Source organism: Phascolarctobacterium sp. (assembly GCF_045124115.1).
Taxonomy (GTDB): Bacteria; Bacillota; Negativicutes; order Acidaminococcales; family Acidaminococcaceae; genus Phascolarctobacterium_A.
In genome coordinates, this window is sequence record NZ_JBGVLF010000065.1 from 1 (window position 1) to 57,671 (window position 57,671).

At 44.6% G+C, this 57,671-nt stretch carries 39 protein-coding genes and 1 tRNA gene (1 of these 40 running past the window's edge); 2 read left to right on the forward strand and 38 right to left on the reverse strand.

Going from position 1 to position 57,671, the window contains the following annotated elements; translation table 11 throughout:
• Positions 1-1,091 precede the first annotated feature (1,091 nt).
• The 20 genes from ACJMM4_RS09310 to lepA all read right to left on the reverse strand — a co-directional run bounded on the left by ACJMM4_RS09310 (position 1,092) and on the right by lepA (position 20,716).
• Entirely contained in the window at positions 1,092-1,340 is a 249-nt protein-coding gene (locus ACJMM4_RS09310; RefSeq protein WP_405378540.1) for a YkgJ family cysteine cluster protein, read from the reverse strand.
• 5 nt (positions 1,341-1,345) lie between these two features.
• On the reverse strand, positions 1,346-2,353 hold the full coding sequence (locus tag ACJMM4_RS09315) for a hypothetical protein (RefSeq protein WP_405378538.1): 1,008 nt from the start codon (positions 2,351-2,353) through the stop codon (positions 1,346-1,348).
• A gap of 70 nt (positions 2,354-2,423) precedes the next feature.
• Positions 2,424-3,926 (reverse strand): hypothetical protein, encoded by a 1,503-nt coding sequence (locus ACJMM4_RS09320; protein WP_405378536.1) that lies wholly within the window; start codon positions 3,924-3,926, stop codon positions 2,424-2,426.
• Positions 3,927-3,989: 63 nt separating this feature from the next.
• A complete protein-coding gene (locus ACJMM4_RS09325) occupies positions 3,990-4,253 on the reverse strand; it encodes a Mor transcription activator family protein (protein WP_405378534.1) in 264 nt (87 codons plus the stop codon).
• A 107-nt stretch (positions 4,254-4,360) separates the two neighbouring features.
• Positions 4,361-5,413 (reverse strand): GTPase family protein, encoded by a 1,053-nt coding sequence (locus tag ACJMM4_RS09330; protein WP_405384156.1) that lies wholly within the window; start codon positions 5,411-5,413, stop codon positions 4,361-4,363.
• Positions 5,414-5,434: 21 nt separating this feature from the next.
• Positions 5,435-5,623 carry a hypothetical protein gene (locus tag ACJMM4_RS09335; RefSeq protein WP_405384158.1) on the reverse strand — a complete coding sequence of 63 codons (189 nt, stop codon included), beginning with the start codon at positions 5,621-5,623 and terminating at the stop codon, positions 5,435-5,437.
• Positions 5,624-5,763: 140 nt separating this feature from the next.
• Complete coding sequence (locus ACJMM4_RS09340) at positions 5,764-7,056, reverse strand: glycosyltransferase family 2 protein (protein ID WP_405378528.1); 1,293 nt, start codon at positions 7,054-7,056, stop codon at positions 5,764-5,766.
• Between the two features lie 41 nt (positions 7,057-7,097).
• On the reverse strand, positions 7,098-7,781 hold the full coding sequence (pssA, locus tag ACJMM4_RS09345; protein WP_405378526.1) for a CDP-diacylglycerol--serine O-phosphatidyltransferase: 684 nt from the start codon (positions 7,779-7,781) through the stop codon (positions 7,098-7,100).
• Positions 7,781-8,410, reverse strand: coding sequence for a phosphatidylserine decarboxylase (locus ACJMM4_RS09350; protein ID WP_405378524.1), 630 nt, complete (start codon positions 8,408-8,410; stop codon positions 7,781-7,783). Before ACJMM4_RS09350 ends, pssA begins: the two co-directional genes overlap by 1 nt.
• Before the next feature lie 174 nt (positions 8,411-8,584).
• Positions 8,585-9,313 carry a WecB/TagA/CpsF family glycosyltransferase gene (locus ACJMM4_RS09355; protein ID WP_405378522.1) on the reverse strand — a complete coding sequence of 243 codons (729 nt, stop codon included), beginning with the start codon at positions 9,311-9,313 and terminating at the stop codon, positions 8,585-8,587.
• A 15-nt stretch (positions 9,314-9,328) separates the two neighbouring features.
• On the reverse strand, positions 9,329-10,033 hold the full coding sequence (locus tag ACJMM4_RS09360) for a response regulator (protein ID WP_405384160.1): 705 nt from the start codon (positions 10,031-10,033) through the stop codon (positions 9,329-9,331).
• Between the two features lies 1 nt (position 10,034).
• Positions 10,035-11,705: an ATP-binding protein gene (locus tag ACJMM4_RS09365; protein ID WP_405384162.1), complete on the reverse strand. Its 1,671-nt coding sequence runs from the start codon at positions 11,703-11,705 to the stop codon at positions 10,035-10,037.
• A complete protein-coding gene (locus tag ACJMM4_RS09370) occupies positions 11,689-13,302 on the reverse strand; it encodes a peptide chain release factor 3 (protein WP_405378516.1) in 1,614 nt (537 codons plus the stop codon). Before ACJMM4_RS09370 ends, ACJMM4_RS09365 begins: the two co-directional genes overlap by 17 nt.
• Before the next feature lie 12 nt (positions 13,303-13,314).
• On the reverse strand, positions 13,315-13,887 hold the full coding sequence (locus ACJMM4_RS09375) for a hypothetical protein (protein ID WP_405378514.1): 573 nt from the start codon (positions 13,885-13,887) through the stop codon (positions 13,315-13,317).
• A gap of 68 nt (positions 13,888-13,955) precedes the next feature.
• Positions 13,956-14,032 (reverse strand) — tRNA-Pro (locus ACJMM4_RS09380).
• Positions 14,033-14,129: 97 nt separating this feature from the next.
• Positions 14,130-15,470: a phosphoglucosamine mutase gene (gene glmM, locus ACJMM4_RS09385; RefSeq protein WP_405384164.1), complete on the reverse strand. Its 1,341-nt coding sequence runs from the start codon at positions 15,468-15,470 to the stop codon at positions 14,130-14,132.
• 55 nt (positions 15,471-15,525) lie between these two features.
• Complete coding sequence (locus tag ACJMM4_RS09390; protein ID WP_405378510.1) at positions 15,526-17,130, reverse strand: NAD(P)/FAD-dependent oxidoreductase; 1,605 nt, start codon at positions 17,128-17,130, stop codon at positions 15,526-15,528.
• Positions 17,131-17,135: 5 nt separating this feature from the next.
• Positions 17,136-18,065, reverse strand: coding sequence for a YbbR-like domain-containing protein (locus ACJMM4_RS09395; protein WP_405384166.1), 930 nt, complete (start codon positions 18,063-18,065; stop codon positions 17,136-17,138).
• The gene (cdaA, locus tag ACJMM4_RS09400) at positions 18,062-18,901 is read right to left on the reverse strand and encodes a diadenylate cyclase CdaA (RefSeq protein ID WP_405384168.1); all 840 of its coding nucleotides are present in this window, start codon (positions 18,899-18,901) and stop codon (positions 18,062-18,064) included. Before cdaA ends, ACJMM4_RS09395 begins: the two co-directional genes overlap by 4 nt.
• A gap of 15 nt (positions 18,902-18,916) precedes the next feature.
• A complete protein-coding gene (lepA, locus tag ACJMM4_RS09405) occupies positions 18,917-20,716 on the reverse strand; it encodes a translation elongation factor 4 (protein ID WP_405378504.1) in 1,800 nt (599 codons plus the stop codon).
• A gap of 251 nt (positions 20,717-20,967) precedes the next feature.
• Here lepA and rpsT point away from each other — a divergent pair, with 251 nt between their 5' ends.
• Positions 20,968-21,231, forward strand: coding sequence for a 30S ribosomal protein S20 (gene rpsT, locus ACJMM4_RS09410; RefSeq protein WP_405378502.1), 264 nt, complete (start codon positions 20,968-20,970; stop codon positions 21,229-21,231).
• Positions 21,232-21,588: 357 nt separating this feature from the next.
• On the opposite strand, the gene thrB is transcribed toward rpsT, so the two are convergent.
• From thrB to ACJMM4_RS09495, 17 genes are all read right to left on the reverse strand, one after another.
• Entirely contained in the window at positions 21,589-22,500 is a 912-nt protein-coding gene (thrB, locus tag ACJMM4_RS09415; RefSeq protein ID WP_405384170.1) for a homoserine kinase, read from the reverse strand.
• 13 nt (positions 22,501-22,513) lie between these two features.
• Entirely contained in the window at positions 22,514-23,818 is a 1,305-nt protein-coding gene (locus ACJMM4_RS09420) for a homoserine dehydrogenase (RefSeq protein WP_405384172.1), read from the reverse strand.
• A gap of 38 nt (positions 23,819-23,856) precedes the next feature.
• Positions 23,857-24,300 (reverse strand): ACT domain-containing protein, encoded by a 444-nt coding sequence (locus ACJMM4_RS09425; protein ID WP_405378496.1) that lies wholly within the window; start codon positions 24,298-24,300, stop codon positions 23,857-23,859.
• 146 nt (positions 24,301-24,446) lie between these two features.
• Entirely contained in the window at positions 24,447-25,079 is a 633-nt protein-coding gene (gene plsY, locus ACJMM4_RS09430) for a glycerol-3-phosphate 1-O-acyltransferase PlsY (RefSeq protein ID WP_405378494.1), read from the reverse strand.
• Between the two features lie 21 nt (positions 25,080-25,100).
• On the reverse strand, positions 25,101-26,429 hold the full coding sequence (gene der, locus ACJMM4_RS09435) for a ribosome biogenesis GTPase Der (RefSeq protein ID WP_405384174.1): 1,329 nt from the start codon (positions 26,427-26,429) through the stop codon (positions 25,101-25,103).
• Between the two features lie 61 nt (positions 26,430-26,490).
• A complete protein-coding gene (locus tag ACJMM4_RS09440) occupies positions 26,491-27,000 on the reverse strand; it encodes a cob(I)yrinic acid a,c-diamide adenosyltransferase (protein WP_405378490.1) in 510 nt (169 codons plus the stop codon).
• 15 nt (positions 27,001-27,015) lie between these two features.
• The gene (locus ACJMM4_RS09445; RefSeq protein WP_405384176.1) at positions 27,016-28,299 is read right to left on the reverse strand and encodes a DUF512 domain-containing protein; all 1,284 of its coding nucleotides are present in this window, start codon (positions 28,297-28,299) and stop codon (positions 27,016-27,018) included.
• A 215-nt stretch (positions 28,300-28,514) separates the two neighbouring features.
• Positions 28,515-34,511 (reverse strand): autotransporter outer membrane beta-barrel domain-containing protein, encoded by a 5,997-nt coding sequence (locus ACJMM4_RS09450; protein WP_405384177.1) that lies wholly within the window; start codon positions 34,509-34,511, stop codon positions 28,515-28,517.
• Between the two features lie 124 nt (positions 34,512-34,635).
• Entirely contained in the window at positions 34,636-35,082 is a 447-nt protein-coding gene (locus ACJMM4_RS09455) for a histidine kinase (protein WP_405378484.1), read from the reverse strand.
• 356 nt (positions 35,083-35,438) lie between these two features.
• Complete coding sequence (locus ACJMM4_RS09460; protein ID WP_405384179.1) at positions 35,439-47,300, reverse strand: hypothetical protein; 11,862 nt, start codon at positions 47,298-47,300, stop codon at positions 35,439-35,441.
• A gap of 12 nt (positions 47,301-47,312) precedes the next feature.
• Positions 47,313-50,141, reverse strand: coding sequence for a TonB-dependent receptor (locus ACJMM4_RS09465; RefSeq protein WP_405384181.1), 2,829 nt, complete (start codon positions 50,139-50,141; stop codon positions 47,313-47,315).
• A 498-nt stretch (positions 50,142-50,639) separates the two neighbouring features.
• Complete coding sequence (locus ACJMM4_RS09470; RefSeq protein ID WP_405384183.1) at positions 50,640-51,779, reverse strand: hypothetical protein; 1,140 nt, start codon at positions 51,777-51,779, stop codon at positions 50,640-50,642.
• Positions 51,776-52,048 (reverse strand): hypothetical protein, encoded by a 273-nt coding sequence (locus ACJMM4_RS09475; RefSeq protein WP_405384185.1) that lies wholly within the window; start codon positions 52,046-52,048, stop codon positions 51,776-51,778. Before ACJMM4_RS09475 ends, ACJMM4_RS09470 begins: the two co-directional genes overlap by 4 nt.
• Positions 52,049-52,232: 184 nt before the next feature.
• A complete protein-coding gene (locus tag ACJMM4_RS09480; protein ID WP_405384187.1) occupies positions 52,233-53,843 on the reverse strand; it encodes a bifunctional metallophosphatase/5'-nucleotidase in 1,611 nt (536 codons plus the stop codon).
• Positions 53,844-53,864: 21 nt separating this feature from the next.
• Positions 53,865-55,439 carry a hypothetical protein gene (locus ACJMM4_RS09485; RefSeq protein WP_405384189.1) on the reverse strand — a complete coding sequence of 525 codons (1,575 nt, stop codon included), beginning with the start codon at positions 55,437-55,439 and terminating at the stop codon, positions 53,865-53,867.
• 15 nt (positions 55,440-55,454) lie between these two features.
• Positions 55,455-56,213: a hypothetical protein gene (locus ACJMM4_RS09490; protein WP_405384191.1), complete on the reverse strand. Its 759-nt coding sequence runs from the start codon at positions 56,211-56,213 to the stop codon at positions 55,455-55,457.
• 31 nt (positions 56,214-56,244) lie between these two features.
• Positions 56,245-56,733: a hypothetical protein gene (locus ACJMM4_RS09495; RefSeq protein WP_405384193.1), complete on the reverse strand. Its 489-nt coding sequence runs from the start codon at positions 56,731-56,733 to the stop codon at positions 56,245-56,247.
• A gap of 242 nt (positions 56,734-56,975) precedes the next feature.
• On the opposite strand from ACJMM4_RS09495, the gene ACJMM4_RS09500 reads away from it, so the two are divergent.
• The gene (locus ACJMM4_RS09500) at positions 56,976-57,524 is read left to right on the forward strand and encodes a hypothetical protein (RefSeq protein ID WP_405384195.1); all 549 of its coding nucleotides are present in this window, start codon (positions 56,976-56,978) and stop codon (positions 57,522-57,524) included.
• A gap of 101 nt (positions 57,525-57,625) precedes the next feature.
• Here ACJMM4_RS09500 and ACJMM4_RS09505 read toward each other — a convergent pair whose 3' ends face one another.
• Positions 57,626-57,671: the 3' portion of a hypothetical protein gene (locus ACJMM4_RS09505; protein WP_405378466.1), read on the reverse strand. It continues 1,073 nt past the right edge of the window; 46 of the gene's 1,119 nt are visible here — the last part of the coding sequence; its start codon lies off the right edge, out of view; its stop codon occupies positions 57,626-57,628.

Here is a 57,671-nt window from a genome sequence, read left to right on the forward strand (position 1 = left end):
GATTACGTCAGTGAATTTGTTGAGAAATTACCGTTGTATATTCAACGGGCTATTTTGGTGCGCTAAAATTAGCTGAAATATTGAGTTTTCAAGGAGCAAAATGTGTTTTTGCAGTATTTTTCATGTGGGAAGTTTTAGTAACATACTTTCTACCTCCATAACTTCAATCTAATATTACATAAACTATGCTAAACATATCTAGCAGTAGCAGCGGCTGGTCGCCACCACACCTGCAGATGATCTGCTTTATGCACATATAATACCAGTTATGGAGGACACCTATATGTCTTAGTAAAATTATTGTAGAAGAAATGTTGCTAAATATTGTGATACAAGCCATAGGAGAGTTTTTTAGTTTTAATGGAAATAAGCAGTCAATCAAATTTTCGTAAGTTCGCTTCTTGAAAAAACCTGTAAAAATGGTATAATATCTATAGAAAAAAGTGCTACCGATAGACGGTTAGCCCTAGATTTACAAACTATAAAAATAGCTGCTCTTCATTGGCGTGGGGGCGGCTATTTTTGTGTATTAGAATGGTTTTTACCTATCGTATAACCCAATCCGAACATGGTAGCACATAAGCTAAGTATGCCTATAAACGTATCAATACTCATCAGGGTATCCCTCCTTTGAGAGATTCTGCATACTGCAGTTTCTATATCATCAGAGGGTCACAGTCCCTCTGGAATTGTGTTTCAGAGGGCTAACCGCCTACCGCTTGGTAGCACTTTATTGTATTATATCACTTTGCATAATCAATTTCAACAATATGTTCGTTAAACGGTTCGTATGTTGTCGGACATGCTATTGAATTAGTGTTTCCGCAGAATTGATACCACCATCAACTAAAATAATTTTCCCCGTTCAAAAAGTAAGTCATTTTGTGATGAAGCCATTGCTGCGGCAACAACCCTCACTATCGAAGAAGTAAAGGCTATTCCGGCGTAAACGGATAGTAGCTAAGATTACGAAATAAACTGTAAGTTGAAAAATTAGGTCTCCTATGATGCAATCTATGTCATAGGAGACCTGTTTTAGTTTAGGAAGACTTTGTTTTGGAATTTACAGAGTTTATTTTTCCCCCCAATTATCAGGACTGAGTTTTTAGCATCTCACATACTATCTCATTCATGCGATAAAACTCTTCTCGAGTGTATAAGATACTATATTTCTTATTATACATCACATCAACTCTGCATATATCTGGCCTACTCTCATATATATCACAGACATTATCTTTCAAATGCATACATACACCATTTCCCAAATCGAATTGTTTGAGTTCTGGCACTAAGTTAATATTTCTACAGCATATACCACACTTAGAACACTTAAACATAAATGTTATGCCTCGTGCTCTGCCAAAAACATTTCTGTAGCTTGAGCAATTTGTTGAGATTCTGGAGTAAGCGTTCCATTTTCACTCAAAATAGGAGTATCTAAAATAGCCTTTATAGAAGTCAAAGTAGACAAACTACCAGCAACTACTTGTTTTTCTTGTAAATCATATTTTCTGTAGTCACAACCTGTATTTTGAATAATAGTAATTAATGCATTTGTTTGAGAAACAAAAATTTCATCTAGTTGCGCTAACAGCCTATCAAACAATCTTGCCCTTGCCCCAATACCATTACACAACGTTGCAACAGTATTCATTTCTTCTTCAAATCTTCTTGCTTTCGCAATGTTCGCGTAAGCCTTTTCTTTATTAGCCTCTGCCTTTGAAGCAGCGCAAGCTCCTAATACTGCTAACGCAGGTCCAGCAACTAATCCTCCTAATACAGCTGTACCACCAGCAATACCTAATCCACCGGCAGATATTGCTCCACCGCCCAAAAAAGCTAATGTTGCATTTGTTGCTGCCGCCCCGGTAAGAGTACCTATAGCAGTACCTGTAGATGCGACCCCAAGTGTGCCAGCAATACCATATGCGCCAAAAGCTGTAACTGCCCCCATAGCCGTTCCACTAGCAATACCACCTGCAAGAGAACTTGCCATATCACCCATTTGCCTTAATTCTACAAAAAAATTTTTATCTATCTTCAGTTTTTTTAGTTCTTCAAGCCCTCTAGATTCTTCTAATTCAATATTATTTATTTTCTTAAAAATTTCTATAAATGGAATAACACTCTCATTCAACACTTGAATTTTTTGATTACCTAGTTTCTGAATGGAATTACTACACTTAGTTCTGCTAGACTTAGCCCGTTTTGTTGCCTTATCGACAATTTCTTGTGCAGATTCATTCAACCGATTTGCAGTATCTTGATCATCCTTTGCATCAATACCTTTTTTCACTCCATAACCAGCTGCAGCAAGAGCTAAACCTCCTAAAATAAATGGTATAGGCATAATATTTTCCTCCTTATCAATATTATTGACGAAATCAAGACCATCAGGTCAATGTTTCAAACAAACTTATCTAAATTTTTATTGTCATGCCGCTAAGCATCAAATTATCACATTCTTCTTGACTTTCAAACAAGACCTGTTTTCCCAATGCTTTTGTAATTCTATTTGTATATGAAATGTACCCATCAATATCACCTATAGCTAAAGCTTGCTTTATCCCATCAAAAGATTCCTGAAAAATTCTTGCTTGGTCTTCTAAATATATTCGTATAATTTTCTCGAGCTCTTCCCTATAAGCTCTAATAAGCTTTCTATGTTCCTCACACATTTTTTCAATTAGTAAACGTTCTTCCCTTGCTACTTTCGCCTCTTTTAAGGAATTCATTAAATTTCCATAGCAAGCTGAGGATAACGCATAACCAATCATACCACCGATTATTCCTCCTACAATAGGTATCGGAATAACAGCTTGCCCTATCGTAGCACCAATAGAAGAAGCTATCATTCCACTCCCCTGCTCTCCAACTTGTTCAAGAAATTCAGTTCCTGTAATTTCACCGTTAAAGTATTTATGAACAGACTTGGAAAAGGTAATAGTGGTAGTAACTATCATTGCTGGCAAATTTGTAGAAGACAAAGATCTCATTGTTTGAGATTTCGCATTCTGCATCGTACTTTTTACTATTGTACTTGCAAATGTTGTTCCATACCCTATACCTCCAGACACGACCGTATCTTTTATGATATCCTTAACCGCCTCGTCTACCGGCTTATCATCTTTAAATATAGCAACTATATTTTGAACTGTAGAAACACTTCCCCCTATCGCCGCCGAGATGCCAACAGCCTCCATTCCCGCTCTATGCGAAATTTTTACAATATCTTTCGCTGTAGACAATTTTGGATGTTGCCTAGCAAACATAGCTTCTTTTGTGGACACGCTGCTCTTTTTTAAACTCTTTTTTATTTTATTATATTTATCAATTTTTTCTGATATCTGTTTTGCTTTCTCGCCATTCCCATTTTTCAAAAGTCTAGCTCGTTGTCTTTCTAAATCACTAATTCTTTTATTAGTCTCATCTAGTATACCATCATAATAATCTGAAGGCACCTCAATCTTAGCATTATTATCTAGATATTTAGAAAATTTCTTTGACATAATGCTATCAAGAGCTTTTTGTGGACTATTTCCCACAAACTTCATTTGCGATCCTGAGCCATCTATAATATTTCCACTTCCGTCTATTTCAACATGATCATACAACGGATTATTATCGTCAGTTCTAATTTTTCGTCTAGGCGATTTGTTTATTATATACTCAGCATTAGCATTGGCACTTTCCTTTATTTCTGCAGAAAAACCTGCTTGTTGCTTTAAATTCTGATTCTTATACTTAGGATTAATTTTTTGTTCAGATACAGATTTTAAGCTTCTCTTATAACTTCTTCCAACTTCATTATCACTTCCAGAATAGGCAACAAGATGTTCTTTAGCAGCACTGCCATACCTTTGAATAATCTCATTAGTTCCACTAGCTATAGCTACGTTAGTAAGATTTTCTTTTTTACTCATATCATCTTCCCCCCACGCCCACTAGAAAACATATTGTCATACTTAAACTAGTTTTTAATACTTTTACATATATTCTACACTTTCCCTAATAATCCTTCTTATCGTTTTCTCCGAATAGTTATATTTCACCGCTAACATTCTCACATTAGTACCATCGTACTCCTTCACGATAAGCTCTTGGATTTTGGCAGGGTTAAAAAGGCGTACCGGAAAATTAATCTGCTGGCCCTTAAACATATGGTAAATGTTAATAGCGGTATCCATCCCCAGCTTCTCGCTTATTTCTTTGTATACGCTATTGAACAAATCCGTATCATTAATTGCCACCGATATCACCTCTCTAACCCATTTTACACCTCCATCATGCTCAAATCTAATCTCAAACTCATTGACTTTGTCCTTGACTTTGCGCGTCTCCACTTTCGGCGAACGCTCTACTCCATCGCATTACCAAAAGCACGGAAGATGCCGTGAAGGATGCCTAAAGTACCGCCCATAAGCCCGCCTAAAAGCTTGCCTGGAATGCCCAGCGCTTTGCCGCCCACTTCCACGCCAAACTCTGCACCATCCCATAAACTATCCAGCACAGTTTCGCCAAAAGTCTTCTCCGTTGCCTCCATGTAATCTTCCTCGTGGTCATCATGGGTCCAATTATCTTTCTCCATCCTGATATTGTCCACCAGTGCCAAACGTTTCTCCTGCGGAATTAACAGCAACAGATGGTAAAGCAGCTTCGTCAGATTATAGGGTTTGCATTGCTCCCCACCTTCTTCCTTGTAACCTGCGCAGTAGTAAATAGGCACGATATCTAAATCCGTTGCTTCCTTAATGCGCGCTTGTACGGAAGCAGCCTTCTTCTTCAAGAATTCCAACAGCACTGTATCAGGCTCATTTTTTACTGCATCCCAATGTTTACCCTTCATGGCAACATCCGATTGGTTAATGCCAAGCAAAATGCGTTTGGATGCCTCATTGCCCAAGCAGGGTACCAAAACATCATTGATAAGCTTATAGGAAGTACCCAAATCTTTAGATGCAGCATCCATTACCACTACAACCAGATCAATCAAAGGCTTGTGCTCCGCATCTTCCTCATTAAGCTTCCCGATAATTGCCTTAGTAATCTGCTTATCCTTAGCAATGCTGTCCCCCAGACCGGGAGTATCCCAAATAATCAAATTTTCCAGTTCATATTTGGTAATCGCCGCTGTTTCCGGGTCCACACCCACGCCAACTTTAGCTACCTCCATATTGAACATAGCATTTATGGTAGAACTTTTACCACTGCCCGTAGAGCCCACCAGCATAATATTTACCTGTCTGCTGCGATTTTTAATCAACTTAGACAGCAGTTTGGTCTTCTCCCCTTCAGGCAGCTTGGCATTCATAATGTCTTCTTCCAAAGCTTCGTAAATGCTTTTCGCCTCGTCCTTTGCTTCCTCTACATGCTCCACAGTTTCCACATCAATTACCTTTTGTTCATCCATAATCTTTACCTCCATCTGCTCTTATTCACTATCTTTGTCAGTTGCAATGGCGTAGCCAATACCTGTCATCAAGGCACCAATAATCGTGGTATATTTACCAAAAACCATCCAACCAAAGAAGAAATCTCCTACTAAAACAATCATGCCTACAACAGTAAACAGTAAACCAATTAAAACCATTTTCAAACGCTCCTTTACAACACACATCATTACTAAACTCGTTAACACTTTTTGTGTTGCTATAAAAATACCATATCTGAAGGACAACCCCATGTCCCAGTAAAATTTTCCTAAAAATGGTAGCAAAAAAAGCTCCGCAGCTAATGCTACGGAGCTCTAAAACTACTTATTTACTTTTTATCTTTCGCGAAGACTACTTCCTTAGGACCATCGTTAACTGCGTCCTCGGGAATAATTACATCATCAAAGCTGATGCTGCGGGTGTGCAAGGTGTGGCACCAATCGTGTTCCTTGCGGTGCCACCAACCCAAAGCAGTGATGGGCACCCAACTGTAAATAAACAAGGGGTACAATAGCAGGTACAACCAAGACTTAAAGGATGCTCTAATCTTCCACAGTACAGCTACCGGGAAAATATATTGGCCGATACCTACAATAGTCCACACTTCCATAGGAATAATCAAATAGAGAATATTGGTATAGAAGGGATAGAAATTGTAGACATAGCTGAGCAGGATAAAGCAGGTGGAAATCATGAGGAAATAGGGCTGGATTAAGTTAACGGAACAGTCCAACATCACGATATTTCGCTCTTTAATCGCCTTCTTAATCATGGGGATCAAATATCTATCAGCAACGTCAAAGTGACCTTGAGACCAACGTTTACGTTGGTTCCAGCTCTGCATAAAGGTCAAAGGCTTTTCGTCATAAATAATGGCATCATGAGCCCAAGTAGTGGGAATGCCTTCCATCATTGCTTGAATGGTAAACTCCATATCTTCGGTCAGGCAGGTAGCACGCCAAGGATAGCGTTTCAGCACTTCCATATCAAAGCACATGCCCGTACCGCCCAAACAGCAGCTCAACCCCATATTGTATTTCGCTAAGCTCCACACATGGTTAACAATCCAGAAGGAAATGGCGAACACACCGCTGACCCAAGTATCCGTCGGGTTTTTGGCATCGATATAAGCTTGGATAATGCGCTCGCCATTGCACAGACGGCTATTCATCTCCCGCAGAAAGTCCGGATGCACCAGATTATCCGCATCAAAAATGCACACGGCGTCATACTGACGCTCCATTTTAAAGAGCCTGTCAAACATCCATGCCATAGCAAAGCCTTTACCGCGGCCTTCTTCACTAAAGCGTTCGTGAACAAGGGCGCCTGCTTTGCGGGCTACTTCAGCAGTCTTATCATCGCAGTTATCGGCAACTACAAAAATATCATACAACGCATCATTATAGTTCAAGCGTTTTAAATTATCTACTAATTGAGCAATAACGGCCTGTTCATTATGGGCGCAGGCAATCAAGGCGAAGGTTTTACTTTCGTCGTAAATTTTAACTTCTTTCTTCTTACCGAAAAGGCCGAACCAAGATACGAAGAAATAATAGAGCGTAAAGAATATAATCAACAGCTGCAAAGGGATCATGATTATATCAGCGTATGTATTAAACATGAAAAAACTCCTTTACTCCAAAATTTCAGCACATCGGGCAGTTAGTTGTTTTTACCGGTGGCAGCACGATAAATATGGTTGATAATGCCAGCCATAGTATAGGTGAACAATGCCACAAAAGGCCATGCACCCGGACGTTGGAACAGCATTACAGCGCCAATAACCACAGCAATCAGCACAGGCACCTTGTACATGGGATTGCCTTTGCCTTTGAAATCAGGATATTTAACTTCGCTGTACATGATAACAGCAATAACCAAAGTCATAGCAGCCACAATCATAGGGCTGAAGGTATAGCCGCTCAGTGCATAGGCAGCAAGGAAGCAAGCGCCTGCAGGAATAGGCATACCTTGGAAATAGCCATGGACCACACCGGTATTGCAGTTAAAGCGCGCCAAGCGCAGGCAGCCGCCTACAGCAAAAAGACCTGCAACAACTTGACCAACCAAGCCCAAATCCTGCATACCGAACTGATAAATCATAATAGCAGGAGCTACACCGAAGGAGCACATATCGCACAGGGAGTCCATCTCCTTGCCGAAATCGCCACCACCAACACCTAAAGCTCTGGCTGCGCGACCATCCAAGGAGTCAAAAATTACAGCAATAACAATAAACAACGGGGCATAGAAAAAATCACCCTCGATAGTCTTAAAAATAGAAAGCACGCCAAAAATCAAGCTGGCAGAGCTAATGCTATTGGGAACCAAACGACGCCAATTCATTATTCTTTAATCCTCCCCACCACAGTAATACCGCCAACAACGGACTGGCCTTTTTTTACGCAAATTTCCACATTACGTGGAACAATCAGCTCAGTGCTGGAGCCGAACTTAATCATGCCGTAGGTTTCGCCCTGTTTCAGCTGATGACCTACAGTTACCCAAGACACAATACGGCGTGCCAAGAGGCCGGCAACTTGGATTACCAAGAAACGGAATCTGCCATTATCTACCCCGATTGCATGGCGCTCGTTCTCGAAGGAAGCAGATTTTTCATAAGCAGGCACAAACTGACCGCAAGTGTAACGTTGGTATTTAATTTCGCCATCCAAGGGACTGCGGTTAGTATGCACATTGAAAACGGACAGGAAGATTGTCAGCTTCAAGGCAGGCTCATTGAGATATTCATCATCAAAAATTTCCTCCACACCCATAACCGTACCATCCGCAGGGGAGTAGAGTACATTGGGGTCATAGGGAGTTACACGATGGAAATCGCGGAAGAAATACGCGAAATACAACGCCAGAACAACAGGGATTACTGCCCACACGGCACCAAAGAAATAATACACAATAGCAGCCAAAACCAGAGACCCTATTACATAATAGTACCCATCTTTTACAATAAACATATACAGCCTCGCTTTCTCGGGGATTGCAAAAATCTATCACATAGAAAAAGTGATGGAAGCCATCAATTACGCTTTACCATCACTTTATTATAATACAGCTTATTATTTTTGTCCATGATAACCGTTAAATATTTAACACAAAGACGCAGAAAAAGCAAGCGCCTTTCTGTAAAATTATTTACCGCTGAACATAACCTTGAGCACGAATTTAGGCAGTGCCATCATGCGCATAAAGCGGCTGGGCTGTTTGTAAAGGCGGAACGCCCACTCCAAGGACGCCTCCTGCATCCATTTGGGAGCACGCTCCATTTTGCCTGCCAATACGTCAAAGCTGCCACCAATGCCCATTAAAATACGGGGCTTGAGCTGCTCACGATGTTCTACCAGCCATTTTTCCTGCTTAGGTGCGCCCAAAGCTACAAAAAGCATATCCGCACCGGAAGCGTTGATGGCTGCAATAATCTCCGGCACTTCGGCCTCAGTAAAATAGCCGTTGTGACAGCCTACTACCTGCACGCCAGGATAAAGCTCTTCCGCCTTAGCCTTTGCTGCCTCCGCAACACCGGGAGCACCGCCAAAGAAATAGGATTTGTAGCCTTTTTGCGCTGCTGCAGCCAACAAGTTGCAGTATAAGTCAAAACCTGCCACACGTTCAGGCACCTTATAACCCAAGTGACGGCCTGCCCATACAGCGCCTGCGCCATCGGGCAGCACCAGTTGGGCATCCTCGCTGATTATTTTATTGTAGGACGCATCCTGTTGACACATCATAATGATTTCTGCATTGGCAGTAACCACAAAGGTCTGCTCACCTGCCTGCAGTCGTCCTTCTAAATATTCTACGGACTCCTGCATGGTCAAGGCATGGACAGGTACGCCCAAAATCTTTATCGGCTCAATCATCTTCCTAGCCTCTCTTTATTGAATATATGCCTTCAGAACATTGCTTTCCTTATCAAGGCACAAATACTTATATACAGGTCTGCCTACGGACCCGCGATGCAGATCCAGTTTCAGCAGATGCAGTGATTTTAAAAACTCCAAATACTTACGGATAGAAACACGGGAAATGCCCACCATGGCAGCCACTTCCTCCGTAGTAAACATGCCGTCAATCTGACGGATGCACTCCCACACAGTTCCCAAAGTATTCTTGTCCAAGCCCTTGGGCAGACTAACCGCTGTTTGTGGTTCGTGGCGGACGATGGTCTGATCCAAATCAGACTGCTCGATAATGTTCTGCTCCTCCACAATATGGCGACGGCGTTGGTAATTATTCATAGCCAAATGGAAACGCTCGAACTCAAAGGGCTTGATAATGTAATCTACTGCACCCAAGCGCAGCGCTTGCTTAATCTTGTCCTTATCATTGGCAGCAGAAACCACGATTACGTCCACATCATAAAGTTTTTCACGAATCTTCGCCAAAAGCTGCAAGCCATCCATAGTAGGCATAAAGATGTCAAGAATCAGCAAATCATAGTCATTCTGCTCCAACAACTTTAAAGCTTTTTCACCATTATTGGCAACATCGCACAGCTTAAAGCCTTTTACTTGGCTGATATAATGCTCATGCAGATGAGCAACCATGGGATCATCTTCAACAACTAATACATTGATCATCTCAATCACCATCCTTCTTCACAGGCAGGCGCACAGTAAAGGTAGCACCTTCACCGGGCGCAGACTCTACAGTAATAGTACCATTTAAGTTTTCTATACTTTGACGTGCTAGGAACAAGCCAAAACCATGTCCTTCCACACCCTTGCTAGAGAAACCGCGTTGGAAAATCTTGCCCATTGTTTCTTCATCCATACCGGGTCCGGAATCCTCCACCACAATGACTATTTCCTTATCAAAGTCCAGAATGGTCAAGTTGACAATTCTTTCGCCGTCAAAGTTTTTTAAAGCATCAAAAGCATTTTCAATCAGATTTCCGGCAATCAGTACAATGTCATGGACGGAAGGAACGTACAGCTCGCCATGGAGCTCGCTTTCTTCCGTCAGGCTGAAATCAATCTCCAGCTCACGACTGCGGCTGATCTTGCCTAAAATGAAACCTGACAAAGTAATATCCTTCAATCGAGTAACGATAAAGGATACCTCGGACTGCCTATTATTGGCAATCTCTTGGGTATATTTTTTCAACTCGTCATAGGCTTTCATATTAATCAAGCCCATAATGACGTGCATCTTATTCATAAACTCGTGGGTTTGGGCGCGCAAAGCGGTAGCATAATTTTTAAAGCCTGTCAGCTGGTTGGCCATTTCCTCTACCACGGATTTTTTACGGAAGGTGATAACAGCACCCAAAATCTTCTTTTCACCAATCAAAGGTACTGCAGTGATAATGAAGAGAATAGAGCCAACCTTTACAGATGCATCGACAACAGTCTTGCCGCCTTTAATAATAGCATCCAACGGAACTGTCTTGAATACATCTTTAGCAGATCTGCCGCACAAATTATCGCAGTCAGCAATACCCGCCTGCGTCAGCAGATTATGGGCTTCAAAATTAACCACGGTGATAACACCATTGCTGTTAACGTTGATAATGCCTTCACGTACAGAGTCCAAAATGACGTTGCGTTCCTGCAGCAGACGTGCGATTTCTTCGGGCTCGTAGCCAAAGAGAACCTTTTTAATGCGTCCTGCTAGGAAGATGGCGCCAAAAATGCCCACCAATAAGCCCAAGGTTACCAAAATCAGCAGAAACATAACTGCATCCAAAGTGGACTTGTTGAGCAAGTCATCGGAATAACCTGTAACAACGTAGCCAATGGTTTCGCCATTATCATTGCGCACGAAGCCAAAGGCTTGATTAGGTATAGCGTAGTTTTCCTTCCAGCCAATTTCATTCAACGGAGCGTACTTGTCTACCAAGACCTGCGCCCGAGGTGCGAAGTTAGGCAGCTTGCCCGGGTTATACATTACCCGTAGCCTGCGGTAGCGGTCATAAATAGCTACGCCCGCCTCGTCCGAATGATCTACGTCATTGACATAGCTACCCATAAGCTCATTGGCAGATTCAATCTCTACCGTGCTGTAAACCTGTAGTCCCCGTTTAATTTCGTCAGAATTACAGAGGATGTTGTTAATGCTGACTGCATTAATGCTGACGCGGTCATAGACCACCCTAGAAACCTTGTAGGTAGTAAACAAGGATGCAGGCAGCAACGCAACGCACACTACCAGTGTAATCAAAATAACGATTTGCTGGGAAAGGGAAAACTTCGTATTAAATTTTAGTTTTGTAAAAATAGAGCTGTTGGGCTCCTTAGATTCTTTCAACATCTGCAGGTACCGTTAAGAACTGAATACCGGGGTTGCGATCCAAAATCCAATTCAGGGACCATTCATTGTTAACCAAAATAACAGGGCGGTCCTTCTTGTCATAAACAAGCATACCATTGTCCAGACCCTTGATATTTTCAATCAGCTTCTTGTCTTCAGCGTATACCCAGCGGGCTACGGAATAAGGCAGCTGGTTCATCAGCAGTTGCGCACTGTATTCGTTGAGCAGGCGGTATTCCAATACCTCCAATTGCAATACGCCGACTACGCCGACGATGTAGCTTTCCAAGCCTACGCCTTCTTGACGGAAGACTTGGATTGCACCTTCTTGGGAAAGTTGGATGATGCCTTTTTCAAATTGTTTGCGCTTTAAGGAATCCTTAGGCTGTACGCGAGCGAAAATTTCCGGCGGGAATACGGGGAAATCTTCAAATTGCAGCTTTAAGCTGTTATCGCTCAAGGAGTCACCAATGCCGAAGATACCGGGATCGAACACGCCGATAATATCACCGGGATAAGCTTTTTCAACAATGGTACGTTCCTGCGCCAGGAATTGTTGGGGTTGCGCCAATTTTACCAGTTTGCCGGACTGCTTATGGTATACAGACATGCCCTTTTCAAATTCGCCGGAACAAATACGCATGAAGGAAATTCTGTCACGATGGGCAGGGTTCATGTTAGCTTGGATTTTGAAAACGAAAGCAGAGAATTTTTCGTTATCCGGTGTAATCATTGTACCATCTTGCAGCGCGCGGGGCTGTGGCTTAGGAGACAATTCCAAGAATTTTTCTAAAAATGCCTGCACGCCAAAGTTGGTCATAGCACTACCGAAGAACATGGGAGTCAGTTCGCCCTCATTAACCTTCTCAAGATCAAACTCATCCCCTGCCATATCCAGCAGTTCAATATCATTGCACAGGTTTTCATACAAGTCGTCGCCCAACAATTCTTTAATCTTGGGGTCGTCCAAAGAACCGGTGGTGGATTTCAGTTTATTAGAACCATGGCTGGTGTCGTCTTCAAACAATTCAATGGTATTTTCCAAGCGGTTGTACACGCCTTTGTAATGACCATCAATACCAATGGGCCAGTTAATGGGATAAGCGCGGATGTTCAGCACTTTTTCCAATTCATCCATCAAATCGAAGGGATTGCGGCCGTAGCGGTCCAATTTGTTAACAAAAGTAAAGATGGGCAGATGACGGCGGTGGCAAACCCAGAACAGCTTCTTAGTCTGCGGTTCCACGCCTTTAGCAGCATCAATCAGCATAACAGCGCTGTCCGCAGCCATCAAGGTACGATAAGTATCCTCAGAGAAGTCTTGGTGACCGGGGGTGTCCAAAATATTGACGCGGTAGCCGTCATAATCGAACTGAAGCACAGAGGAAGTTACAGAAATACCGCGCTGCTTTTCAATCTCCATCCAGTCGGATACAGCATGCTTATTGCTTTTGCGTGCCTTAACAGAACCTGCCAAGTGAATAGCTCCGCCGTAAAGCAGCAATTTTTCTGTCAAAGTAGTTTTACCTGCGTCAGGGTGGGAAATAATCGCAAAGGTGCGACGTTTCTCAATCTTTTCTAATAATTCTTCGCTCATGTTGTCCCCCTATCAATCCTCAATAGTCTCATCCATGTTTTGGGCTTCATACAGCTTATAAGCCTCTAAAATCTGCTTTTTAATATAATCAGGCACAGGAATTTCCGTCTGCAGCTCACCGCGCATGGTTACGCGGAAAGCAACATTATCAAATTTTTCCCCGCCATAAGTTTCACAGGTAAAGGAAGTACGCATAAATTCATCAGTGAAAATGCAGTCCTTTAAGTAATGAGCTTTGCGCTCCCTATCCCACGCTGCGTAAATCTCGTACAGACGGCGTTGTGCCGCTACAGGGATGTCTTCGCCTACGACTACGGTTTCCGTTTCGTCCAAAGGTGTGCAGTCCATGTGCTCATAGAAGCTGCCATCCTCCAATTCGATGTCCACAGTCAGCACGTAGTCCTTTTCATTAAAGGATGCATCTTTAATCTGCCACTTAGCTTCCCACTTGGCAATGCAGGCAGGACAGATAAATTTAGTATCGCGGATACTGGTAGCCATATAATTATCACGATAGTACAGCTTTTCACCGGGCACAAAAGCCTCACCGCATTCGCTGCAAACAATGTCCAAGGTACGAATCATGTGCAATTCCTCCAAATTTGAATATGAAAAAAAGCCTTAACGTATACGTTAAGGCTATAGATCCGACATGGTCGGAGCGGCGGGATTCGAACCCACGACCTCTTCCACCCCAAGGAAGCGCTCTACCAAACTGAGCCACGCCCCGACAACTTTGGGTTGTTGCTGTATCTCAGCAACGAATAAGATTATACTGTATCTACATGGATTTGTCAACAACTTTTTTGAAAAAAGTTTAAATAATTTTAAGCAAGTTCTGCTACAACCACATCGGCAATAGCGCTGGCGATTTCTTCCAAGCGGTCTTGCTTAGGTCCTTCTGCCATAATGCGGATTAAAGGCTCGGTGCCGCTGGCACGTACCAGGATTTGGCCGTTATCGCCCAACTCTTCTTGATATTTTTTTATAACCTCTTGGATAGCAGCTTTTTCTTCCCAGCCGTTTTTATTCTTTACGCGTACGTTCAGCAGGACTTGGGGGAACTTAGTCATTACTTTGCCCATTTCGGACAGAGGCTTGTTGTTCTTAACCATAGCGCACAACAGTTGTACAGCAGTCAAGATACCGTCGCCTGTTTTAGCATATTCGGAGAAGATAATATGACCGGATTGTTCACCGCCCAAGGAATAGTTGTTTTTGAGCATTTCTTCCAAAACGTAGCGATCGCCTACAGCGGTCTTGCAGGTCTTGCCACCGTGAGCCTTCATAGCTTGGTGCAGGCCTACGTTGCTCATTACGGTTACAACCAGCATATTGTCGTTAAGCTTATGGCGTTTCATTTGTTCCAATGCGCAAATCAGCATGATTTGGTCGCCGTCAAGAGCTTCGCCGTTTTCGTCCACTGCCAAGCAACGGTCAGCGTCGCCATCATTAGCGATACCCACATTAGCGCCTACTTCCACAACTTTTTTCTGCAGCGCTTCCAAATGGGTGGAACCACAGCCATTGTTGATGTTGATACCGTTGGGTTCGTTGAAGATAGTTACTACTTCAGCGCCAAGGCTGCGCAGAATAATCGGTGCAATTTCACTGTTAGCGCCATTGGAGCAGTCCATAACAACTTTCAAACCATTGAGTTTTACATAAGCAGTGCTGAGAATATGTTTGATGTACAGCTCTGCCAAGTTCTTTTCGTAAACAATGCAGCCTACACTGCTGCCGCTTACAGCGTTGCTGTAGTCAATAGGAGTTTCTACAATAGCAGCAATTTCATCCTCTACTGCGTCCGGCAGCTTGTGACCGGTTTGGGAGAAGAATTTGATACCATTATCTTCAAAAGGATTATGGGAAGCAGAAATAACTACACCTGCGTTAGCCTTTACTACAGAAGTAAGGAAAGAAACTGCAGGAGTGGGCATTACGCCCAACAGATGAGCATTACCGCCTGCACTGCAGATACCTGCAGCCAAAGCGCTTTCCAGCATTTGTCCGCTACGACGGGTATCCCTGCCAATAATAATCTTGGGACAGGAAACTTCTCTGCCAAAATATTTTGCCGCAGCATAGCCCAGTTTGAAAGCCAGCTCCGGAGTCAGTTCTACGTTCGCTACACCACGAACACCATCAGTACCAAATAAACGTGCCATTTATTTTCCTCCTTAATTACTTCCTCTACTTTAGAAGCAACAATTTATATATTTACTATTGCATAGGTGCAAAGCGTTTCATAATCGCCCTAGCCACATGATAACCATCAAGCGCTGCGCTCATAATGCCTCCGGCATAGCCTGCGCCTTCGCCACAGGGATACAGCAAATCATGGGTCACAGAAACAAAGCTAGCGCGGTCGCGGTCAATGCGTACAGGCGCAGATGTACGTGTTTCCACACCTGTTAACAGGGCGCCGCCGTCAGCATAGCCTGCCAATTTGCGGCCAAAAGCGGTAATACCCTGACGCAAAGTATTCGTTACATAATTAGGCAGCACCTTGTCCAAATCGCAGGCTGTCAGCCCCGGTCGATAGGACGGTTGCACCAAAGACTCCAAGGAAGGCGTGCTTTGACGCAGGAAGGTGTCTAAATTTTGGGCAGGAGCATGGTAGTTGCTGCCACCGCAGGCAAAAGCCAAGCGCTCGTATTGACGTTGGAACTCTACGCCTGCCAAGGGGTCACTGCCAAAATCCTCCGGGGAAACGTTTACTACCAATGCACTGTTAGCAATACCGCTGTCGCGGTTGAACATGCTCATGCCGTTAACTACTACGCCGCCACTTTCGGAAGCAGCAGCAACCACTTGTCCACCGGGGCACATACAGAAGGAATAAGCTGTTCTGCTTTTGTCCGGAGTGTGGTACACCAGTGCGTAATCCGCCGCCCCCAGCAGATGATGTCCGGCAAAATCGCCATATTGGGCTCTGTCAATAAGCTCTTGGGGATGCTCGATACGCACACCAATGGCAAAAGGTTTAGCAGTAACGCCCACCCCTTGGGACGTCAGCATAGCGTAGGTGTCGCGGGCACTATGGCCGCAGGCCAGTACCACGGCACCTGCCGTCAAACGCTCGCCAGATGCCAGCACTACGCCTTGCACAGTATTGTTCTTAATGATTAAATCGGTAACTTGGGTTTCGTAACGGATGGTACCGCCTAAAGCACGAATGCGATTGGATAGCCCTGTTACCATAGCACGAAGCTTATCCGTACCTACATGGGGCTTGTGCTCATAAAGGATGTTTTCCGGAGCACCTGCATCTACAAACAGCTGCAAAATTTCCGCCATTACGGGGTCGTTAACACGGGTGGTCAGCTTACCGTCGGAGAAAGTCCCCGCACCGCCTTCGCCGAACTGAACATTACTTACAGGATTGAATTCACCTGTAGTCCAGAAACGATTTACATCGCTGACGCGTTGGGCTACAGCTTTGCCACGCTCCAAAAGGACAGGCTTATAGCCATATTCTGCCAACTGCAGTGCAGCCAGCAGACCTGCAGGGCCTGCGCCAATAACGACCGGAGGTGCAGCCATGGGCATTACGCCCAATTCCACTGCCTCTTTGGCAGGACGCTGGTATTTGGAAATATCCTTGTCCCCCAGAAGACGCTTGGATAGCTTGGCATTAACATCTACATCTGCCAAAACGTGGTAGTTTAAATAAATATCGCTTTTCTTACGAGCGTCCACAGCCTTGCGCAACACCTGTACGCTTTGCAGTGCATCCTTGGGCAGACCTGCCTTTTTGCACACTGCCTGCTCCAGGCTCGTTTCGTGGCGCAAACTGATACGCACATTAGTAATCTTTATTTTCATCGGCACTATTTCTGCCTTTCTACGGATAACCTGATTTGGACGCTGCGGATTTCAGGAATAACCTTCTCCGGCAAATCCAACTCTGCGGCTACAACGGTACTACCCGTCAGTTTACTTACATCCACAGGCTTAGTATTTACAGCCTTCAACTCTTTCAAAACAGAAGGAGGAGCAGTAATCCTAATGGTGGACGGAGTGATTTCCGCTTTCGTAACCACTATACCTGCAGGCAGATCGCCCCCTGTCGCCAACTGTACAGGCACATCTACGCTCAACATTTGGGAAACCATAGTCGCCTGTACCATAACGCGCTCAGGTATAATCTTCATATTAGGAATATCGTAACCATCATCACTAACTGCTACCAATTCGCTTTCCGCTTGGAAACTGCCCTTGTGGTCCGTCACATCAATGGGGGCAACAACCTTATTTACCTTGTCGATACGGTGGGTTGCGCCACGCAAAGTAACTTCTGCGGGAGTGATAATGCTGTTGCCTACAGTCATATCACTGGAAACAGCGCCTACCACACGGGTAGTAACAGGCACTTTCTTTTCACTCACAGTATCTACGTAAATAGAAACTTCATTAGGAGTAACGGACACAACTTCGCCATTAGGAAAATCTACTTTTACAGGTACATTCTGTTGTCCTTCAGTAACATTTTTCAAATTTAAGGAAGCAATAATCTTGCTATCGGATTTTTCGCCTACTTGAGTTCTAGTGCCACGCACTTTGACGATAACCTTTGCCGGTGCATTAAACACCATCATGTTGCTAGGCATATTCTCCTGCCGCAGACTTACCTCCACACTGCGTTCCACAATGGGGTTTTGGTCGGTCATTACATAAATCCACAGGCAGCATGCCACCAAGAGGCAGATAATCCTTGCCAAGAGATTTTCTTTACGTGCAAATCTTTCAAAGATGTTCATTTTTTGTCACCGCCTATCAAGCCGCGCAACCATTCCGGCATGGAATCCTTGGAGGAAGTATGCGGACGGAAAATAGCGGTACGCAAAATTTCCTTCACATCATTAACGGTCAGATAACGCATTAAATCGCCATTGCGGGCAATGGAAATAGTGCCTGTTTCTTCGCTGACTACCAAAACCATAGCATCGGACTGTTCGGACATACCGATGGCCGCACGATGGCGCGTACCCAGCTCCTGGCTTAAATTGCGGTTTTCCGTCAAAGGCAGCAGGCAGCAGGCAGCCATAACGCGGTTGCCACGAATAATAATCGCACCATCATGTAAAGGTGTATCCTTAACGAAGATGTTCTGGATTAAGCCGCTGCTGACAATACCATCAATAGGTACGCCGGTCTCAATGCGCTCCACCAAACCGGTATTGCGCTCAAAAACCATCAACGCGCCTACTTTCGACTTGCTCATAGCTTTAGTCGCCAAAGCAACGGACTCCAGCATGGATTCCAACTCCTGCTCATCCAGTTCGCTGCTCTTGTGGAACAAGTTGCCACGACCAATCTGCTCCAAAGCACGGCGCAGCTCCGGTTGGAAAACTACGGGCAAGGCGACCATAATCACCGTCATGCTCTTTTCCAAAAGCCAACTGATGACATGAAGATTGAGCCAACGGCAGGCAATAGTGAACACTACCAGTACCAGCAAACCTTTTACCAAGGTTGCTGCACGAGTGTTCTTCAGCATTAAAAATAAACGGTAAAGGAAATAAGCAACTACAACAATATCGATTATATCCAGGATGCCAATTGTTGCTAACAATCCCTGGAGCTGTACAATCATCGTCAATCACCCGCCTTAGTCCATCTTGAGGATAGCCATGAATGCCTCTTGGGGCAGCTCTACGCTACCGACTTGCTTCATGCGCTTTTTGCCCTCCTTCTGCTTTTCCAGCAGTTTACGTTTACGGCTGATATCACCGCCGTAGCATTTAGCCAAAACGTCCTTACGCATAGCGCGCACGTTCTCCCTGGCAATAACCTTATTGCCAATAGCAGCCTGTACGGGAATTTCAAACATTTGGCGAGGAATCAAGCTGCGCAGCTTTTCTACCAATTGGCGGCCACGCACTTGGGCGCTTTCCTTATGCACAATAGCGGAAAGGGCATCCACAGGCTCGCCGTTAAGCAGAATATCCACCTTCACCAGATTAGACCAACGATAGCCGCTCAGCTCGTAGTCCAAGGAAGCATAGCCACGGGTGGCAGATTTCAATCTATCAAAATAGTCAAAGATAATTTCGCTCAAGGGCAGCGCATAGTGAATCATAACACGGGTATCGTCCAGATACGTCATGTTGTCATATTCACCGCGTTTTTCTTGGCTCAACTCCATAACAGCGCCTACATAATCCTTGGGAACGATAATGGTAGCGTTAACGAAAGGTTCTTCAACATGGTCGATAACAGTGGGGTCAGGGAACAGAGACGGGTTATCAACCATCTCTACCTCACCATTAGTGCGGAACACTTCGTAAATTACGTTGGGCGCAGTAGTAATCAGGCTCAAGTTATATTCACGCTCCAAGCGTTCCTTAATAACGTCCATGTGCAGCAGGCCCAAGAAACCGCAACGGAAGCCGAAGCCTAAAGCGGTAGATGTTTCCGGTTCAAAAATCAAGGAAGCATCGTTCAACTGCAATTTTTCCAAAGCATCGCGCAGATTATCGTAATCGGAGTTTTCTACAGGATACAGACCGCAGTATACCATGGGGGTTGCCTTGCGATAACCGGGCAGCGCCTGGGGTGCAGGGTTGTTGGCATCGGTTACAGTATCGCCAACGCGGGCATCCTTAACATTTTTAATGCTGGCTGCAAAGAAACCTACTTGGCCTTCTTCCAACTCGTCTACGTTGACAATACCTGGCTTAAAGTAGCCTACTTCCGTAACATCAAACTCTGCGCCTGTAGCCATCATGCGAATGCGCATACCTTTACGGATACGCCCTTCCATAACGCGCACATACAGCACTACGCCTTTATAAGCATCGAATTTAGAGTCGAAAACCAGCGCTTTCAGCGGTTCTTCCGCGCTACCTTGAGGTGCGGGGATGCGGGCAACAATAGCCTCTAAAACATCTTCGATGCCCAAACCGGTTTTAGCGCTGCATAAAACTGCGTCGCTGGCATCAATACCGATAACATCTTCAATTTCTTTTTTTACATGTTCAGGATCAGCACTGGGCAAATCAATTTTGTTAATAACAGGAACGATTTCCAAATCATTGTCCAACGCCAAATATACGTTGGCAAGAGTTTGCGCCTCGATACCTTGGGTTGCGTCAATAACCAGCAGTGCGCCTTCGCAAGCAGCCAATGCACGGGATACTTCATAAGTAAAGTCAACGTGACCCGGAGTATCAATAAAGTTCAGCATATATTCTTCGCCATTGCGTGCCTTGTAAATGCTACGCACGGCCTGTGCTTTAATGGTAATACCACGCTCACGCTCTAAGTCCATGGAGTCCAGAATCTGTTCCTCCATCTCGCGTTTGCTCAGTGTTCCGGTATATTCTATCAATCTATCGGCAAGCGTAGACTTGCCATGATCTATATGGGCAATAATAGAAAAATTGCGGATATGGTCTTGCTTAATCATAGATGCCGTTTGCTCCTTTGCAAAAAATTATTTTATTAGTACTAATCATTATAACATTTTCTACCTTCCCCTGTAAATAATTTAACAGTAATAATATATTGTGCAAGCAACTGCAGCGAGTTGGGCGTAAGTTGACAACACTATATGATAACCACCAAGGATTATTTAAAACTTTTTCTAAAAACACTTGCACAAACCCTTATCATATGTTAGAATATTGCAGTACAAGAATTATCAGGAGGTGAAATTCGTTGCCGAACATTAAATCTTCCATCCGCAGTGTAAAAACCGACGCAGAACGTCGTGCTAAAAACGCTCCGGTTAAAGCAGCTCTCCGTAATGCTTCCCGTAAAGTTGTTGCTCTGTCTGAAACCGCAGCTAAAGAAGACGCTCAAGCTACTCTGGCTGTTGCTTCCGGTTTGCTCGATAAAGCAGCTCGCAAAGGCATTATCCACAAGAATGCTGCAGCTCGCAAAAAATCCAGACTTGCTAAAAAAGTTAACGCTATGGCTTAATTTTTACAAGACTGACCTGCTCTTCGGAGCAGGTTTTTTTGTTTTTACGGACAATTTCTAGAGACTCTAACAAAAGTAAGTGCCATCAATCCCCAGACAAAACATTAGCAATTTTAGCTCATAAGTGCCCAGAATCACAGAAATGAAGCGAACCGAACAGCAAATTATTTTGCGAACAAAATCGGCCGCGAATTTCGTTGTGATTCTGCACGAAATGAGCGTTAAAATTGCTAGTGAGTCGGGGATTGATGGCACGATGCATTTCTTGACCAAAATAGCAACAACCGCCGGGCATAAGCCACAGCGGTCGCTGCTAGAAAGGAGATGATGATGTTAAAGGGACTAAACCCCAAAAGCCTAAATTGCTTGCACGCCTTGAGTATCAAGATGCAGAATATGGTAGCAGGCGTGCTCCCCTTGCTGCGCAAAGGTCGCTACCATAGCCTTAGCGATGGCTTCGCCATCCGCCTCCGGTGCTGCGTAAGCCATTACTGTGGAACCTGCACCGCTAATAATAGCGTTGTAAGCGCCTGCAGCTTTCGCTGCCGCAAACACATCATACAAGCCAGGAATCAAATGGGCACGGTAAGGTTGGTGCAGCTTATCATCCAAAGCCATACTTAAATATTCATAATTGCCGCTTGCTAAAGCGCCTACTAAAAGCGACGCACGGGAAGCGTTATACACAGCATCACCATGAGGAATGGTCTTAGGAATAGCCTGACGCGCCAAAACCGTAGGCAGCTTGCTATCCGGCACCACCGCAATAAACTGCAACGGTTTAGCAGGAATCAGCTTTAAAGAATGTGCCTCGCTATTTTCCATATAGCTAATAGTAAAGCCGCCGTAAATGGCAGGTGCTACATTATCAGGATGGCCTTCAATCTCCGTAGCGATGTTCAAAAGCTCGTCACGAGTATAATAATTATCGCACAAACAGTTGGCAGCATATAAACCTGCTACAATGGCGCTGGAACTGCTGCCCAAGCCACGGGACATAGGAATGCGGTTAATCATCTTGACTTTAAGGCCTATACGCTTGCCATCCATCACCTTGTTCCACACCCGCAAAAAGCTGGCGAAAGCAAGATTGCGGCCAAAAGGTTTAAGATACTCGGCACCTTCACCGGTTACTTCCAGTTGAAAGCCCTTGGTATCAGTAATTTCGTAGGTGGCTTCATTATACAAATCCACAGCCAAGCCCAAGGTATCAAAGCCCGGACCACAGTTGGCTGAGGTAGCAGGAACACGGACAGTTACCTTGTTCATTAAGCTCACCCCTTTAGCACAACTTGCTGTCTTCTACACGAATTACGCAGCTGACTTTTTCTACAACAGGCAGCACTTTTAAAATTTGCAGTGCCATTTGCAGATTGGATTCAGAAACGCTGTGGGTAATAACAACGATTTCCGCTTTTTCGCCCATCGCTTCGTTTTGTTGGATAACATTACGCAGGGAAACGTTTTGCGCACCGAAGGCTGCTGCAATCGCTGCCAAAGCACCCGGTTGGTCAAGCACTTGCAGACGGATGTAGGCAGGAGCGGACATTTTTTCCGGCGGACACAGTTGCTTCTCTTTGAAGCAGGTACAGCTAATACGACCGCAAGCGCCATGCATCATGTTACGGGCGATGTTAATAATGTCGCCGCAAACAGAACTTGCCGTAGGCAGACGGCCTGCGCCCAGGCCAAGGAACATAGCCTCGCCAATAGCATCGCCGTTAACGAACACTGCGTTGTACACGCCGTTTACCCCAGCCAGCGGATGGGTCAAAGGCAGCATAGTGGGCTTTACGCAAACAGTAACGCCGTTTTCTTCATCATTTTTAGCAATAGCCAAAAGCTTGATAGCATAGCCCAAGCTTTGCGCATATTTAATATCGCAAGCTTCGATATTTTCAATACCTTCTACCAGCACATCGTCAAGGCTGATGCGGGTATTGAAGGCAATAGAAGCCAAAATTACAATTTTACGAGCAGCATCCAAACCACCAACATCGGCAGTAGGATCAGACTCAGCATAGCCTTTAGCCTGTGCTTCCTTCAGCACCTCGTCATAATCAAGGTGTTCGTTGCTCATCTTGGACAGCATGTAGTTGGTAGTGCCGTTAACAATACCCATAACGGAATTAATACGATTGCCTGCCATGCTGGTCTTCATAGGCTCGATAATAGGAATACCGCCGCACACACTAGCCTCGAATAAGAAGTCGCAGTGATGAGCTTCCGCCAACGGAAACAGCTCCGCACCATAACGGGCAATAACGTCCTTGTTAGCAGTAACAACATTCTTACCGTTTTCAAAAGCTTTTGCAATATATTCCTTAGCAGGATGTTCACGGCCCAACAATTCAACAACGATATCGATATCTTTATCTTCCAAAATATCGTCAGCATTAGCAGTGAACAGATATTGATCGCCGTATTCCTTTTGGCGCGCCTCCACATTACGGTCCAACACCTTGGTAATGCGGATGGGCTTGCCTACCTTTTGCTCGATTTCGGCAGCGTTCTTTTCTAACACTTTAATGACGCCGCCACCAACAGTGCCTGCTCCCAGCAGGCCAACATTAATAAAGTCTTTCATCGTCCCCTCATCCTTTCTTCACGGAACAACAGGATAGATTATACCTGTCCCAGAACCTCCAAGCGTTTTACGCCGTCAATCATACGCAGTTTATCCAGCAATGCTTCCAAATCCACGGTCAAATGCTTTGTTTCAATGGAGATGGTGGTGTTAGCCACGCCTTGCAGAGGAATGCCTTGATTGATGGTCATAATGCTGCCGGAATCGCCGGCAACTGTGTTCAGCACCTTGCTCAACACGCCTGATTTATGCTCCAACAATAAGGAAAGGGTGATAATTTTTTCTTTGCTTGCTTCGTAGAACGGAAAAACATAGTCTTTATATTTATAATAAGCGCTACGGCTCAAGCCCATTTTTTCAACAGCTTCGTTGATGGTTTTGATTTCGCCACGTTTTAAAATTTCTTTTACTTTAATAGTTTTTTTAATCGCTTCCGGAAGGATTTCTTCACGCACCAGATAGAATGTTGATTTTTCAGACATAACATTGTCCCCCTTCTTTATACAGAACTCTATACATATTATAGCACTGTTTCTCAGAAAAGTACAAAGGTTTTTCTTGTAATCTTTGTGAAATTAAAATACCCGTCAGGAGCTTTACATATTCCTGACGGGTTTAGTTATTTTCTTTATTTTTTATCAAGATTTTGAGCATTGCCCGGCTTGATCTTGCTTTCCGTACCGCTAAGCAGTCTGCCGATATTGTCCTTATGACGTATAACGATCGCCAAGCCTGCTACTGTGCCTAAAGCGACATAAGCGTAATGATAGCCCAAATACCAAGCCAAAACCGGCGTGCAAGCCGCTGCCACAATGGAGCCCAAGGAAACATAACGGGTGAGCAGCACCAGCACCAGCCAAATACCAAAGGCTATACCTGCTACCGTAGGCATCAAGTAAATGAGCACGCCCAAACCTGTAGCTACACCCTTGCCCCCCTTGAAGCCGAGGAACAAGGAATAGTTATGCCCCAGCATAGCTCCCAAGCCTGCAAGCACATTGACTACAGGATCTTGAAAGAAGTAATTGGCAATAGCAATAGGCACAATACCCTTCAAAGCGTCGCAAAGCAGTACCAACACCGCAGTTTTGGGACCTGCAGTACGGAAGACATTGGTCGCGCCAATATTCTTGCTACCGTAATCACGGATATCAATACCATGGAATGCCTGTACCAACCACAGACCGCTAGGGATAGAGCCGCACACAAAGCCTAAAACAAAGGCTATAAGATATTGCAGCACACCCACTTCATTTATCATCAGTATCACCTGTCTTTAAGCCTACTCGTCCTCGTTCTTGCCACGGATAATCATTTGGATAGGCGTACCCTCGAAACCGAAGGATTCACGCAGCTTGTTCTCCAAATAGCGTTGGTAGGAGAAATGCATGATTTCCGGTTCGTTGACGAAGATAACAAAGGTAGGCGGTTTGATTTTTACTTGGGTTACATAAAGGATCTTCAAGCGTTTGCCTTTTTCCGTCGGCGGCGGGTTGATTGCCACAGCATCCTCGATAACTTGGTTCAGGATGCTGGTAGAAATACGCATAGCATTTTGTTCCGCTACGTAGCTGATAACTTCGGGCAGGCGATGGATACGCTGCTTAGTAACTGCGGAAACGAATACGCAGGGAGCATATTGCAGGAACACCAGTTCCTTGCGCAGAGTTTCAGTGTAACGCAGGGTGGAAGAATTATCCTTTTCGTACAAATCCCATTTGTTCACAACAAGGATAATCGCCTTGCCTGCTTCATGAGCGTAGCCAACAATACGCTTATCCTGCTCAGTAACGCCTTCTACTGCATCAAATACCATGAGCACAACGTCACTGCGGTCAACAGCGCGCAAAGAACGCATAACGCTGTATTTTTCAATAGGCTCGTCCACTTTAGCTTTACGGCGCATACCTGCAGTATCGATGAACAGATATTTTTGACCATTGCGTACTACCGGAGTATCAATAGCATCACGAGTCGTGCCTGCTACATTACTAACAATAGAACGCTCTTCGCCAACTAAAGCGTTGAAGATAGAAGACTTGCCAACATTAGGGCGGCCAATCAACGCAACTTTGATTTCGTCTTCATCTTCTACCAGATTGCCTTTCTTATCATCGGGGAATTTGGCAACAACCGCATCCAGCAAATCACCCAAGCCTAAATGGTTGGCTGCAGAAACAGGAATAGGATCGCCAATACCCAGATTGTAGAATTCAAAGGTATTCATCTCCTGTTTAGGAGAATCCGCCTTATTAACTGCCAAAACAATGGGCTTTTTAGATTGGCGCAGCAAACGTGCTACGTCGGCATCTTCAGTAGTAATACCGCTACGGGCATCGCAAACGAAGAGGATTACGTCAGCCTCTTTAATAGCGATTTGCGCCTGTTGGCGGATGGATACAGCAATAGCATCCGCGTTCATAATTTCGATACCACCGGTATCAACCATCATAAACTCGTGGTCCAGCCATTCAGCTGTAGCATATAATCTGTCACGGGTAACGCCGGGAGTATCCTCCACGATGGAAATCCTGCTATTAGCAAAAATATTAAACAGAGTAGATTTGCCAACATTAGGACGTCCTACTATAGCAACAATAGGTTTTCCCATAAGTAACTTCCTCCATCATAATCTTCTTTAGTAAAAGAATCTATCATACTTGTGTAAAATTTTAGTGGTCAATGCCGTTGCGGCTGGTTACGCTCTTATAGAAGTAATGTTTTACTTCCTGCATATCCGTTACCAAATCGGCAATATTCATAATTTCTTTAGGTGCTCCTCTACCGGTCATAATAATTTCCAGTTCTTGGCTGTGTTTCTTCAGGAAGTCCGCCACTTCTTCCGTAGGCAGCATCTGGGTAGCTAAAACAATATTCAGCTCATCCAAGATGATGATATCGGCAGCCCTTTCAGAAATCGCTTTTTTCGCCAGCTCCCAACCATTGCGGCACATTTCCAAGTCAATGGGGTCAGGATCACGGAAATTGACGAAAGTATCGCGACCAACCTGTTTTAGCACAAAGCCCGGCAAATACTGTGCAGCTCTCGCCTCACCATACCCGGGATCGTCCTTCAAAAAGGATATCATCATAGTCTTCAAGCCGTATCCAGCGCCACGGAAAGCCACGCCTAAAGCGGCAGTTGTTTTGCCCTTCCCTGTACCTGTATAAACCTGTAGCATAGCACGCCTGCCTTTCTAACGCTCCAAAAGGTAATGCAACAGCTCCTTGGCACCTTTGGCTATTTCTACTTTGCCGGCGTAAGCTTTTTTGAAATCATCCAAGCTTTGGTCATCAAGGAACAAATCATCCTCATTCAAAACTACTGCAGGCAAAATAATCCGTTTGCCTTCTGCAGCAGTTAAAATATCGCTGGCAGTCAAAAGTCCGGTCACATTAACCTTGCCGCCAAAGAAAAGATTCTTGACGGAAATAAAACGATGGCTACTGCCATATTTTTTGTTCACCACGTCCAACATAGGCTGCAACACTTTGTAAGCACTTTCGCCTACAGGGATTACCGCAGGCTCTGCAGCACTGTAGTTCTTCATCTGCTTCAAAGTTGCGTCCCATTCGTCAAGGAAACTGCGGGTCAGACCAATGCCGTTTTCTAATTGGGGGAAACCGTCATACCAATCCGTATGCGGCAATTTCTTTTCTGCCAACAGATAGAACTCATCGCCCAAGTAGATGAAAGTTTTGCCTGTTTCCTTGCGACAGCGTTCCTGCCAAGGAGTAACCATTTCTACCACAGCCTGCGCTTCTTCTTTGGTAAAAGTACGCATGGGGAACAAACCCTCGCGCTGCTTGGTAAGCCCTACAGGAACCACCGCCATGGTCAGCACACCGGGATGCAGTGCGTACAAATCGCGGAAGCTTTTGGCTAGAACTTCGCCATCGTTGTAACCAGGGCAGCAAACGATTTGGCAATGCACCTGAATGCCTGCATCCAAAAGGCGTTGCAGCTTGGTCATCAGCTCGCCGGCAAAACGGTTGCGCATCATAGCGCAGCGCACCTCCGGATCCGTAGCATGGACAGAAACGTACAGTGGAGACATATGGGTGCGGATGATACGTTCAAAATCTTCGTCCTTCATATTGGTCAAAGTGATGAAGTTGCCATAAAGGAAAGATAGGCGGAAATCGTCATCACGGACATACAGACCGGGACGCATACCGGGAATCATTTGGTCCACAAAGCAGAAGGTGCAGTTGTTGTAGCAGGTGCGAACCTTGTCAAAAACCGCGCTTTCAAACTCCAAGCCCAAATCTTCGTCGGGATGCTTGTCAATATGTACCTGACGGCGTTGGCCGTCCTTATTCTCCAGCTCCAAATCTACCTCGTAATCAGAAGTGTAGAAGCTTAATTCGATAATGTCCTGTACTTGTACACCATCAACAGTAATTAACTTTTCGCCGGCAACAATGCCTGCTGCTTCAGCTAAACTGTTTTTGCGTACACCGCTAATAATACCTTCCATGATGTCTCCTTAAAAAATGGCATAATAACCCCTTGGGATAGAAATTCGCCATTAAATTATATCATAGTTTACGCTCGCTGACTAGTGCTGTAGGCAAATTGCACCTATAAAGAAAGCAGAAACAGCAAAAAGCCCCGGACATTGCAGTCCGAGGCCATTGCCGGTGGGTTGCTAGTCCACCTGAATTATGGGAAGTGTATAGGAGAAGAGCTAAATTAGAAGCTGAAGCGCATGCCTGCGTCTACACGCCATTTTTCAGTTACTTCGCCACCGAAGGTCTTGCCCAGGTTAGCATAGAAGTAGCTGCTGTCGTTCATTTGCTCGGTCATGCCTACACGCAGTTCGTACCAAGTATCGCTGAAGTCGATATTGGTCTTAGCTTCAGGTTCGCCTGCTGCTTTATAGGTAGTATCGAAGTCGCCTGCGAATTCGTGTGCTACCGCCAGTTTTGCGTAGTAGGAGCCTTTATCCAGCTTCTTGCCTACTGCCAGACCCAGTCTGCCGATTGCAGAAGTGAAGGCGTCTTGGTCGACGTTCATCAGTTTGTTTCTGCCGTAGCCGTCCAGATAATCGCTGCTTGCGTTGTAGTCTTGGCTTGCTACACGGCCTACAGTGAACTCGATGCTGGGGTCGAAGTAGAAACCGTTAGCGCTTTCGAAACGCTTGCCGTATTCTGCGCTGATGGATGCGCCCCAAGTATCGTAGTCGCCGTCCAAGGTCTTGCCGTAGTTGTTCTTAACGGTGTATTCGTTGTCCAGCTTACTGCCTTTCAGGATCAAATCCAGATATTGACCGTCTTCCTTAACCATGCTGCCATACAGTGCCAAGCTGGTTACCCGTTGGTCGCCGTCGCCGCGGAAGGAATAAGTGGAGCTACCTACGTTATGGCTCAGTGCAACGCCTACGGTCCAATCATCGCCAACCTTGTGGTCATAACCTACTTGGTAAGCGTTGTAGTTGGTGTTGAACTCTGCCTTTTGAGCATCCATGTTCATCTTGCCGCCGTAGTATTTAGCCCAGAGGCCTGCTTCGCCTTGGTCCAGACGCAGGTCGCCCATACGTTTCAAGATGTCGTTGTTTTCTGCACGCCAAATCATCGCAGTAGAGGACATTGCAGATTTAGCGCCGCGCATCATACCGGTTTCGCTGTCGCCGTAGATGTACTTGTTAGGTGCTTCATCACGACCGGGTTCTACTTGGTCTACAGTGGAGATAACCAAGTCGCCTTGACCACCTTTTTCGGTATCATAGGAAACATCGCCGATTACCTGCATAACACTAGCAGACAGCAAGCCTTCGCTAATGCCTACAGTGCCTTTCAGGTTAGCTGCGTTTTCTTCAGCATCTTTGTAGAACAGTTTATCGGCCGCGTTTTCCAGAACGGTAATTACAGTATCTTGGTCGGAGGTATCAATGCCGTTGTTGACAACGATAACGTTAACGGTAGAGCCTTCTGCTGCTTTTTCAACAGTGAAGTTGCCGCCCAATACATCAGTGGTAGCAGTAACTGCTTCACCTTCGTCAGCCAAATCGAAGGTCATTGCGTCACCACGCATGTTGTAGAATACGCTTACATTGCCATCGAAATTGCTTACAGTAATGTCGCCTGCATCAGCTGCAGTCATATCGATGTAGCCACCGTTACCTTTGAAGCTTTGTACATGGCTGGTTACGATGTCCTCGGTATTGTTGGAGGTGTGGTGCCAGATTGCACCGTTATTCATTTCCATTACCAAGTTCTTGCTGCCTTGATTGTAGCCAATCCATTCTGCGCCGCTATCCATCTTCAGGTTAGTGCCGTATTTAGTCCAACCTTGCCATTTAGCACCATTGCCCATGAACAGGTTCAAGCAGCCATAATCGCCGGGGGTTACGCCGAAGCCGCTGCCGAAAGCGTAGTTGCCGTACCAATAGGAGTCTTTAGTATTCAAACCTACGTTAATGGTACCTCTAGTACCCATGCCGCCTACAGTGCTGAAGTTACCAACGATTTGTACATCGTTGTTGCCTGCACCGATTGCTTTAGCATCTGCAGTATCTGCTTCCTTCTCTACGTTCACGTTAACGATACCGTAGTTGCTGGATACGAATTCGCCATAAGCACGGATTGCTACAGGAGTGTTACCGCCAAAGTTCAGGTTAGGATCGCTGCCGTCGGTGGTCATAATGATTTTGCCGCCGCCAACTTCAATGGTGGATGCTACTGCGGACAAGCCTTCGCCTGCACCCTTGCTGCTAGTTACGTCGCCGTGTACATCTACCAAGCCGTCAACTTTGATCCAGGAACGACCGTTGCCTACGCCGTTCATGGTCTTGATAACTGCACCGCTACCGGAAGTAGATGCGTTAGCAGTCAAAGTCAGTACCTTGTTTTCTTGGTCTTCACCGCCATTGTGGATAAAGATTTGACCGCCGCCGTTAGCGAACAAAGCTGCAGTTTGACCGGTGCTGGTTGCGTTGATTTCCATTGCACCGGGGTTATTGATTTCAACAGTAGTACCAATACCTACGGACATAATGCCGGTGCCGCTGCCAGAAGTATTGGTGGTGTTGATTTCCAGTTCGTTGCCGTTCATATCGATGGTCAGATGTTGCGGTTGACCATCAGCATAGCCTGCATATACGGAAGTACCGATGTTGCCGGTCCACGGACCACCTGCGAAGGTTTCGTTCTGAGTAGTAATGGTAGTCTTGTCTGCAGTGAAGTTCAAAGTATTGGTATCACCGTCATATACGCCTGCTACCAAGTATTCGGTTGCTTTTTCCGGATCAGAGCCGAAGGCTGTAGTGAATTCAGTAACAGTTTGGCTTTCAGGATATACGATTTCCGGACGCAGGCTGTCTGCTAACAAACCGCCTTGACCGTTTTCTGCGCTGTATTCGATGCTGCCGGTGTACTTGGTTGCAGATGCGCTGGTCAAGCCTTCTGCGATTTGTACGTAGCCGTCCAGATTGCGTTCGCCGTCTACATAACCGTTGTAGAACAGCTTGTTAGCCAAGGAATCCAGAACGCCATTTACTACATAAGCGTTCTGCATATCGATACCGCTGTTGTCGGTAATAAGATAGATGGAAGAACCTTCTGCTGCGTTATTAACAGTGAAGTTGCCACCGTTGATAGATGCAGGATTGCTTGCGTTATGGCTGTAGAATACACTGGCAGTACCTGCATATTCACTAACAGCTACATCGCCTGTACCCATAGCAAAAGCTGCTTCACCGTTATATTTATTGATAGTTACATTACCTGCGCCCAGCTTAAAGTCAGCATTGCCGGTAAAGCTTTCGATATTGATATCACCGGAATCCTTGAAGCTGTTGTCGATGATACCGCCATCAGCAGTCATGCTTTGTACATGGCTGGTTACGCTTTCTTCGGTTTCGTTGGAGGTATGCTTCCAAGTTGCGCCATTGTTGATATCCATTACCAAGTTCTTATCGCCTTGGTTGTAGCCAACCCATTCAGCGCCGCTATCCATCTTCAGGTTGGTGCCGTATTTAGTCCAGCCTTGCCATTTAGCGCCGTTGCCCATGAACAGGTTCAGGCAGCCATTATCGCCGGGGGTTACGCCGAAGCCACTGCCGAAAGCGTAGTTGCCATACCAATAGGAATCTTTAGTGTTCAAACCAACGTTGATGGTACCTTTGGTGCCCATGCCGCCTACGGTGCTGAAGTTACCAACGATTTGTACATCGTTATCGCCTGCACCGATTGCTTTAGCAGTTTCAGTATCTGCTTCCTTCTCTACGTTTACGTTAACGATACCGTAGTTGTTGGATACGAATTCACCATAAGCACGGATTGCTACAGGAGTATCACCGCCAAAGTTCAGGTTAGGATCACTGCCATCGGAAGTCATGATAATCTTGCCGCCGCCAACTTCGATGGTGGATGCTACTGCGGACAAGCCTTCGCCTGCACCATGACCTTCGGTTACGTCCAGTTGAATGTCAACCAAGCCATCAACCTTAATCCAAGAGCAAGCATTTGGCAAACCATTCATAGATTTAATACCAACACCGCTACCTGCGGATTGAGCCCAAGTGCGGATGGATAAAACCTTATCTTCTTGATCTTCGCCGCCATTGTGGACGAAGATTTTGCCACCGCCGTTTACCCACATACCTGCGGTCATACCACTACCTTTAGTTTCCAAGGTAATAGGACCTGCGTTGTTGATTTCTACAAGAGACAGAATGTTCTTGCCATTGTTGTCGTTGCTACCAACTGCAGAAATACAGGTATTGTTGCCTACAGGAGTATTTTTAGAAGTATTGTCGCTATACAAATTCAGTGCATTACCATTCATATCAATGGTAATAATCTCTTCACCGTTTGCAGGAGTGGAATTGCTGTAGATTGCTGCGCCTACGCCGGCACCTACCCACGGACCACCATTATGTCTGGTGTCTGCTACAGAAATGCTGGTGTCTTGGGTGAAATTATGTACATCATTATAAGTATCATATACGCCGGTACCGATATAGTGAGCCAAAGAGCTGTTCTCTTTAGTCAATACGGTAGCAAATTCACCAGTAGTTTGTGTCTCAGGATTACTCAATGTGCCTGCAACTACATTACCGTTACCGGTTTCAGCATTATATTTAATATCTGCAGTATAAGCAGCAATAGATGCGCTGGTCAAGCCTTCAGCAATTTGTACATAGCCGTTCAAATTACGTTCACCATCTACATAACCGGTGTAGAACAGTTTGCTAGCCAAGGAATCCAATACATTGTAAATTTCAACCTTATCTGCCAAATCAATACCGGTAGTGTCAGTGATCAGATAGATGGAAGAACCTTCAGTAGCACTTTCAACAGTAAAGTTGCCACCGTTGATGATAGTAGGATCGCTTGCATTATGGCTGTAGAGAACATTGGTGCTGCCAGCGAAGGTGCTTACAGTAATATCGCCTGCATCTGCTGCAGTCATGTCGATGTAACCGCCATTACCTTTCAAACTTTGTACATGGCTAGTTACGATGTCTTCAGTTTCGTTGGAAGTGTGGTGCCAAATTGCATCATTGTTCAGCTCCATTACCAAGTTCTTGCTACCTTGGTTGTAGCCAGTCCATTCTGCGCCGCTGTCCATCTTCAGGTTAGTGCCGTATTTAGTCCAGCCTTGCCATTTAGCGCCGTTGCCCATAAACAGGTTCAAGCAACCATAATCGCCGGGGGTTACGCCGAAGCCACTGCCAAAAGCGTAGTTGCCGTACCAATAGGAGTCTTTAGTGTTCAAACCAACGTTAATGGTGCCTTGGGTGCCCATGCCGCCTACAGTGCTGAAGTTACCAACGATTTGTACATCGTTATCGCCTGCACCGATTGCTTTAGCATCTGCAGTTTCTGCTTCCTTAACTACGTTTACGTTAACAATGCCGTAGTTGCTGGATACGAATTCGCCATAAGCACGGATTGCTACAGGAGTACTGCCACCGAAGTTCAGGTTAGGATCGCTGCCGTCAGTGGTCATGATAATCTTGCCACCACCAATTTCGATGGTGGATGCTACTGCGGACAAGCCTTCGCCTGCACCCTTGCTAGCAGTGACATCGCCATGGATATCTACCAAGCCATCAACCTTAATCCAAGAACGACCGTTGCCAATACCATTCATAGTCTTAACAACTGCACCGCTACCGGAGTTAGATGCGTTAGCAGTCAAAGTCAATACTTTGTTTTCTTGGTCTTCGCCACCATTGTGGATGAAGAGTTGACCGCCGCCGTTAGCGAACAGAGCTGCAGTTTGACCGGTGCTGGTTGCGTTGATACTCATTGCGCCAGGATTGTTGATTTCAACAGTAGTGCCAATGCCTACGGACATAATACCGGTACCGCTACCAGAAGTATTGGTAGTGTTGATTTCCAGAGCATTACCATTCATATCGATGGTAACTGTTTGCGGTTTGCCGTCAGCATTGCCTGCATATACGGAAGTACCAATGCTGCCGGTCCACGGACCACCAGCGAAAGTTTGGTTTTGGGTAGTAATAGTGGTTTTGTCTTGAGTAAAAGCAAACACATCAGTATCTTCATTGTATACGCCTGCGCCAACATAATCGGCAAAACCGCCTTGGTTAATAGCAAGTGCATTGGTAAAATCAGGTGCAGGTTCTTCTGCACTTACGCCCCCGGCAAAACTCAGGCAAGTAGCCATAACGGTTGACATAACTACCCTGTTCAACCATTTGCGTTTTAAGCTTTTCATAGCACGCCTCCTTGATATTGTTATCAGGATATATTGCAATCCCAACGTTAAAAATTGTGAGAGTGTTGTATACAAAGCGAAATAGTGGCTCCGATAACTCGAAACCACTATCGTACTTCCTAAATTATTTTTTCCACAGCAGTTCCATAATGTTGCTGTATTGTGCTTCCATAAAACGCAGGGTTTCGGTCATCAGAGCGCTAAGCAGGGCAGGATTAAAGCTGCCGTTTTCCGCAGTAATGCAAGCGTTCAACATGAAATCTCCACGTTCGGAAACAGTAAATTTGAACAGACGCACATTGTTGTTCATATTGTTGATAGCAGAAGCTAAAGCCTTCAGCTTTTCTTCATCCACAACTTGCGGAGCGATTTGCACTTGCAGCAAAACATAAATGCTATCGTCCATCAATACAGCCATGGGCAGGATTTGACCTTTTACTTCCATGCTGCTACGGAAAATTGTGGTATGCTTTTCATCTTCCAGCTTTTCAACATTAAAACACTTAATGTTGTTAGCATCCAAGAACTCCTGCATTTTTTCAATTTTGGTAACGATTTTTTCTTCTTCCATTTTATACACCTCTACATTTTATTTTCATATCGGATAGGAATATGTTTAGCAAGCATCTCCCACCCAATACAACGCACAAGCAAATTAGTTTCAAAAGCATTTTATATAATTGCTAATTTATTTTAGTATGCTCACTTTATATTTTGCTTATATATTCTTATTAGTAACCTCTATCGATAATTATACTACTCAAAAAGCTTGTATGTCAAGGCTCTTATGCTTTTTATCTCACAAAAAATTGTATTATTTTTCACAACTTTGCAAAGCAAAAACCCCGAACATTTCTGCTCGGGGTTTTGCCGATGGGTTGCTAAGCCATCAAAAATTATAGGAAGTTGATAGAAGAGGAAACTAGATTAGAATGTGAAACGCAAGCCTGCGTCAACGCGCCAGTTTTCAGTTACGTCACCGCCAAAGGTTCTGCCATAGCTTGCATACAACAGGCTGTTGTCGCTCAATTGAGTAGTACCGCCCATACGCAGCTCGTACCAGGTATCACCAAAGTCCATGCTGGTGGAACCTTCAGGCTCACCTTTTGCTCTAAAGGTAGTATCGTAATCGCCGGCAAATTCATGTGCCAAGCTCAACTTAGCATAGTAGGAAGCTTTATCCAGTTTTTGACCAATGGTGAAGCCCAAACGACCAATAACAGTAGTAAATGCGTCTTGTTCTACATCCAAGTATTTATACTTGCCTTTTTCATCCAGGAAGTCGCTGGCTGCACTGTAATCCTTGCCTGCTACGCGACCAATGGTCAGTTCAGCACTAGGATCGAAGAAGAAGCCTTTATCCATGGTGAAGTACTTGCCGTATTCCGCACTAATGGAAGCAGCCCAAGTATCGTAGTCGCCTTCCAGTTTGTGGTTCATATCATTGTAAACTGTATACTCATTGCTCAGCTTGCCAACTTTAGCAATCAAGTCCAAATGACGTCCGTCTTCCTTGAGCATGGTGCCATAAACAGCCATGTTGATGGATTCTTGTTCGCCATCGCCGCCTCTGCTATAGGTGCTGTCGCCTTTGTTGTAGCTCAACGCACCACCAACAATCCAGTCATCGCTAACTTTCTTGTCGTAGCCAACTTGATATGCGTTGTACTGATTAGAGAAGTATGCCTTTTGAGCATCCATTTCTTCTTTACCGCCGTAGTACTTAGCCCAAATGCCAACTTCGCCTTCGGACATACGCAGGTCGCCCATACGTTTCAGCATATCGTTAGCTTCAGCACGCCAAATCATAGCAGTGGAAGCCATTGCAGATTTAGCACCGCGCATCATCGCAGTTTCGCTGTCACCGTAGATAACCATCGGATCTCCGGCTTTAATGCTGTCTACAATTACATTGCCTTGACCATTAGCATCAGGATCAAAGGAGATATCACCATATCTCCAAGTATTAGAACTTGCAGTCAAACCTTCAGCAATAGTTACTTGACCGCTGAGTTTGGAGCCATCGGCTTCAGTATAGAACAATTTACGAGCCAATGCGCCTAACTTAGCTTCTATAGCCTCATCAGTTTCTGCCATACCATTGCGGTCGGTAATCAAATTAATGGAAGAACCTTCTTCAGCTTTTTCAATAGTCAGATCACCGCCAACGACCTTGCTAGGATCAGTTGTATCGCTTGCGAACAGTACGTTAGTATTACCACTATATTCGTTGATAGTTACGTTACCATCGCCCATCATAATGGAGCCGGCATTATCTTTGTTATTAGCACCAGTGAAGCTGCCAATTACACTATCGCCGTTAACATTCCAATTTGCACCATTATTGATGGTCAATTCAGTATCAGCGCTAGCGGAAGCACCTATCCAAGTAGTATTGGCACCACTCATGGTCAAGTTCATTCCAGCTTCCGCGTTGCCGTTCCATTGAGCGCCATCGCCCAAAATCAGGTAGAAGCCATCTTCAGCGTAATCGTCAAGCAAGCTGAAGCTATCCAAACGTTGGAAATTACCGTTCCATTTAGCATCCTTACCGGTCATAGCCATGACAATCTTGCCACTGTTAACAATAGCAACATCGCCTTCAACAGTCTTGCCATCACTAATAGCAATATTAGAACCATTAGCTGCTACAATATTGCCCTTAATGGAAGTTGTGTCATTCAATTCAATGGTAGATGCATCATTAGCAGTTACATCGCCAGTGATATTTGCTGCACCGTTCATGGTAATGGCAGCTTTATCAGCGTTTACACTGCCTGTTACGGTAATGTTGGCAGCATCGTTGATATCCAGTTTGCCGTTAGTAACTGCAATTGCTTCGCCGTCATTGCCGGTCAAGCTGATGCTGTTGTTGTGCATATTCAGAACCACATCACGACCATCAACGTCCACTGCCGCAGTTTCTACCACAACATTGGTTGCATCCATACCGAAGTTGTAGATGCCGTTATCAGCAGTCAGTACGCCTGCTTTCTTGTATTCTTTATCGGTCCAGTAGTCACCGGTAATTGCGGTGGTGAAGGATTCCTTCACTTGCTCGGTGGGATATGCAGGGCCAGGGGTTACAGTAGTAATATCCAGGCTGCCTTGACCGGTAGTTTTGTCGTAAACGATGTCGCCTGCTTGCTTGGTTACGCTTGCTGCAGTCAAGCCTTCAGCAATTTGTACATAGCCGGACAGGTTTTCTTCGCCGGTGGTGTAGCCAATGTAGAACAGCTTGTTAGCCAGTGCGTTAAGAGCTACGTTGATGCTGTCTTCATCGCCATTGTCTACGCCTACGTTGTCAGTACGCAGGGTAATGGTAGAGCCTGCTGCCGCACTGTTGATGGTAAAGTTGCCACCGTATACGTTAGTTACGTCGTCAGCATCATGTTCGTAGATTACGATAGTGTTGCCGCTGTAGTTGCCTACGGTAATATTGCGGTCGCTAGCTTGGACGATAATGCCTTCGCTACCTTTGCTACCGCCGGTCAGACTTGCTGCGTAGCTGGCATCCTTCTTGCTGGTAGTATCAATGTAGCCATGAGCTTCGTGGTTCCATGTTGCACCGTTTTGCAGCCATACATTAACCTTGCTGCCGTTGGTTTCTTTATCCTTAGCAATCTTGCTGTCGATAACGCCGTTAAATTCGGAGTCTGCAGTAGTCAGAGCCACGTTAACGATACCGTTAGTCTTCTTGGTACCGCTCCAATCGGAAGTAGAGCCTTCTTCTGCTGCGAAGACATCACCATTCAGAACAACTTTATCATCACCAACAACGCCATCTTTCACGTTCACGTTGATTGCACCGCCGAAGGCTGCCAAAGCATACGCTTCGTTGTTAGCGCCTTGAGCTTTTACGGTAATATCTGCACCGTTCAGGTTAATAGTTGCTGCTTTGGTAGCATCACTGCCAACTGCAGTATCGTTTACTACCACACCATAAGCGTCGGTTTTAGTACCGCTGGTAACATCAACCTCAGTATCGCCTTTAACAGTGATTACGCTGCCTGCGCCTGCATAGATACCGCTGATTTCGTAATCAACAGAGCCGCTGGATTCGTAGTCAGAACCGTTCAGACCTACAGTTACGCTCAGGTCGTCTTCGAAGGTCATTTCGGACTTAGATGCAGGTACATCCATCCAACCATCTTTAACAGTGCTAGGAGCAATTACGCCCACTGCCAAAGAGTCGCCCTTAACATCAACTACCATATCGCCTTTGAAGGTTGCAGTAGTGCCACTTGCCAAGATGCCTGCAGCAGTGCTGCCGCTGCCAGCGTTTGCAGCGATATTTTCGCTAATGCTCAAGGTTTCACCGCTAGCATCGATAACTACTTTCTTATTGTTGAGATCGACTGCGTTTACATCGCTAGCAGACCAAGTAGAAGGATCATACTTGCTCTCTACTTCAATGCTGGTGTTCTTACTGAAGGTGTAGGTAGTTACGCCATCTTTTTCAGTAATAACGCCTTCATACTCTACAGCGTCCTTAGCTGCATCACCGGTAATAGGAGCATAGAACTCTTTGCTTACTTCCGGAGTGTATTCGTATTGACCTTGGCCATCTGCTTTGTAAGTAATGTCGCCAACCTTCATGGTTGCGGAGCTTGCAGTCAAGCCTTCGCCAATCATTACCTGGCCTTTCAGGTTGCCTGCAGTACCGGTGTAGTACAGCTTGTTAGCCAACGCATTCATAGTTGCGCTAACTTTGTTCATTTCCTTAGCAACCTCGGAGTCAAGTTTCAAACCGTCGCGGTCGGTGAACAAAGTAATGCTGGAGCCGTTAGCAGCTTCCTTAATGGTAATGTTGCCACCAATGATATTAGTGGTGTTGCTAGCATCATGGTCGTAAACTACGATGGTGCTGCCGCTGTAGCTGCCTACAGTGATATCGCTAGCGCTGTTCTGGTAGATAATGCCTTCTTTATCTTTGCTACCTCCGGTCAAGCTTGTTACATTACTGGTAGCGCCAGCTTCATGGTTCCAAGTTGCGCCGTTCTGCAGCCATACATTAACTTTGCCAGCTGCTGCGTTCACTGCACCGGTAAAGGTTGCCTTGTCAGCAGTCAGTTTAACATTGATTTCGCCATTGCCATCGATAATTAAATCACCATCAAGTTTTTGAGCATTGTTAATGCTGATGGTTGCATTACTAGCTGCAGTTACGTCACCAGCAACAGTTGCTGCACCGTCTACAGTAATAGTCGCAGAATCTTCTGCAGTTACTGCACCGTCAATATCGGTTGCACCTTTGAAGCTAATGGTTGCCTTATCAGCATTTACGTCACCGGCAACAGTTGCTGCGCCATTCAAGGTAACAGTTGCATTATTAGCATTAACATCACCGTTTACAGTAACAGCCTTCGCATCGTTAATGTCCAGTTTGCCGTTAGCAACAGAAATCGCTTCGCCGTCATTACCTTTCAAGGTAATGCTGTTATCATTCAAGTTCAGAACTACGTCCTTGCCGTCAACGTCCACTGCTGCAGTTTCTACGGTAATATTGGTTGCTTCCTTGCTGAAGTTATAAATACCGTTGTTAGCAGTCAGTACGCCTGCTTTCTTGTATTCTTTATCGGTCCAGTAGTCACCGGTAATTGCGGTAGTGAAGGATTCTTTCACTTGTTCGGTAGGATAGGTAGGACCGGGGGTTACGGTAGTAGTATCCAGGCTGCCTTGACCGGTAGTCTTATCGTAAACGATGTCGCCTACCTGTTTGGTTGCACTTGCTGCGGTCAAGCCTTCAGCGATCTGTACGTAGCCGGACAGGTTTTCTTCGCCGGTAGTGTAGCCAATGTAGTACAGCTTGTTAGCCAATGCGTTCAAAGCTGCGTTAATGCTGTCTTCTTCCGTGTTGTCCACACCTGCATTGTCGGTACGCAGAGTAATGGAAGAGCCTGCTGCCGCACTGTTGATGGTGAAGTTACCGCCGTATACGTTGGTTACATCGTTAGCATCATGTTTGTAGATGACAACAGTGTTGCCGCTGTAGTTGTTAATTGTTACGTCACCATCGCTCATCATAATGGAGCCTTCTTTTTCGTTGCTTTGAGAACCAGTTAACTTACCAACTACACTGTCATCGGTAACATTCCAAGCTGCTCCATTTTTGATTGTCAACACTCTATCTCCAGCATAAGAAGCACCTGTCCAAGAAGTACCTTCTCCTGTCATGGTCATATTCATCGCAGTTGCTGTTCCCGCATTACCAATCCACTTAGCACCATCTTCCATGGTCAATGTCAAACCATCTCCAGCATATATGGATTCATTTACCAAACGCTGTAAATCGCCAATCCATTCAGATGTCTCACCAGACATTGTCACGTTAACATAACCAGTATGGATAAGATTAATGTCACCGTAAATTTTTTGTGCCTTTGAAATGGTAATATCAGAACCACTAGATGCCACAATGTCACCTTTAATATCGGTTTCACCATTCAGAACAATGGTTGCACCAACTGCAGTTACGTCGCCTGTAATATTTGCTGCATCCTTAGCAGTAATGGTTGCGCCATTTTCTGCAACCAAGTTGCCGTCGATGTTTGCTGCACCGCCCAAGGTAACAGTACTGTTATCAGCAACTATTTGACCTTCGGTATTAACTTTACCGTTGAAGTTGATGGTTGCATCCGTTGCATTTACAGAGCTGTTAACAGTGCTAAAGTCACCGTTTACATTCATAGTTGCTTTATCTACAACTACATTGCCTGCTGCTGTTACCGCCTTCGCATCGTTGATGTCCAGCTTGCCGTTAGCAACCTCAATAGCAACTCTGTTATTGCCCTTCAGGGTAATGCTGTTGTCGTTCAAGTTCAGGACTGCATCCTTGCCATCCAGAGCGATTGCAGCATTGGTTGCAGTAATGGTAGTAGCTTCTTTGGTGAAGTTGTAGGTATTATTATCTGCAGTCAGTACGCCTGCTTTTCTATATTCCTTATCGGTCAGGTAATCACCGGTAATAGCGGTGGTGAAGGATACTTTGTCTTGTTCCGTAGGATAGGAAGGACCGGGGGTTACGGTAGTAGCATCCAAGCTGCCTTGACCTGTGGTCTTGTCGTAAACGATGTCGCCTACTTGTTTGGTTGCGCTTGTTGCAGTCAAGCCTTCGGCGATTTGTACATAACCGGACAGGTTTTCTTCGCCTGTGGTGTAGCCAATGTAGAACAGCTTGTTAGCCAATGCGTTCAAAGCTGCGTTAATGCTGTCTTCATCGCCATTGTCTACGCCTACATTGTCGGTACGCAGAGTGATAGAAGAGTCTTCCGCCGCACTGTTGATAGTAAAGTTGCCGCCATAGACATTAGTTACATCGTTAGCATCGTGTTTGTAAATTACAATAGTGTTGCCGCTGTATTTATCAATTTCAATAGCACGATTGCCGCTTTGGTTAATGAAGCCTGCACTTGCGGAAGCAGCGCCACCGGCAAGAGTTGCCAACTTAGATACACCGCTTGCACCGTCATGCTCCCAAGTTGCGCCATTGCCCAACCAAACGTTAGCACTGCCTGTACTGTCGACCACGCCGGTAAACTTGGAGTCCGCAGTGTTCAGAGCCATGTTTACAACGCCGTCTGCACCAACAACAACGTCACCATCGACTACAACTTTATTGCTATCTGCATTTTTGTCAGCAGTCATATTTACATTAACAGTACCGTTAGCTGCGTTAATAGCTGCTGCGCTACCTTGCAGTTCTGCTTCGGCCAAAGTAATTTCTGCATTAGCACCATTTGCTTTAACTGCAGTAGCAGCATCGGCAATCTTAGTTGCACCGGAAATGCTTACTACGCCGTTTGCACCTGCTACTATACCTTCTGCTGCATCAACAGTTGCATTACCTGTCACAGTCAAAGCTGCATCAGTTACAGCAACGCCACCGTTCAGAGTCAGCTTGTTATCAGCGATAGAAATGTTAGCATCATTGCCATTCAAATCAATAGCATTACCATCTTCTACAGTAATGGTGATGTTATTATCAAAGGTATAATTTGCGCCATCCTTATAGCCTGCAGCTGCATATTCCGCATCTTCGCCACCGGTAATAGCAGTGGTGAATTGGCTTACTTTAGGAGGAACATATTCATATTGACCTTGACCATCTGCTTTATAGGTAATGTCGCCCACTTTGAGGCTAGCGGAGGTACTGGTCAAACCTTCGGCAATCACTACTTGACCGCTCAGGTTGTTTTGACCGTTGGCATAAGCAGTGTAGAACAGCTTGTTAGCCAAAGCATTCAAGGTTTGGTTAACTTGCTCCACATCATCAATATCTTCGGAGCTTACCTTCAAACCGCTGTTGTCGGTCAACAGAGTAATAGCAGATCCTTCTGCTGCATCCTTAATAGTGATGTTGCCACCAATGATGTTGGTAGTTTCACTAGCATCATGTTTATAGATTACAGTGCTGTTGCCGCTGTAGCTGTTGATGGTCAGGTCGCCTGCGCCTTGGACAATGCTGCCCACAGCTACGCCGCTGCCTGCACCCTTGAAGTTGCCAATGGTAGAAGCGCCGCCAACGTTCCAAACGCTGCCCTTGGTCAATTCCAATGCAACTTTGTCAGACAAGCTTGCGCCGTTCCAAGTGCTACCGCCATCCATAGTAATATTTACATTGCCGTCAGCATTGCCGTTCCAAGTAGTGGACTTGCCGCCAGGCAGTTTGCCGTTAGGATATGCACCTACATGGAGAGTATAGTTAATGGTACCGGTTTCGTCGGTAACCAAATCGCCATCCAAATTCAAATAGTTAACGCCGCCTGCGTTGTTATTGTTAACACCTTGAGTCCAGTTTCTGATATTAACTACGCCGCCGTTTTCAGCCAAAGCTGCAGTGCCATTGCCTTCGCCATTATTAGTGAAGGAGTAAGTATTAACGGTAATTTCACCGCCGTCTGCATGCAAGCCTGCTTTATCGCTATCTGCAGAGATATAGACTTTACCAAAGTTTACATTAACTTTGCCGCCTTCGCCTGCATAGATGCCGTCGATGTTTTCGCCGCTAATGTGCAGTTTGCTTTCAAAGCGAGTTTCGGAACTACCGTTGCCGATGGTAACAGTACCGCCATCTGCACTGTAGATGCCTGCACCGTCTGCTGCACCGGTTACGTTAATAGCAATGTCATGGGTGCCTGCAGCTGTGGAGGACGGAGTCTTGGTATCATAATAGAAGCTATGCTCACCGGAGTTGTAAATACCGTAAGCGTTAGCACCAGTCAGCTTGCTAACATCCACATTCACATCTAAATCCTTACCGTAGTATGCGTTAACAGTGATGCCATTTTGCGGTTTGATTGCCGCATGGATATTGTCCGCATTCTTATCCGTATAGTTTTGGCGGATTTCGGTTTCCTTGGCTAACTCCCATTCAGAAACTTTATTGTATTTGTATTCTTTATCAGCAGTAATATCACCGGTTACAGTGGACTTGTAAACTGCCTTATTGATGTTATAAGCGTTAAAGCTACCATTTTCCACAGCAGAAATATCCGCATTATATTCACGCAGGATTTCTGCATCAGGATTCAATCCGTCTACAATGCGTAAACGCATGGAGATATTGTTTTTACCGGTGTTGGTAATTTGTGCCAAAGCAGAATTCAAAGCAGCTTCTACTTTAGTAGTATCGGTCATATCCACAACGCTAGCGTCAATGATTACATCAACTTGGCTTGTACCTTCGCTATCCAGTTTGTTGATGGTAATCTTGCCGCCTTGGACTGCGTTATTGTCCTTGTCGTAGCCGTAGATAATGGTGGGAGGCAGTGCGCCTTCAATGCCATTGTCGCCTGCGTAAACAATGTCTGCTTTATCACGCATATCCAGACGACCGTGTTCGTCCAAATCTACAGTAGGCTTGGGATCGGGAGTAGGCTCCGGTTCCGGATCAGGTTCTTCACCGCCACCGGGGGTGTTGCCCGGGTCAGGAGTTGCTTGGCCGTTCAAATAGCCTTGACCTGTAGAATCAGAGAAGCTCATATCGCCATAAACCTTGGTTGCAGAGCTTGCAGTCAAGCCTTCGGCAATTTCCACTCTACCGGTCAAATTCTTTTGACCATTAGCATAAGCGGTGTAGAACAGCTTGTTAGCCAAATTGTCCAGTACATCGTTGGTCAAGGTTTGGTTGGTAGTGTCAATGCCGTTGTTATCAGTTCTAAGAGTGATACCGCTGTCTGCTGCAGCACTCTTGATTTGGATGTCGCCACCCAAAATGGTTGCAGGAGTGCTTGCATCGTGGTTATAAATAACAGTTGCGTTGCCGCTGAAGTTATCAATGGTCAGCAGTTTGCTGTCCGCGCCTTGGATAATCACGCCTGCTTTATCCTTGCTACTGCCACCCACGAAGCTGGTAACATGGCTCTTTTCTCCGGAGCCCACGTCTTCGTTATCTTCTTTGTAGCGGTTGTTGGCAGCGGTGTTATCCCAGGTTGCGCCGTTTTGCAGCCACAGGTTGACGGTGCCGCCGTTGTCGATGATGCCGTTGAGTTCGGAATCAGCGGTGGTCAGCGCTACGTTGATGTTACCGGTGTTCAAAGCGAAGATGTCGCCGTTGAGGACTACTTTGTCGCTACCCGGAGTTTTGCCGTTAGCACCGGTGTTCATATTGATGGTGCCGATGTAGGAAGCGAGGGTGTAGTAACCGTAGTTCATGCCTTTGGGCACAGTGATTTGACCGCCGCCGTTGATGGTTACGGTGCTGTCTGCGGCATTAGTGGTTACGCCGTTGCCGTATACGTCGAAGTCCACATCACCGTTGATGGTTACCTTGCTCTTTTCTACAGAGGTCAGCACGCCTGCGTTGTTAAAGCGGGAGTATACGTTTTCGCTGTTAATGGGGATACCCCAAGTTGTGTTATCTTCACCTTTAATGCTTACGTCGCCGTTGATGGTGATTTGTGCGGAACTATCTGCAGTGTAGCTTGCTTCGCCCCAGCGGTTGGTTTTTTGGATAGCGATACCATTACCGCCGTAACCGCCACGAATGGAGATATTCACAGGAGCGTTAATTTCAATCTTGCTTGCGGAAGAATTCTTTGCATCAGGATCCAGCCAAATAGCGTTGGTCAGGGAGTTACCTCCTTCGTAGCCAACGGTAATGATGTTCAGCTTGCCTGCGTCGATGGTTGCAGTCTTGCCGTTGCCTGCATATACGCCTACAGGAGTAAAAATGTAGTTTCTGGATTGCAGCTGCAGGGTGTTATCACCGGCATCAATGCTGATGTTGTTGCCATCTTTAGCGTAAACAATAGCGTTGATATTATTGGTTAAATCACCAGTTGTAGTTGTGCTTAAATTGATAACCTTATTAGCATCAAAAACGTATTTAGAGTAATCAGAGGTAACATCTGCGTATGCAGTATCTGCAGAACTACCTGTAATTTGTGATCTATAATCATACTTTGTAATCAAATTATGATCGGGGTTAACAACCTTGACTGTAGTTACGGAAGGAGAAGTCAAACCTTCTTCCTGATATTGTGTCAAAATGGCAGTGTCGCCAAAAACAGTATCATTTTTGATGAGATTCAAAGAATTCCACATATACAATTGCGAGTTAGTTGAAAATTCTTTTGTCTGCCATGTATATAGTGGCTTTTTATCACCATCAGTGTATACTACCAAAGAATCGCCTTGCTCAACCCACAGACGATGAGTATAATATTCCGCTTCAAGTTTGTTAAACCAACCAGAAGCATTCCCCTCTTCGCCACCTTCAACATCAGTACTAATGATTTCCTGCCAATCATTAGGTTCCTTTGCCATTAGATTGCCGATGGTAGTTTTATAGACAGTCATAACAGAACCGCCACCAGAGCCATCCAAATTATATGTCATGACGTAAGCAGTACCATCAGGAAGCACACGTAAATCTCTAAAATCTTGTGCCTTATCCTTTACATGTTGCGGAACAATAATCTGGTTATGATCACCTTTTAACGTACCATTATTTGTATATGTATAATTTATCTGCGTTTCTTCATTACCATGACCATAGTTTTGCATACCGCCATAAGCGATATTAAAAAGCATATTATTATGCTTATTGATGACTGCACAGTCGACATTCTTACCTATGCGGTTATATCCGGCATAAGACAAAGAGCCATCAAAATTAATTTTATATTGCATCAAATATCCATCGTCATAAGTATTATAACCGCCATCAGGATTAACATTAACCGCAATATACAAATACCCATTATCTACTAGGGCACCTTCTACATGTACACCAGCAAGTTCATTTGCAGCCTTATAATCTACTCCACAATGAGTAGCTATTTCATCCATTATTGACAAAGACTTTCCTTTATCATTAAGTAATCCCGTTTTTGTTATTTCAACAACACCCAAAGAACCAGTATCATAATCCGCAATGTACAAATATCCTCCAGCAGAAGCTATACCATGAGGATTAGGTGCACTATTTAGCACACCACTTAAAGAATTATCTAAACTAACTTTTCCTTGAGAGTCAAATAGGTAACTCGGAATAAGTTCAGTTGTACTATAGTTGTATTGGCGCATAAAAATCTTGCTTTCACCATCAACCACTACACTGAAAGTTGCAGGATCACGATTCAAGCCAGTAATCACGCCAGCACTTACATTTGCGTCAACATGAGTTGTTACACGAGAACCTGTAGCCATACCCATTTGACTATTGGTATAGTCAGAAGCTATACCAACCACCAAATTGGCAGCGGATGCAGTATTCGCCAGCATCCAACCGCCTAAGACGGTTGCCAAAATAGCTGATTTTTTACATGCACTAATTTTTTTCATATATGCCTCCTATTAGAAATCATACTTCGCTGTAAAATAGAACGTTCTTCCTTGAATCGGAAATTCATTGTTTACATAGCCTGACCAATCTGCGCCCCTTACTCTAATTTTTGCTTTAGGAGCTTCATTAAAGATATCATTGCAACCAAAGGTTAACTGCCAATTAGATGCAGGTTTCAGTTTTAAACCAGTATTTATAACAGTCAAGTCAGTAACTGGCTTGCCAGACAAATACCTATCTTCACTATTTTTTGCATCATTAGCAGAATCAGTAAAATATTCATCAGTATAATGTGCTTCTGTGAACATAGAAACCTTTTCAGATGGATTATATGTTAAACGGATATTACCCTCCCACTCCGGTTGATACGTAGCCCAAACCTTTGCATAGTCATAATTAACCGCACTATTCATACGTTCCATCTCTGGTTTTTGATAAGTAACCTGCATTTCTAAATCAAACTTACTCCATTTGAAGTTAGATTGCAATTCTACGCCACGTACAGTGCCTTTGTTATCATTGAAATAACACCAATAATCCTTGCCCTTACGTACCAATTGCAGCATATTTTCAGAATCACGCCAGAAGTAGGTTAAGATGGTATCGTTATCTGCGCCAAGGAATTTATTGCTCATAATGGCACTAACATCAAACTGCTTACCTTGCTCTGGAACAGGGAAAGTAGAACCAGAACCACTACTATTAGAAGGTGATGGTAGAATACCAGCACCATCACCTGCGATTTCAGACATGTTAAGTAAACGATAATACGTGCCACCAGTGGAACGCAAGGTAAAGCGATCGTCAAAGCGCTTCTTTAATGCCAACTGCCAAGTTGCCTTACCATCCGTTTGTGATTCTTTGGGCTTAACCCATTTAAATTGGTTGTTTTCAAAATTTTTGCCACTGCTATAACCGGTAATTTTGGATTGGTTATAACGGATACCTGGTGTCAGTACCCAATCACCTTTGTCATCCAAAGTAATAGAGTTTTGCAACTGAATGTTGAAAATCTCCTGATCGTAGCGATTTCGTAACCCAGCATACGTAGGATTATTGTTGTTTTCATCATTGATAAGTTTATTCAAATTAGAACCATCCACATCCATGCGCTCTGTAGAATAGTTCATCTGGAAATCAAGCATACTCTTTGCAGAAAGCTGATAGCTACCATCTACTTGGAAGTTATATTTATCAGAAGTATACTCACTCCATTCACGGAACGGTGTGTTTTCTCTATCCCATTGAGTGTAATTTTCACCATCTTCTAAATTTATATGCTCAGCACGATAATTTTTATCTTGATGCAGATAATCAACTAACCAGCCAATCTCTAACTTGCCGGTCTGTTTGCGATTTTGCAACATCAAACCAGTAGATTCCACTTTTTGTCTACGACTATCGTAATAATACTTGTCGTCAACATCGACAGCATTATTAATAGGAGCATTATAAACGTCACCGCCCCATACACCATCCGGTAAATGTCTGTCAATCTTGTTGTAGGTACCTTTAATTACCCAATCAGCATTTTGCCATTTAATAATCGCACTACCGTTTTCATAATCGTTGTATTGACGCCACCGATAAGCATCACGTGCCTTTTTCAGCTTATCCTTATTCTTTTCTACAGTATCTTTACAACCCGCAAGAGTTTTACTGGTTTCAGGATCCATATCTGCAACAATATCCGCAGCATCTTTATCAATATTAGCATTAGCATAATCATTAATAAATTCATTTTTATCTTTGGCATCTATAAGACCAATCTCACCATTGCCATTACTATTCCAATCAGCCTGTGCATACGCAAACCAATCCTCAGGCTTAAAATTTTCTCCCATTTGATTTAATTGGTCAATTGCAGCTATATACTGGTCTTTTATGCCTGCAGCAATAAACTGACTTTCAAGCTTATTAGGGTCATTTTCAAACTGGCTAGCATAATAGTTGTATTTATTATCTTTTATATTAGCATTTAATCCATTTTCACTTGAATCACGTACATACCCGAGCCAAGCATCACTATTGGATTTAAAGTAAGCAATTTGATCTTGACTTAAACTTACTACATTGCCATTAACTAAATTATCTATGTTTTTTGCATCAAAATTATCAATTCTATCTTGATTTGTAGTTATTTCACTTTCATACGTTGGTATCGCATGTTCTGCTGCGTAGTTCTTATACTTAAAATCCCCATCACTGGATTCATAGTTAACACCAACCATCAAGCTACCAGCACCTGCAGGAGCAGTCAACTCCAAGGAGCCTTTGCGTCCGCCATAGGAGCTCTTACCAACTTCAAGAGAAACATTGGTAGTTTCCGGCTTTTTCGTAACAATGTTAATAACACCGCCGATAAAGGTACCACCAAAACGGCTGGGTACATAACCGCGGTATACTTCGATGCGCTCTACGTTTTTAACAGGAATAGTGGACAAGTCAACAGCGCTATCGCCGCCAAGGTTCGCTAAAACACCGTCAATAAAAATACCAACCTGCGCCGCAGTAGAACCACGCACAGTAACAGTAGTGTATTGACCTTTGCCGTTTACCTCGCGCACGTGCAGACCGGGCACAGTCAGCAGCATATCAGCCAAAGTTTTTTGCTCGCCCTTAAAATCTTCCGTTCTAATAACGTCCACACTGCCCGGAGAAAGCTTTTCCTCCCAAATCGGACGCTTGCCTTGAACGGTAATCTCCTCCAAAGCAAAGTCCATTCCATCTTCCGGAATCGTTTCTTCCGCAAACGCAATCTGCACACTGCCCAAAGCACTGCACCCTAAAGCCAGCGCCACACCAAATGCAAAGTTTCTTAGTTTAGCATTGTTTGCCATAACTATCCCCTTCCTCTTTTTAACAATAATATATTCTTGTATCAATTAACTTTATTTTAAATAAAAATCTACTTTAAATGATTATGCTTTTAATTTGTCAACATTCTTTCAATTATTTATTATTTTTAATAGTTCGCTTATTAGTACTTATTACTGTTGATTATAGCACTGACAAGCCTCTACAGTCAAGAATTTTGCACAATCTGTACATTTTTATGTCACATATTTTTAGGGGAGAAAAACGCAAAGGATGTTGCAAAAACAACACACAAAAATCTCCATTCCTTCTTCGCTCGGCACAAATTATTTTAATATTTGCACTATAACCACTCAGCGAGCTGCCGCATCACCACCCCTCAGCCTCGTCGCGAAGCGACAGAGGGTTTTCAGAATTTATTTTGCGCACAAAAAAACCGCCTCATCGGCGGTTTTTAATAAACTTTATTATTCTAACACAGACTTCACAGCCACATTTTTGCCACTGAACTATATACGCTCTTACAAAAACATCTCTATTTTATAGTCACTGATAACCCAATCGTATTGCGACAAATCCAGTTCACGTCCACAATAATGGCAGGCTTTGCCCTCCAATAATGATAAGCTGGCACCGCAGCCCCTGCAGCGCAAAACACTGGGTCCGCATACAGCCTGAGTCTTGCAGTCCGCAGACTTCACCAGCTGCACACGTAGCTTTTCTATACGGCTCCTGGCGCCCATGGCTTCATTAAGCAGCACGTTGAGTTTGACGCGTGCCGTAGCAACCTGATAAGCTCCATCCACATAGTAATCTTCTAGGACAATCTCTTCCGTATCAATATTAATCACATTCTTATACCGTTCCACTAAATGACCTAAATCCACCACCGTAAAGGCGTTAATCTGCTCTTTATTATCAGCATAATGAATGGCAGCCAGCTTATTTTGCAGACCGGAATAGAAATCACTAATGGAAAAAAGCTCATCATAATTCTGCACCATGCGCTCAGCCTCTGTATCTTGGTGCTCCAGATTGTCCACAGCCCTATAGGACGTATGCCTATAGAGATCCACAAGATGTTCCAAACCTGTAGCACGCATAATATACTCGTAAAGCATCGCCTTAACTGCAGCACAGACAAGGGCGGAAACAACAGCACTAATGCCAATAATACATAAGAAATAGGTAAAGGTGCCCCCAAAGAAACCACCACTATCTATAAATAGATAGCAGATGCCGAAAAAAATAATGAAGGAAATGCTAAAGGTAAGCAGGTAAAGCCAATTCATATAAGCATCAGCGTTCTTCTTCATTTTAGCAAATTCAATACCCACATCATCACGTAGGGCAAAATCGCCTACGCGGGTGCCAAGATCCTCCACAGTAAACTTGGTGCCACAATAATCGCAACCGTCAATTAAATTTTCACGGGTAGTAGGATTGCCGCAGTTGGGACAGATAACCAACCCATCCCCACGGGTTTCCGCACTAAGCAATGTATAAAAGGCAGCCTGCTTATATTTTTTATGGTGAAGCTTTCTGTTTCCCTTGAAAAAAGTACAGCTTGCAGCAATATGCTCCTTAACACGAGTGAGAAGATAGCGCCCATCAAACTGTGACAGAGAAACCACGCTGTTTTCCGCCTGACCGTAATTCATGCGCTCGGAATCAAACTCCAGCCTAATGCCAAGCTTTTCCAATCTTTTTTGTGGAATTGAAGAATGTTCCAATAAATTTGAGTTGCTTGCTCCTGAATAGGACTGTTTTCTTTGACAATTTTGTCTTCAAAAAATTTGGCATAGCTTCTGCGGAAATTGGTCAGCAGCACTTCCTCCTCATTTCTATCCGGCAAAGCCTCATTATCGGGGAAAAGCTTGCTTTTTATAATTTTATCGGCATCCTTCTTCAGCTTAACAGCATCAAACATGGTCATCCCACCTTTGTATAATCAACTAAATCCTGCCACACCCAAAACAACAAGTACATCTTGCAGCCTAGCTCTAAACTCAAAAACCTAACGCGTTAATGCTTCACAACACCTTCACGTTAGGCTTTTGAGTTACATATTTACTTCAACAGTTTCCTAAGCTTGTTTAGTAAGCTTTGCCATTCTATTTAATGGTAATTCTGCCTTCGCCATAGGGGTTAGCATAGTCTGCAGGAATCTTGCCGTCATGATAGTTTTGGATGTATTCAATGACAGCATCGCTTTCGCTAATGGAAGCATCCTTCAACAGCTTGCCTTTGGTCAGCATATTCATACCATCGCCACCCTCTTTAAGCGTATAGCCGGGACCTGCAACAATATACTTTTTATTCAAATCCAAAGGTTCGCCGTTCACCATAACGTTAGTTACACGGTATGGTCCTTCAACGCCTTCAAACATGCCCTTAGGATCCAATTTTACAGAGCTGGGAATGGAAGTATCAATAGTATAGCTCATGCCGGAAACACTCATGAAGGCACCGGATTCACCGGGAACCTTAGAGGAAGCCATTTCCAACAAATCCAAAATCTGTTGGCCCGTTGCTTCAACTGTAGAAACCATGTTGCCAAAAGGCATGCTTTGCAAAATATTGTTATAGTTGAAAATGCCTGCAGGAATATCCTTGCGCAGACCACCGCCATTAACAATACCGATATCAGCGCCCATAACAGTTCTAAACGCATCGGCAACAAGATTGCCTAAGCTGTTTTCTTGCTTGCGTACCATGCGTTCACCTGTCTTAGGATCATCGTGGCAAATAACTACCATGGATTCACCAATGGGCTGTGCCAAAATCTTTTCGTAGGGAGCCTTGACATTATTAATAACATTTTGAACAACAGGATCTGCCTTGTCAATCTTGGTGACCAGTTCATATTGCATATTGTCATCTTCGGTAATAGTCAGCTTGCCGATGGATTTCAGCTTGGTACCGGTTTGACCGAGGACTACCCTCTTATCCTTCTTATTAATAATCAACCAGCTGGGAATACGTTCATGGGAATGGCCGTCCAAAACTGCATCCACATTTTTGGTATTTTCAATCAGCATCTCGCTCTGATAGCGTTCCTGGGAACCATTCATACCCATGTGGGTGACTAGGATAACATAATCCGCACCCTTCTTGCGTGCTTCATCAATAGCCTTTTGGGTAACTTTGGCAACAGCCTTGCCCTTTTCATCCTCCGCAAAGCCGTAGATGTATTCACCATTGCTGCCTTGGAAGAAGGAAGGAGTGGAGCTTACAATAGTGCTGGGAGTGGTTACGCCCACAAAGGCAATCTTCTTACCTTCTGCTTCAATAATTTTGTAAGCAGGCAGCACAGGCTTATTAGTGCGTAAATCCGTAAAGTTAGCACTATAATAGCCAGCTTTTTGGCGAGGAACAATATTGTTCAAGAAGTTGTCCATGGAAAAGTCAAATTCGTGGTTGCCGGGAATACAGAAATCATAGCCCACAGCGTTCATAATATCCACGATTGCAGTACCATTGGACATCTTGCCCAAGGGAGTACCTTGAATCGCATCACCGGCATCCACAAGGATAACATGGTTGTCTGCGCTCAAATCTTTTTTCAATTGGGACAGCTTCGCCATGCCCAAATTATCCTCAACGCCGCAGTGAATATCGTTGGTATGCAGAATTACGATATCCTTCGCCATTGCCAGCAAGGGTAGCATAGTGGTGCTTGCCACTGCCATGGAAAGTACAAATAATTTTTTCAAGCCTTTCATTGTCATATACCCCTTTCTAAATTATGCAACCTTATAGCTACTGATTACCCAATCGTGCTCTGCCAAATCAATTTCACGTCCGCAATGGGGGCAAGTTTTGCCATCCAGCAGGGAGATGCTGGCACCACAGCCCTTACAAGTCATAACGGAAGGACCGCAAACAGCTTGGGATTTGCAGGCAGCGGATTTAACCAAAGTAAGCCGCAATTTTTCGCCCTTTTCAAAAGCACGCTTGCCATTGGGATTATCCATGAGCAGAGTCAGCTTTACATCAACCTTGGCAACCTGGTAGCCATCTTTGACATCATATTTTTTCAAAGCAATGCTATCTACGTCAACATTCATAATATTTTTGTAGGCAGCCAGCTTGTCACTCAAATCAAAGTTGGTGAAAGCGTTGATTTGGTCGCTAAAGTCTGCATAATGGATAGCTGCCAATTTGTTTTGGACATTGGAGTAGAATTCGCCAATGGAAAACTCGGGATCGTATTTACGGATTGCCTTTTCTTCCTTAGCGTCAGCAGCTTCTGCTTGTTTATAGAACATAACAGGAATATTCACAAAATGGTTCACAATATTATGGACAACGGTTACATTGAGCACCATAAAGGAGATGAGCTTGCTGAATACAAGATGAACGAAGCCTACTGCTATAGCACCGCCAAAGACTGCTGCAAAGAGGGGGTACATAATGCCGCCCATCTCATCCAATATACCTAAGAACATATAGGGAGCCACACAAATGAAGGTAATGCAGTCCAATGCAAAGAGGAAGGTGTTGATAACGGCTCTGGAAGCCTTGTCAAATTTAGCAAGTTGGATTTCGTAATCGCTACGTAGCGCAAAATCGCCTACGCGCTTGCCCAAATCCTCGATGGTGAATTTAGTACCGCAGAAATCGCAGCCGTCAATTAAATTTTCACGGGTGGACTCAGCACCGCAGTTAGGGCAGACTACCATACCGCTACCTTGGGTTTTGGCGCTGAGCACAGTATAGTAGGCAGCTTGGGTATAGGTTCTCTTGAAAAGCTGCTTGCCTTCACGTACATAGGTGGCGCAGGCAGCAATATGTTCTTTAATACGGGTCAGCATATAACGTCCGTCGAAGGTCTCTACCTGCCGGAAGCTGTCAAAGGCATCACCATAGTTTTTACGCTCAGATTTAAAGTCCATTTTAACATTGAGACGTTCCAAGCGTTTTTTGCGGAATTGGGCGATGTTCCAATACATTTGGGTAGCATCATCCTGAATTGCCGCATTCTCCAACATAATACGTTGGTTGAAAAATTCTGCCAAGCTTTTGCGGAATTTTGTTACCAAGCGCATATTGTCATTGCTATCTTCTACACCGGAAAAATCAGCTACCAGAACGTCCTTGGCCATTTCCTTAGCTTCATCCTTCAGTTTAGTTTTCTTGGCATCCTGCCAGTTCTCCTTGATAACTTTATAGCAAGCAAAAAGAATTAGGCCCTCGAAAGCAAGAAACGCAATCATAACCTCCGGTTCTTCCCAAGTCAGACCGTTGCTGATAGCGGCTTCTGCCAACCCGCCTGCAAGAACAAGCAGGACAAATACTAAACCATATATTAATATCATAATCTATTCCTCCCTTTAGCCCTTAACCAATTTCATTTGGCTTTCCGGCTGTATCAGTGCACTATCGGTAATATACACCTTTCCCAAATCCGCAGTGACTACAAACAGCCTACGGAAGTTATCAGAACCTGTAGTCCAAACAGCAAAGGCTCGTTCCCCGGATTCCAACAAATCAACCTCTCTTATGGAGTAGGTATACCAATTTTGCATCTCCAACCCGGTTATGTTACTATCCAAGCTTTCAAGATATGCTCTGATCAAGGTTCCGTCGGGATAGGCGCCCAACTCCGTTTGAAGCACATAGGTACCACTAATATCCACAGGCATTTTGCTTGTGCTTTTTACCGTATAGCTTTGCCTATCCTGATCAGTGTAGGGAATAAAGCAACTATAAAGATCTGCCTCTTGAGGAAGCCCCACAGGCTTGGTAAGTAAATCTTCACCTACACTTGTGTCGAGGTTTTCATCCACCCAACGCAGGATGCTGTCCCTAGGTGCTTCATTAGTGCGGGAAACTGTAAAAATCAATTTTTCACCTTGCGCCTCGGCTAAAGCATAACCACCTAAATGGAGTCGCTCATCGCCCTTAGGCGCCTTAGCAACTATTTGGACATAGCTGCTACCGTTCTCTTGGTCATTGCTGACTACCTGCAAATTGGCTACCTCTTCGCCATCCACAAATTTAGCGTAATAGCCAACCTCCAAGGCGTGTGCGTTTACTGCAATCCCCATGCTCAACGCCACAGTCATAGCCAAATTAGCAAATTTATGCATTTCTTCACCTCCACCTTAGTCGGAAGTGTTCTTAGTATTCCACCAACATTAAGGAACCGTCCATACCGCTCATCGTAACATAGAATTTACGGACTCTGTTTTGTGCATCCTGATAGGAAATGCCCAAATCGGGAATTGTGCCTTCAATAACATCGCTAATGACGAGGTATTTGTTACCGGAGAAATCCTGTACGTAATACAGTTCTTTTTCCCTAAAGGTCATCTTGTCATTTTCAAAATTAGGGTCTTGCAAAAGATTTACTCGCAGATTGATTACCTCGTTACCGGGACGCAGCTGGAAGTAAATCTTGCCGGGGCCGGGAGTTTCAACCATGCCCACATATTCGCCGTCCGTTCTATCATTGGGCATAATTCTAATATCGCAACCGGCAGTCTGGGCAGCAGTTTCAGAATAGCAAGTAGAACCACCTTCGTTATATGCCCCCTGCATATTAGCAAAGGCTGTAGTAGCGGTCAACAAAGTTGCAGCAAGTGTCGCAATTAAAAGCATCTTTTTCATAAGCTCGTCCTCCTAATATTTTTAAGCTAAGGTATAGCCTTCTATCTATGGTAAATTATAAAGCAGAAGTCCCCTAAAGTCCCCACCCCAACCCTCAAAAGGGGTGGGAAAAATGGTGAATTTCTAAAATTTTTGCGTTTTCCCACCTGTTTTGCGCCCTTTGGGTGGGGACTTTGCCCCAGCTTTATGACATAATTAGACTAGAGATAAAGATACTCTTCATCATGAAGGAGGTTATAAATATGAAAAGCTACATTTTAGCAGGCATTACCGCCCTCGCCCTTTGCGTGGCTGCAGCCTACATTCTCCTCCCAGGCACAGGCTTCGCCCTAGTAGGCAAGGATGGCGCAGGCAATAGTGCAAACCCAAATCGCAGCGGCTTGGTGCACTTTGCCTATACCTACCGCAGCGGCAGCGCCAACTACTCCTACACTTACGGTGTTGACGGTACCCAAAAGCCACCTGTTTTCTTCTATGCCAATAACCACATGCAGAAAGGCGAGCGTGTAACCGCTCCTGCTCCCGCAGGATTGGTAGAACAACTCAACGACATTTGCCTCAAGCACAAGATTCACCGCTGGCATGGTTGGCAAAAGACCAATCCCGATGTTATGGACGGCTATAGCTTTACGGTTACTACCAAGTATGCAGATGGACAGAAACAGTCCTTTGGCGGCAGCAACTGCTCCCCCAAAGGCTATGGAGATTTCAAGAAGGAATTCCTGCCCCTTATCCAAGAGCCCTGCAGCGAATTGGAGCAAGAATGGTTAAAGAAAAACGACAAACCCTAAAACTTTGATTTTCAAACACTAACATCAAGGAAATCAAACTTAACTCTTACACCCCCAAAGAAAGAGGTCGGGAGCAATGCTCTCGACCTCTTTTTCACGTCCTATTTATTTACAGCGTTTTCAATTTGTACCAAGTATGCTTCCGGA

What these genes read in the sequence shown, in the direction of transcription:
- ACJMM4_RS09500 (WP_405384195.1), top strand. Translation starts at nt 56,976, where the DNA reads ATGAAAAGCTACATTTTAGCAGGCATTACCGCCCTCGCCCTTTGCGTG.
- plsY (WP_405378494.1), bottom strand. Translation starts at nt 25,079, where the DNA reads ATGATAAATGAAGTGGGTGTGCTGCAATATCTTATAGCCTTTGTTTTA.
- ACJMM4_RS09340 (WP_405378528.1), bottom strand. Translation starts at nt 7,056, where the DNA reads ATGTTTAATACATACGCTGATATAATCATGATCCCTTTGCAGCTGTTG.
- ACJMM4_RS09370 (WP_405378516.1), bottom strand. Translation starts at nt 13,302, where the DNA reads ATGAGCGAAGAATTATTAGAAAAGATTGAGAAACGTCGCACCTTTGCG.
- ACJMM4_RS09485 (WP_405384189.1), bottom strand. Translation starts at nt 55,439, where the DNA reads ATGATATTAATATATGGTTTAGTATTTGTCCTGCTTGTTCTTGCAGGC.
- ACJMM4_RS09460 (WP_405384179.1), bottom strand. Translation starts at nt 47,300, where the DNA reads ATGAAAAAAATTAGTGCATGTAAAAAATCAGCTATTTTGGCAACCGTC.
- ACJMM4_RS09335 (WP_405384158.1), bottom strand. Translation starts at nt 5,623, where the DNA reads ATGATGTGTGTTGTAAAGGAGCGTTTGAAAATGGTTTTAATTGGTTTA.
- ACJMM4_RS09355 (WP_405378522.1), bottom strand. Translation starts at nt 9,313, where the DNA reads ATGATTGAGCCGATAAAGATTTTGGGCGTACCTGTCCATGCCTTGACC.
- ACJMM4_RS09425 (WP_405378496.1), bottom strand. Translation starts at nt 24,300, where the DNA reads ATGTCTGAAAAATCAACATTCTATCTGGTGCGTGAAGAAATCCTTCCG.
- ACJMM4_RS09365 (WP_405384162.1), bottom strand. Translation starts at nt 11,705, where the DNA reads ATGTTGAAAGAATCTAAGGAGCCCAACAGCTCTATTTTTACAAAACTA.
- der (WP_405384174.1), bottom strand. Translation starts at nt 26,429, where the DNA reads ATGGGAAAACCTATTGTTGCTATAGTAGGACGTCCTAATGTTGGCAAA.
- ACJMM4_RS09475 (WP_405384185.1), bottom strand. Translation starts at nt 52,048, where the DNA reads ATGTTTGATGCTGTTAAGCTGAAGAAGGATGCCGATAAAATTATAAAA.
- ACJMM4_RS09375 (WP_405378514.1), bottom strand. Translation starts at nt 13,887, where the DNA reads ATGATTCGTACCTTGGACATTGTTTGCAGCGAATGCGGTGAGGCTTTT.
- ACJMM4_RS09445 (WP_405384176.1), bottom strand. Translation starts at nt 28,299, where the DNA reads ATGGAAGGTATTATTAGCGGTGTACGCAAAAACAGTTTAGCTGAAGCA.
- cdaA (WP_405384168.1), bottom strand. Translation starts at nt 18,901, where the DNA reads ATGATTGTACAGCTCCAGGGATTGTTAGCAACAATTGGCATCCTGGAT.
- ACJMM4_RS09395 (WP_405384166.1), bottom strand. Translation starts at nt 18,065, where the DNA reads ATGAACATCTTTGAAAGATTTGCACGTAAAGAAAATCTCTTGGCAAGG.
- ACJMM4_RS09455 (WP_405378484.1), bottom strand. Translation starts at nt 35,082, where the DNA reads ATGGAAGAAGAAAAAATCGTTACCAAAATTGAAAAAATGCAGGAGTTC.
- ACJMM4_RS09495 (WP_405384193.1), bottom strand. Translation starts at nt 56,733, where the DNA reads ATGAAAAAGATGCTTTTAATTGCGACACTTGCTGCAACTTTGTTGACC.
- ACJMM4_RS09330 (WP_405384156.1), bottom strand. Translation starts at nt 5,413, where the DNA reads ATGGATGAACAAAAGGTAATTGATGTGGAAACTGTGGAGCATGTAGAG.
- ACJMM4_RS09360 (WP_405384160.1), bottom strand. Translation starts at nt 10,033, where the DNA reads ATGATCAATGTATTAGTTGTTGAAGATGATCCCATGGTTGCTCATCTG.
- ACJMM4_RS09450 (WP_405384177.1), bottom strand. Translation starts at nt 34,511, where the DNA reads ATGAAAAGCTTAAAACGCAAATGGTTGAACAGGGTAGTTATGTCAACC.
- thrB (WP_405384170.1), bottom strand. Translation starts at nt 22,500, where the DNA reads ATGAACAAGGTAACTGTCCGTGTTCCTGCTACCTCAGCCAACTGTGGT.
- ACJMM4_RS09390 (WP_405378510.1), bottom strand. Translation starts at nt 17,130, where the DNA reads ATGAAAATAAAGATTACTAATGTGCGTATCAGTTTGCGCCACGAAACG.
- ACJMM4_RS09320 (WP_405378536.1), bottom strand. Translation starts at nt 3,926, where the DNA reads ATGAGTAAAAAAGAAAATCTTACTAACGTAGCTATAGCTAGTGGAACT.
- ACJMM4_RS09310 (WP_405378540.1), bottom strand. Translation starts at nt 1,340, where the DNA reads ATGTTTAAGTGTTCTAAGTGTGGTATATGCTGTAGAAATATTAACTTA.
- ACJMM4_RS09420 (WP_405384172.1), bottom strand. Translation starts at nt 23,818, where the DNA reads ATGAAAGACTTTATTAATGTTGGCCTGCTGGGAGCAGGCACTGTTGGT.
- ACJMM4_RS09490 (WP_405384191.1), bottom strand. Translation starts at nt 56,213, where the DNA reads ATGCATAAATTTGCTAATTTGGCTATGACTGTGGCGTTGAGCATGGGG.
- ACJMM4_RS09350 (WP_405378524.1), bottom strand. Translation starts at nt 8,410, where the DNA reads ATGTTTATTGTAAAAGATGGGTACTATTATGTAATAGGGTCTCTGGTT.
- ACJMM4_RS09465 (WP_405384181.1), bottom strand. Translation starts at nt 50,141, where the DNA reads ATGGCAAACAATGCTAAACTAAGAAACTTTGCATTTGGTGTGGCGCTG.
- glmM (WP_405384164.1), bottom strand. Translation starts at nt 15,470, where the DNA reads ATGGCACGTTTATTTGGTACTGATGGTGTTCGTGGTGTAGCGAACGTA.
- pssA (WP_405378526.1), bottom strand. Translation starts at nt 7,781, where the DNA reads ATGAATTGGCGTCGTTTGGTTCCCAATAGCATTAGCTCTGCCAGCTTG.
- ACJMM4_RS09480 (WP_405384187.1), bottom strand. Translation starts at nt 53,843, where the DNA reads ATGAAAGGCTTGAAAAAATTATTTGTACTTTCCATGGCAGTGGCAAGC.
- lepA (WP_405378504.1), bottom strand. Translation starts at nt 20,716, where the DNA reads ATGATTAAGCAAGACCATATCCGCAATTTTTCTATTATTGCCCATATA.
- ACJMM4_RS09470 (WP_405384183.1), bottom strand. Translation starts at nt 51,779, where the DNA reads ATGAATTACGGTCAGGCGGAAAACAGCGTGGTTTCTCTGTCACAGTTT.
- ACJMM4_RS09440 (WP_405378490.1), bottom strand. Translation starts at nt 27,000, where the DNA reads ATGCTACAGGTTTATACAGGTACAGGGAAGGGCAAAACAACTGCCGCT.
- ACJMM4_RS09315 (WP_405378538.1), bottom strand. Translation starts at nt 2,353, where the DNA reads ATGCCTATACCATTTATTTTAGGAGGTTTAGCTCTTGCTGCAGCTGGT.